Annotated in this window: 52 protein-coding genes (2 of these 52 running past the window's edge); 30 read left to right on the forward strand and 22 right to left on the reverse strand. The window is 73.3% G+C overall.

Annotated features, from left to right (window positions below; genetic code table 11):
• The 9 genes in view from ACPZVR_RS15620 to ACPZVR_RS15660 are tightly spaced (at most 23 nt apart) and all read left to right on the forward strand, a layout consistent with a single transcriptional unit that may run on beyond the window.
• A protein-coding gene (locus ACPZVR_RS15620; RefSeq protein ID WP_436700528.1) for an ABC transporter ATP-binding protein crosses the window boundary here: on the forward strand, window positions 1-149 show its final stretch. The gene continues 544 nt to the left of window position 1, outside the view; 149 of the gene's 693 nt are visible here — the last part of the coding sequence; its start codon lies off the left edge, out of view; its stop codon occupies window positions 147-149.
• A gap of 23 nt (window positions 150-172) precedes the next feature.
• The gene (locus ACPZVR_RS15625) at window positions 173-1,381 is read left to right on the forward strand and encodes an ABC transporter substrate-binding protein (RefSeq protein WP_436700529.1); all 1,209 of its coding nucleotides are present in this window, start codon (window positions 173-175) and stop codon (window positions 1,379-1,381) included.
• Window positions 1,382-1,395: 14 nt separating this feature from the next.
• Window positions 1,396-2,541, forward strand: a complete 1,146-nt coding sequence (locus ACPZVR_RS15630; RefSeq protein ID WP_436700530.1) for an acyl-CoA dehydrogenase family protein — start codon at window positions 1,396-1,398, stop codon at window positions 2,539-2,541.
• Window positions 2,538-3,509, forward strand: a complete 972-nt coding sequence (locus tag ACPZVR_RS15635) for an acyl-CoA dehydrogenase family protein (RefSeq protein WP_436700531.1) — start codon at window positions 2,538-2,540, stop codon at window positions 3,507-3,509. Before ACPZVR_RS15630 ends, ACPZVR_RS15635 begins: the two co-directional genes overlap by 4 nt.
• 20 nt (window positions 3,510-3,529) lie before the next feature.
• Window positions 3,530-4,582 carry an acyl-CoA dehydrogenase family protein gene (locus tag ACPZVR_RS15640; protein WP_436700532.1) on the forward strand — a complete coding sequence of 351 codons (1,053 nt, stop codon included), beginning with the start codon at window positions 3,530-3,532 and terminating at the stop codon, window positions 4,580-4,582.
• Window positions 4,575-5,681, forward strand: a complete 1,107-nt coding sequence (locus ACPZVR_RS15645) for an acyl-CoA dehydrogenase family protein (protein WP_436700533.1) — start codon at window positions 4,575-4,577, stop codon at window positions 5,679-5,681. Before ACPZVR_RS15640 ends, ACPZVR_RS15645 begins: the two co-directional genes overlap by 8 nt.
• 10 nt (window positions 5,682-5,691) lie before the next feature.
• Window positions 5,692-6,525, forward strand: coding sequence for an SDR family NAD(P)-dependent oxidoreductase (locus tag ACPZVR_RS15650; RefSeq protein ID WP_436700534.1), 834 nt, complete (start codon window positions 5,692-5,694; stop codon window positions 6,523-6,525).
• Entirely contained in the window at window positions 6,522-7,505 is a 984-nt protein-coding gene (locus tag ACPZVR_RS15655; RefSeq protein WP_436700535.1) for an NAD(P)H-dependent flavin oxidoreductase, read from the forward strand. The genes ACPZVR_RS15650 and ACPZVR_RS15655 overlap by 4 nt, the downstream gene beginning before the upstream one ends.
• The gene (locus ACPZVR_RS15660) at window positions 7,502-8,203 is read left to right on the forward strand and encodes an enoyl-CoA hydratase/isomerase family protein (protein WP_436700536.1); all 702 of its coding nucleotides are present in this window, start codon (window positions 7,502-7,504) and stop codon (window positions 8,201-8,203) included. Before ACPZVR_RS15655 ends, ACPZVR_RS15660 begins: the two co-directional genes overlap by 4 nt.
• Window positions 8,204-8,260: 57 nt before the next feature.
• On the opposite strand, the gene ACPZVR_RS15665 is transcribed toward ACPZVR_RS15660, so the two are convergent.
• From ACPZVR_RS15665 to ACPZVR_RS15680, 4 genes are all read right to left on the reverse strand, one after another.
• Window positions 8,261-9,910, reverse strand: coding sequence for a M24 family metallopeptidase (locus tag ACPZVR_RS15665; RefSeq protein WP_436700537.1), 1,650 nt, complete (start codon window positions 9,908-9,910; stop codon window positions 8,261-8,263).
• 32 nt (window positions 9,911-9,942) lie between these two features.
• The gene (locus ACPZVR_RS15670; RefSeq protein WP_436700538.1) at window positions 9,943-10,755 is read right to left on the reverse strand and encodes an ABC transporter ATP-binding protein; all 813 of its coding nucleotides are present in this window, start codon (window positions 10,753-10,755) and stop codon (window positions 9,943-9,945) included.
• A gap of 15 nt (window positions 10,756-10,770) precedes the next feature.
• Complete coding sequence (locus ACPZVR_RS15675; RefSeq protein WP_436700539.1) at window positions 10,771-11,823, reverse strand: ABC transporter substrate-binding protein; 1,053 nt, start codon at window positions 11,821-11,823, stop codon at window positions 10,771-10,773.
• Between the two features lie 62 nt (window positions 11,824-11,885).
• The gene (locus ACPZVR_RS15680; protein WP_436700540.1) at window positions 11,886-12,737 is read right to left on the reverse strand and encodes an ABC transporter permease; all 852 of its coding nucleotides are present in this window, start codon (window positions 12,735-12,737) and stop codon (window positions 11,886-11,888) included.
• A 284-nt stretch (window positions 12,738-13,021) separates the two neighbouring features.
• Between ACPZVR_RS15680 and ACPZVR_RS15685 the strand changes: the two genes are divergently transcribed.
• The 5 genes from ACPZVR_RS15685 to ACPZVR_RS15705 all read left to right on the forward strand — a co-directional run bounded on the left by ACPZVR_RS15685 (window position 13,022) and on the right by ACPZVR_RS15705 (window position 17,732).
• Entirely contained in the window at window positions 13,022-13,510 is a 489-nt protein-coding gene (locus tag ACPZVR_RS15685) for a RidA family protein (RefSeq protein ID WP_436700541.1), read from the forward strand.
• Between the two features lie 40 nt (window positions 13,511-13,550).
• Window positions 13,551-14,456 (forward strand): LysR family transcriptional regulator, encoded by a 906-nt coding sequence (locus tag ACPZVR_RS15690; RefSeq protein WP_436700642.1) that lies wholly within the window; start codon window positions 13,551-13,553, stop codon window positions 14,454-14,456.
• 88 nt (window positions 14,457-14,544) lie between these two features.
• Entirely contained in the window at window positions 14,545-15,477 is a 933-nt protein-coding gene (gene kdgD / locus ACPZVR_RS15695) for a 5-dehydro-4-deoxyglucarate dehydratase (RefSeq protein ID WP_436700542.1), read from the forward strand.
• A gap of 3 nt (window positions 15,478-15,480) precedes the next feature.
• Window positions 15,481-16,953 (forward strand): aldehyde dehydrogenase (NADP(+)), encoded by a 1,473-nt coding sequence (locus ACPZVR_RS15700; protein WP_436700543.1) that lies wholly within the window; start codon window positions 15,481-15,483, stop codon window positions 16,951-16,953.
• Between the two features lie 5 nt (window positions 16,954-16,958).
• Window positions 16,959-17,732, forward strand: a complete 774-nt coding sequence (locus tag ACPZVR_RS15705) for a sulfite exporter TauE/SafE family protein (RefSeq protein WP_436700544.1) — start codon at window positions 16,959-16,961, stop codon at window positions 17,730-17,732.
• Window positions 17,733-18,073: 341 nt separating this feature from the next.
• Here ACPZVR_RS15705 and ACPZVR_RS15710 read toward each other — a convergent pair whose 3' ends face one another.
• Window positions 18,074-18,889 carry a carboxymuconolactone decarboxylase family protein gene (locus tag ACPZVR_RS15710; protein WP_436700545.1) on the reverse strand — a complete coding sequence of 272 codons (816 nt, stop codon included), beginning with the start codon at window positions 18,887-18,889 and terminating at the stop codon, window positions 18,074-18,076.
• On the opposite strand from ACPZVR_RS15710, the gene ACPZVR_RS15715 reads away from it, so the two are divergent.
• The gene (locus tag ACPZVR_RS15715) at window positions 18,874-20,238 is read left to right on the forward strand and encodes an alpha/beta fold hydrolase (protein ID WP_436700546.1); all 1,365 of its coding nucleotides are present in this window, start codon (window positions 18,874-18,876) and stop codon (window positions 20,236-20,238) included. The two genes, ACPZVR_RS15710 and ACPZVR_RS15715, sit on opposite strands and share 16 nt — an antisense overlap.
• On the opposite strand, the gene ACPZVR_RS15720 is transcribed toward ACPZVR_RS15715, so the two are convergent.
• The 5 genes from ACPZVR_RS15720 to acs form a co-directional block, all read right to left on the reverse strand.
• On the reverse strand, window positions 20,239-20,895 hold the full coding sequence (locus ACPZVR_RS15720; RefSeq protein WP_436700547.1) for a response regulator: 657 nt from the start codon (window positions 20,893-20,895) through the stop codon (window positions 20,239-20,241).
• Complete coding sequence (locus ACPZVR_RS15725; protein WP_436700548.1) at window positions 20,892-22,022, reverse strand: sensor histidine kinase; 1,131 nt, start codon at window positions 22,020-22,022, stop codon at window positions 20,892-20,894. Before ACPZVR_RS15725 ends, ACPZVR_RS15720 begins: the two co-directional genes overlap by 4 nt.
• Window positions 22,023-22,124: 102 nt before the next feature.
• Window positions 22,125-24,017 carry a hybrid sensor histidine kinase/response regulator gene (locus tag ACPZVR_RS15730; RefSeq protein ID WP_436700549.1) on the reverse strand — a complete coding sequence of 631 codons (1,893 nt, stop codon included), beginning with the start codon at window positions 24,015-24,017 and terminating at the stop codon, window positions 22,125-22,127.
• 164 nt (window positions 24,018-24,181) lie between these two features.
• A complete protein-coding gene (locus ACPZVR_RS15735; RefSeq protein ID WP_436700550.1) occupies window positions 24,182-24,763 on the reverse strand; it encodes an adenylate kinase in 582 nt (193 codons plus the stop codon).
• On the reverse strand, window positions 24,763-26,730 hold the full coding sequence (acs, locus tag ACPZVR_RS15740; RefSeq protein ID WP_436700551.1) for an acetate--CoA ligase: 1,968 nt from the start codon (window positions 26,728-26,730) through the stop codon (window positions 24,763-24,765). Before acs ends, ACPZVR_RS15735 begins: the two co-directional genes overlap by 1 nt.
• Before the next feature lie 110 nt (window positions 26,731-26,840).
• Here acs and ACPZVR_RS15745 point away from each other — a divergent pair, with 110 nt between their 5' ends.
• From ACPZVR_RS15745 to ACPZVR_RS15755, 3 genes are all read left to right on the forward strand, one after another.
• The gene (locus tag ACPZVR_RS15745; RefSeq protein ID WP_436700552.1) at window positions 26,841-27,605 is read left to right on the forward strand and encodes a helix-turn-helix transcriptional regulator; all 765 of its coding nucleotides are present in this window, start codon (window positions 26,841-26,843) and stop codon (window positions 27,603-27,605) included.
• Between the two features lie 161 nt (window positions 27,606-27,766).
• A complete protein-coding gene (locus tag ACPZVR_RS15750; RefSeq protein ID WP_436700553.1) occupies window positions 27,767-28,411 on the forward strand; it encodes a class I SAM-dependent methyltransferase in 645 nt (214 codons plus the stop codon).
• A 62-nt stretch (window positions 28,412-28,473) separates the two neighbouring features.
• Window positions 28,474-30,030: an FAD-dependent oxidoreductase gene (locus tag ACPZVR_RS15755; protein WP_436700554.1), complete on the forward strand. Its 1,557-nt coding sequence runs from the start codon at window positions 28,474-28,476 to the stop codon at window positions 30,028-30,030.
• Window positions 30,031-30,039: 9 nt separating this feature from the next.
• Here the strand turns inward: ACPZVR_RS15755 and ACPZVR_RS15760 are convergent, their stop codons facing one another.
• Complete coding sequence (locus ACPZVR_RS15760) at window positions 30,040-30,594, reverse strand: hemerythrin domain-containing protein (RefSeq protein ID WP_436700555.1); 555 nt, start codon at window positions 30,592-30,594, stop codon at window positions 30,040-30,042.
• Window positions 30,595-30,689: 95 nt separating this feature from the next.
• Between ACPZVR_RS15760 and ACPZVR_RS15765 the strand changes: the two genes are divergently transcribed.
• Window positions 30,690-30,827 carry a hypothetical protein gene (locus ACPZVR_RS15765; protein WP_436700556.1) on the forward strand — a complete coding sequence of 46 codons (138 nt, stop codon included), beginning with the start codon at window positions 30,690-30,692 and terminating at the stop codon, window positions 30,825-30,827.
• A gap of 25 nt (window positions 30,828-30,852) precedes the next feature.
• On the opposite strand, the gene ACPZVR_RS15770 is transcribed toward ACPZVR_RS15765, so the two are convergent.
• On the reverse strand, window positions 30,853-31,161 hold the full coding sequence (locus tag ACPZVR_RS15770) for a GNAT family N-acetyltransferase (protein ID WP_436700557.1): 309 nt from the start codon (window positions 31,159-31,161) through the stop codon (window positions 30,853-30,855).
• 172 nt (window positions 31,162-31,333) lie between these two features.
• Between ACPZVR_RS15770 and ACPZVR_RS15775 the strand changes: the two genes are divergently transcribed.
• Window positions 31,334-32,734, forward strand: a complete 1,401-nt coding sequence (locus tag ACPZVR_RS15775) for a phospholipase D-like domain-containing protein (protein ID WP_436700558.1) — start codon at window positions 31,334-31,336, stop codon at window positions 32,732-32,734.
• Here ACPZVR_RS15775 and ACPZVR_RS15780 read toward each other — a convergent pair.
• Window positions 32,727-34,331 (reverse strand): ABC-F family ATP-binding cassette domain-containing protein, encoded by a 1,605-nt coding sequence (locus ACPZVR_RS15780; protein ID WP_436700559.1) that lies wholly within the window; start codon window positions 34,329-34,331, stop codon window positions 32,727-32,729. The genes ACPZVR_RS15775 and ACPZVR_RS15780 overlap by 8 nt on opposite strands.
• A gap of 279 nt (window positions 34,332-34,610) precedes the next feature.
• Here ACPZVR_RS15780 and ccmA point away from each other — a divergent pair, with 279 nt between their 5' ends.
• From ccmA to ACPZVR_RS15800, 4 genes are all read left to right on the forward strand, one after another.
• Window positions 34,611-35,246 (forward strand): heme ABC exporter ATP-binding protein CcmA, encoded by a 636-nt coding sequence (gene ccmA / locus ACPZVR_RS15785; protein WP_436700560.1) that lies wholly within the window; start codon window positions 34,611-34,613, stop codon window positions 35,244-35,246.
• 7 nt (window positions 35,247-35,253) lie between these two features.
• Window positions 35,254-36,732: a DUF6297 family protein gene (locus ACPZVR_RS15790; RefSeq protein ID WP_436700561.1), complete on the forward strand. Its 1,479-nt coding sequence runs from the start codon at window positions 35,254-35,256 to the stop codon at window positions 36,730-36,732.
• A gap of 84 nt (window positions 36,733-36,816) precedes the next feature.
• The gene (locus ACPZVR_RS15795; RefSeq protein WP_436700562.1) at window positions 36,817-37,584 is read left to right on the forward strand and encodes an SDR family oxidoreductase; all 768 of its coding nucleotides are present in this window, start codon (window positions 36,817-36,819) and stop codon (window positions 37,582-37,584) included.
• A 205-nt stretch (window positions 37,585-37,789) separates the two neighbouring features.
• Complete coding sequence (locus ACPZVR_RS15800) at window positions 37,790-41,401, forward strand: HtaA domain-containing protein (RefSeq protein ID WP_436700563.1); 3,612 nt, start codon at window positions 37,790-37,792, stop codon at window positions 41,399-41,401.
• A gap of 109 nt (window positions 41,402-41,510) precedes the next feature.
• On the opposite strand, the gene typA is transcribed toward ACPZVR_RS15800, so the two are convergent.
• Window positions 41,511-43,415 (reverse strand): translational GTPase TypA, encoded by a 1,905-nt coding sequence (gene typA / locus ACPZVR_RS15805; RefSeq protein ID WP_436700564.1) that lies wholly within the window; start codon window positions 43,413-43,415, stop codon window positions 41,511-41,513.
• Between the two features lie 66 nt (window positions 43,416-43,481).
• Between typA and ACPZVR_RS15810 the strand changes: the two genes are divergently transcribed.
• Window positions 43,482-44,171 carry an aspartate/glutamate racemase family protein gene (locus ACPZVR_RS15810; RefSeq protein WP_436700565.1) on the forward strand — a complete coding sequence of 230 codons (690 nt, stop codon included), beginning with the start codon at window positions 43,482-43,484 and terminating at the stop codon, window positions 44,169-44,171.
• 62 nt (window positions 44,172-44,233) lie between these two features.
• On the opposite strand, the gene ACPZVR_RS15815 is transcribed toward ACPZVR_RS15810, so the two are convergent.
• From ACPZVR_RS15815 to ACPZVR_RS15825, 3 genes are read right to left on the reverse strand one after another with little or no spacing between them, the layout of a single operon-like run.
• A complete protein-coding gene (locus ACPZVR_RS15815; RefSeq protein ID WP_436700566.1) occupies window positions 44,234-44,515 on the reverse strand; it encodes a PqqD family protein in 282 nt (93 codons plus the stop codon).
• On the reverse strand, window positions 44,481-45,404 hold the full coding sequence (locus ACPZVR_RS15820; RefSeq protein WP_436700567.1) for a hypothetical protein: 924 nt from the start codon (window positions 45,402-45,404) through the stop codon (window positions 44,481-44,483). The genes ACPZVR_RS15815 and ACPZVR_RS15820 overlap by 35 nt, the downstream gene beginning before the upstream one ends.
• 28 nt (window positions 45,405-45,432) lie before the next feature.
• Window positions 45,433-45,879, reverse strand: a complete 447-nt coding sequence (locus ACPZVR_RS15825; protein ID WP_436700643.1) for a lasso peptide biosynthesis B2 protein — start codon at window positions 45,877-45,879, stop codon at window positions 45,433-45,435.
• 266 nt (window positions 45,880-46,145) lie between these two features.
• Here ACPZVR_RS15825 and ACPZVR_RS15830 point away from each other — a divergent pair, with 266 nt between their 5' ends.
• Complete coding sequence (locus ACPZVR_RS15830) at window positions 46,146-47,249, forward strand: nucleotidyltransferase family protein (protein ID WP_436700568.1); 1,104 nt, start codon at window positions 46,146-46,148, stop codon at window positions 47,247-47,249.
• A 24-nt stretch (window positions 47,250-47,273) separates the two neighbouring features.
• Here ACPZVR_RS15830 and ACPZVR_RS15835 read toward each other — a convergent pair whose 3' ends face one another.
• Window positions 47,274-48,014: an SDR family NAD(P)-dependent oxidoreductase gene (locus ACPZVR_RS15835; RefSeq protein WP_436700569.1), complete on the reverse strand. Its 741-nt coding sequence runs from the start codon at window positions 48,012-48,014 to the stop codon at window positions 47,274-47,276.
• Between the two features lie 90 nt (window positions 48,015-48,104).
• Here ACPZVR_RS15835 and mshA point away from each other — a divergent pair, with 90 nt between their 5' ends.
• From mshA to ACPZVR_RS15850, 3 genes are read left to right on the forward strand one after another with little or no spacing between them, the layout of a single operon-like run.
• The gene (gene mshA, locus ACPZVR_RS15840) at window positions 48,105-49,382 is read left to right on the forward strand and encodes a D-inositol-3-phosphate glycosyltransferase (protein WP_436700570.1); all 1,278 of its coding nucleotides are present in this window, start codon (window positions 48,105-48,107) and stop codon (window positions 49,380-49,382) included.
• Window positions 49,379-49,909, forward strand: a complete 531-nt coding sequence (locus ACPZVR_RS15845) for a type III secretion system chaperone family protein (protein WP_436700571.1) — start codon at window positions 49,379-49,381, stop codon at window positions 49,907-49,909. Before mshA ends, ACPZVR_RS15845 begins: the two co-directional genes overlap by 4 nt.
• 30 nt (window positions 49,910-49,939) lie before the next feature.
• Entirely contained in the window at window positions 49,940-50,752 is an 813-nt protein-coding gene (locus tag ACPZVR_RS15850) for an isocitrate lyase/PEP mutase family protein (protein ID WP_436700572.1), read from the forward strand.
• Between the two features lie 3 nt (window positions 50,753-50,755).
• On the opposite strand, the gene ACPZVR_RS15855 is transcribed toward ACPZVR_RS15850, so the two are convergent.
• From ACPZVR_RS15855 to ACPZVR_RS15870, 4 genes are all read right to left on the reverse strand, one after another.
• Window positions 50,756-52,078 (reverse strand): proprotein convertase P-domain-containing protein, encoded by a 1,323-nt coding sequence (locus tag ACPZVR_RS15855; protein WP_436700573.1) that lies wholly within the window; start codon window positions 52,076-52,078, stop codon window positions 50,756-50,758.
• Window positions 52,079-52,197: 119 nt separating this feature from the next.
• Window positions 52,198-53,367 (reverse strand): RNA polymerase sigma factor, encoded by a 1,170-nt coding sequence (locus ACPZVR_RS15860; protein ID WP_436700574.1) that lies wholly within the window; start codon window positions 53,365-53,367, stop codon window positions 52,198-52,200.
• The gene (locus tag ACPZVR_RS15865) at window positions 53,364-53,777 is read right to left on the reverse strand and encodes a YciI family protein (protein ID WP_436700575.1); all 414 of its coding nucleotides are present in this window, start codon (window positions 53,775-53,777) and stop codon (window positions 53,364-53,366) included. The genes ACPZVR_RS15860 and ACPZVR_RS15865 overlap by 4 nt, the downstream gene beginning before the upstream one ends.
• 92 nt (window positions 53,778-53,869) lie before the next feature.
• The gene (locus ACPZVR_RS15870; protein ID WP_436700576.1) at window positions 53,870-55,072 is read right to left on the reverse strand and encodes a pyridoxal phosphate-dependent aminotransferase; all 1,203 of its coding nucleotides are present in this window, start codon (window positions 55,070-55,072) and stop codon (window positions 53,870-53,872) included.
• Window positions 55,073-55,288: 216 nt separating this feature from the next.
• Here ACPZVR_RS15870 and ACPZVR_RS15875 point away from each other — a divergent pair, with 216 nt between their 5' ends.
• On the forward strand, window positions 55,289-56,451 hold the 5' portion of the coding sequence (locus ACPZVR_RS15875; protein ID WP_436700577.1) for an ABC transporter substrate-binding protein. Its footprint extends 376 nt past the window's final position; 1,163 of the gene's 1,539 nt are visible here — the first part of the coding sequence; its start codon is at window positions 55,289-55,291; its stop codon lies off the right edge, out of view.

The raw sequence follows: 56,451 nt of genomic DNA on the forward strand, positions 1-56,451 counted from the left end.
TCGCCGTGCTCCTCGTGGAGCAGCGGCTCGAGGTCGCCCAGGGCCTCGACGCCGACGTCGTCGTCCTGCGCCACGGCGTCGCCGAGCACCGCGGCCGCGGCAGCGACGGCGACCTCGCCGACGTCCTCCATCACGCCTACCTGTCGTGACCACCGAGAGAAGGAGAACCACCATGTCCATCCTCACCCGACGCGTCACGGCGCTCGTCGCCGTCGGCGCCCTGACGACGGGCCTCTCCGCGTGCGGCGGCTCCGACTCCGGTGGGTCCGATGCCGACACCGTCACGATCGGCTTCGTCGGGGCGCTCACCGGTCCGCTGGCGGCCAGTGGCAAGAACTCGCTCGCCGGCCTCAAGGCGGGTGCCGAGTACGCCGAGAAGGAGTTCGGCGTCACGGTGGAGATCAAGCAGCGGGACACCAAGGGCGAGCCCACCGCCGCCGTCGCGGCCACCCGTGCGCTCGCCCAGGACGGCGTCACCGCGATGTACTTCACGACCGAGGCCTTCCCGGCCGTCCAGGACGTGCTCAACCAGGTCAAGGTGCCCGGCGACACCGCCGGCGGCATCGGCTCCATCCTCGACGAGGTGGGCGACTCCAAGCGCTACAAGTACGCCTTCAGCACCGGCGCCGGCACGGCCGGGCCGACCTCCATCCGCCCGGTGCTCGAGCAGGCCAAGGCCAACGGAGGCAGGATCGGGATGCTCTCCGTCGGCTCCGCCTACGGCACCGCCCAGGAGGAGCAGACCCTCGAGCTGGCGGGGTCGGACTTCCCGGAGCTCGACATCGTCACCGAGCAGTTCCCGGAGACGGCCACGGACGTCACCGCGCAGCTGAACAAGCTCAAGGACGCGGGCGCCGAGACGGTGATCGTGTGGGGGTACGGCGCTCCGCTGGTCGCCGTCCTCAACGGCTTCGCCAAGACGGGATGGGCTCCGCCGACGATCTCCGCCGGCCTGGCCTCGGGCGAGTCGGGGGCGCGCGACCTCATCCCCGACTCGATGAAGGAGACGCTCGTCGCGGGCCCGCTCGCCGCGGGATTCGTCGCGGATACGGAGGGACAGGAGCCCGAGGGAGCGGCCGCCGCCTTCGAGGAGATCTACATGGCCGAGCAGGAGGGCGAGTTCGACGCCCTCGACACCGTCGGCGCGATCTCGTTCGACTGGGCGGTGATCGTGGCCCAGGCCGTCGACGCCGCCGGCTCGAACGACCCGCAGAAGGTGAAGGACAAGCTCGTCGACGGGACCGAGTTCGAGGGCGCCAACGGCACCTATCGCTTCGGCCCGGACGAGCGGATCGGCATCGGCCTCGACGACCTGTCGATGTTCGTGCCGGCGGTGCCGTGCGACGCGGGGACGTGCCTGGCCGTCCCCGCGAGCCAGTGAGGTCGGACATCCCCGTGGTCGACCTGAACCTCGGTGCGCAGGCGGACGCACTCCGCGTCCGCCTGCGCGCGATGCTCGACGACGAGCTGCCGCCGGACTGGCACACCTCGTTCTCGACCGACGCCGCGGTGCGCGCGGTCGTCGACCGGGTCTGCCGCCGCCTCGGCGAGGAGCGCCTGCTCACCATGAGCTGGCCCCGCGAGTACGGCGGTGCCGACGCGGACGTGTGGCAGCAGACGGTGCTGCGCGAGGAGATGTGGGCACACTTCGAGCCCCGCGGGCCGCAGTACATGGGCCTGAGCTGGGTCGGGCCCACCGTGATGCAGGTGGGCACCGACGAGCAGAGGGCCCGTCACCTGCCGGGGATCGCCGAGGGCCGCACCGTGTGGTGCCAGGGCTTCAGCGAGCCGGGGGCCGGAACGGACCTCACCGCGCTGTCGCTGGCCGCCACGGCCGTCGACGACGGGTGGCGGCTCAACGGCCAGAAGATCTGGACCTCCTACGCCGGCCTCGCGGACTGGTGCTTCCTGGCGGCCAGGACGAGCAGGTCGGACGTGCGGCACGACGGGATCACGATCTTCCTGGTGCCGATGGACAGCCCCGGCATCACGGTGCGTCCGATCGGCTCGATGATGGGCGAGCAGCACCTCAACGAGGTCTTCTTCGACGACGTCCTCGTCGGCGAGGACGCCGTCCTGGGCGCCGTCGGCGGCGGTTGGGACGTCATCAAGATCGTCCTCACCCACGAGCGGATCGGCATCCCCCGCTATGCCCGCGACGACCGGATGCTCGCCGACCTGGCGGGTCATCCCTCCCTCGACGAGCCTCCCGTGGCCGCCGCCTACGCCCGTGGACTCGTGCACACCCGCGTGGCGCGGCTGCTCAACTACCGCGCGGTCGCGCTGCGGGAGGAGTCGCGCCTGACGGATGTCGAGGCGTCGACCGCTCGGCTGGCGACCGTGCTGCTCGACCAGGAGGTCGGGCATCTCGCCCTCGAGATGGTGGGACCGGACGGGCTCGCGCCGAGCGACACCGGATCCCTGGTGGGCCGGGCCGAGGACGTCTTCCGCTACGCCCGCGCCGCCACCATCGCGTCGGGCACCACCGAGGTGCAGCGCATGCTCGTCGCGCGCGCCGTCATCAGGGAGGAGCAGTCATGAGGCTCGAGTGGCCCGAGGCCGCCATCAGCGTGCACGACACCACCGTCCGCGCGCTGCGTGCGGCGGGTGGAGTCGACCTCGCCCGTCGGGCGGAGGACGAGCCCAAACGACGGATCGTCGACGTCGCGCCGCTTCTCGACCGCCTCGGGCTGCGCGAGCTCGACCCGTGGGGTGACGAGGACGAGTCGGCCGCGGCCCTGCTCGCCGTCCGCGCGGCCGGTGCCGTGGTGCTGCCCTGGCCCCTCGCCCACGAGCTGGCGGTGCCGATCGGGGACAGGGGCGACTACGACGGCGTCCACCTGGTGCAGGGGACGGTCGGCCGGCTCGACCACGCCGACGTGCTGGCGAGGAGCATCGCCGTCGACACCGATCGCGCCACGGCCCGGCGGGTGGTGGCCGGCGAGGGCGCGCCGGCACCGCTCGACCCGTTCGGTGTGCCCGTCACCCTCGCGGAGGAGATCGCGGTCGACCGGATCCGCGACGTGGTCGCCATGCGCACGCTGCTCGACGCCGCATGGATCGCCGGTGCCCTGGAGACCGTGGTGGCCCTCGCCGCGCGCCACGCGGGGGAGCGCGAGCAGTTCGGCGTCGCGATCGGCCGGTTCGGCGAGGTCCGCTGGCACCTGTCCGACATGGTCGTCGCCCGCGACGGGCTGGCCGAGCTGGTGCGCTACACCTGGTGGCTGCACCGCGTCGGCCGGGCCCGCGACGCCGACGTCCTCGCGCTGCGCCTGCACGCGATCGAGGCCGCGACCGAGACGCTCGCCCACGGCCACCAGGTACTCGCCGCGACCGGCCTGTGCGACGAGCACGACCTGTCGGTCGTCGACCGGCATCTGCAACCGCTCCTGCGCCGCCCCGGCGGCGTCCACGCGACGGTACGCCGCCTCGCCGACGCGGTCGCCCGCGACGGCTTCTCCGGGATCTTCCCGGTCGAGGCGTGGCGCGGGCGGGAGGGAGACCGGTGACGCAGGTCGATGATGGGAGCATGACGCGCTCCGCACGGGACCTGCGCCGCTGGTCCGCTCTCGCCGGGTCCGAGGAGTCGGACGACCTCGTGCGCTCGGCGCGGGCGCACTTCGCCTCGACGCAGCCCCGCGCGGCGTTCCGCGCCGCGCTCCTCGAACCCGGGCTCGCCTCGGACCACGCCCGCTGGGCCGACGCGGGCTATCTCGACATCGGACTGCCCGAGGGCCACGGCGGCGTGGGCGACCTGGTCGACCTCGCCCGGGTGCTCGACGTCGCGGCCTCCGAGCTGGTCGGCGACGGGCTGCTCGCCACCAGCGCGGCCCGGCAGGTGCAGCTCGAGCTCGGCGCGGTCGCCGCCGGACGTGGCGCGCTCGCCCTGGGAGAGGGCCGCGCGACCGGCGGCCGTCTGGAGAGCGAGCTCCTCGTCGTCGACGGCCGCGACGCCGACCGGATCACCGTCATCGTCCGCGAACGCGACGTCGCGCACGTCGCGCTCGTCGATCCGCGCTCACCCGGCGTCGACCGACGCGCCGTGGCGCGCGACCACGACCCCACCCGCCCCGCGGTGCGCGTCCGCCTCGACCACGTCGAGCCCGTCCGGCTGATCTCCCTGTCCCCCGAGGAGGTGGCCGCGCCGCTGGCCCGCGCGCGGGTGTGCGTCGCGGCCGACCTGGTCGGGACCGCCGCCGCCGGGCTCTCGCTGGCGCTCGACCACGTCGCCACCCGCGAGCAGTTCGATCGTCCCCTGGGCGCGTTCCAGGCGGTCAAGCACCAGCTCGCCGACGCCTATGTCGACGTCGAGACGGCGCGCAGCCTCGTGCTCGGGGCGGCCGTCGAGCACGCGTCGGACGACGGCCACCGCCTCTCCCTGCTGGCACTCGCCGCGGCGGGAGACGCGGCCCGCCGTACCTCCGCGCTGGCTGTCCAGCTGCTCGGCGCGATGGGCGTCACCTTCGAGGCCGACGCGCACCTCGTCCTGCGCCGGGCGCAGCAGACCGTGCTCCTGCTCGAGAGCACCCGGGCCGCGTACGCCGCGGCCGCTCGCCTGACCCGAGGAGCCGATCGTGCCTGACATCGCCGCCGAGTTCACCGCGTTCCTCGACGACGTGCTGCCCGCGGACTACGAAGCGCGCTACGAGGAGTACCGCCACGACAATGCGTTGCGAGCGGCGTACCAGGCGCGCGCCTTCGACGAGGGATGGCTGGTCCCCGACGGAGCCGTCGGCCTGGGCGGCCGTGGCCTCGACGCCACGGACGCCCTCGCCGTCCGGCTGGTCGGCGCCGAACGTCGCGTGCCCCGCCTGGTGAACATCCAGGGGGCGGGCGTCGCCGCGCCCGCACTGGCGCAGTTCGGCACCCCCGAGCAGAAGGAGCTGCTCGCCCCCACCCTGCGCGGTGACCTCCTCTGGGCGCTCGGGATGTCGGAGCCGGGCGCCGGCTCCGACCTCGCCTCGATGCGCACGACCGCGACGCGCGAGGGCGAGGAGTACGTCATCTCCGGTCAGAAGGTCTGGACCACCCAGGCCGATGTCGCCCAGTGGTGCACCCTGTACGCCCGCACCGACCCGGCTGCTCCTCGCCACCGCGGCATCAGCTGCTTCGTGCTGGACCTCTCCCTGCCCGGCATCGAGATCCGGCCCATCCCGACGGCCAGCCCGGCCATCGAGGAGTTCTGCGAGGTCTTCCTCGAGGACGTCCGGGTGCCGGCCTCCGCCGTGCTGGGGGAGGTCGACCAGGGATGGACCGTCGCGAGGGCCAGCCTCGAGCACGAGCGCGACATGATCTGGATCAACACCTGGTTGGAGTCCCTGCGGGCCCTCGACCCGCTCGTCGACGGCTCCGTGAGCGCCGTGGGCGCCGAGGGGACCGACGGCGACCTCGGCCGGCTGCTGGCGCGCACCGAGGCCCTGCGCCTCACCGGCCTGCGCGCGGCGGCCCACCGCTGGCGGGGCGACGACACCGGGCTGGCCACGATCCTCAAGCTGTTCGGATCCGAGACGGTGCGCGCGGCGGCCGATCTCACCCTCGAGGTGGCGGGGCCGCACGCCCTGGACCGCACGCCGATCTTCGACGAGCGGATGGAGGCGCTCGCCGCCACGATCTACGGAGGAACGTCCGAGATCCAGCGCAACATCATCGCCGAGCGCACGCTCGGCCTTCCCCGAGGATGAGGAGGCTGCCATGAGCACCGACCGCGGAGACCTGCCGCTCGAGGGCCGCACGGCGGTCGTCACCGGCGCCGGACGGGGCATCGGCCGCGCCATCGCCGCGGCGATGGCGGCGGCGGGAGCAGAAGTGTGGGCCGTGTCGCGCGGACGCACCGAGCTCGACGCGCTGGTGGAGGAGATCGAGGCGGCGGGCGGCTCCGCACGAGCCGCCGTCCTCGACCTGCGCGACGTCGACGCGGTCGCGGCGTTCGGCGAGCGCGTCCGCGACGACGGAGGCCGCGTCGACGTACTGGTGAACAACGCGGGCATCAACGTCAAGAAGGCGGTCGTACCACTGCCTGCGGACGAGGACGCCGGAGAGGCCGTCGGCCAACCCGGCTCGAGCCCGGCGTCGGTGGCGATGTCCGACGACGAGTGGGACGCGATCCTCGACACCCACGTGCGGGGCTCGCTGGCCCTGATCCGCGCGTTCGCGCCCGGGATGCTGGAGCGGCGGCACGGTCGTCTGATCAACATCGCCTCCAGCAGCGTGGCGCGGTCGGCCAACCTGTGCACGCCGTACCAGGTCGCCAAGGGCGCCCTGGACCAGCTCACCCGGTCGCTGGCCAAGGAGTGGGCGCCGTACGGCGTGACCGTGAACGCGATCGCGCCCGGTCACTTCCGGACGAGCATGACGCAGGCGCTCCACGACAGCGAGGAGGGCCAGGCCTGGCTGCGGGAGAGGATCCCCATGCGCCGCACCGGTGACGAGCGCGAGCTCGGGGCTCTCGCCGTGCACCTGGCCGGCGACCTCGCCTCGTTCATCACCGGACAGACGATCTACGTCGACGGCGGCGAGACGCTGTGACGTCGGCGGACCTCGCGTCCCGTCTGCGCGCGCAGCTCGCGCTGCCGGTGGTGGTCGCGCCGACCTTCCTGTGCAGCGGGCCCGCGCTCGCTCTCGAGGCGCGCTGGGCGGGGGTCATGGGCACGCTGACCCTGAACCACTGCCGCGACCTCGAGGAGCTGGTGGCCCAGCTCGACCAGGTCGACCGCGGTCTGGCCGAGCGGGCCGAGGAGGATCCGGGGCGGGTGGTCGGGCCCTTCGCCGTCAACACCTCGCTCCGGCTCGACTCGCGGGAGCTGGGCGCGCTGGTCGCCGTCTGCGCCGAGCGGGGCGCGTCGGCGCTGATCACGGCCAACGGCAGACCCGACGAGGCCGTCCGGATCGCGCACGACCACGGACTGCCGGTCGTCCACGACGTCACCTCGCTGACGTACGCCGAGAAGGCGGTCGCCGCGGGCGTCGACGGGCTCGTCGCGATCGGTGCGGGTGGCGGTGGGCACTCCGGGACGATCTCGCCGTTGACCTTCGTGCCGATCCTGCGCCGGATGTTCGACGGTCTCATCGTGCTGGCAGGCTCGATCACCACGGGGGCGATGGTGCGCGCGGCGGAGGTGCTCGGGGCCGACCTGGCCTACATGGGGACCCGGTTCATCGCGACCCAGGAGTCGATGGCGCCCTGGGAGTACAAGGAGCTGCTCGTCACCCAGGGGGCCGAGGACGTCGTCTACACCGCGGCGGTCAACGGGATCCCGGCCTCCTGGATGCGGGGTTCGCTCCAGCGGGTCGGCCTGGACCCGGAGACGATGCAGGTCCCCGTCGCGCGCGGCACCGGACACCTCCCGGAGGGCATCCGGCCGTGGCGCGACGTGTGGAGCGCCGGACAGGGGGTGGCGCTGGTCGACGACGTCCCGGCCACCGCCGAGCTGGTGGAGCGCCTGCGGAGGGAGTACGCCGCGGCGTGCGCGATCCCGTCGCTGCCCCGTGCGCGGGGCGCCGCGTGAGTGCGATCCGGGCGTGTGTCGACGACCGCGGTGTCGCCCGGGTCACCCTGGCCCGGCCGGAGAGGCTGAACGCCCTGGACACGAGCGCGTTCGACGACCTCGAGGGAGCCGTCGACCTGGTCCTCGCCACTCCCGGCGCGCGCTGCGTCGTGGTCGCCGGCGAGGGGCGCGCCTTCTGCGCCGGGGCCGACCTGGCGACGGCGACCACGTCGCCGGCCGACGTCGCGGCGCGCAAGTCCTTGGTGCTGCAGCGGCTCGCCGAGCTGCCGGTGCCGGTGGTCGCCCGGGTCCACGGGCACTGCGTCGCGGGCGGTCTGGAGCTGGCCCTGTGCGCCGACCTGATCGTGGCGGCGTCCGACGCGACCTTCCGCGACGCCCACGGGCGGTGGGGCCTGGTGCCGGCCTGGGGCCTGACCCAGCGCCTCCCGCGCCGCGTCGGGCCGGCGCGCGCGAAGCTGATGATGTTCACCGGCCGCCCGGTCAGCGGCGACGAGGCCCTCCGGATCGGCCTCGCGGACGTCGCGGTCCCGCCGGACCAGCTCGACCGAGCGGTCGAGGATCTGGTGGCCGACATCGTGGCGCAGTCCCCCTTCACCTCGACCGAGGTCAAGCGGCTGCTGATCCGTACCGACGGCCTGTCCGTCGCCGACGGCCTGGCCCACGAGCACCGCCGCCACCCGCGGGGAGCGCCGCGGTGACCCGGACCGCCGGCGCCCGGTCGGCCTCCGGCGGCCCGGGCGCCGGGCCCGGCCGGCTCACGACAGGGTGAGGTTGTAGGTCCCCTCCGAGCCGATGAACCAGAGGTCCTCGGTGCCGATGGCGTGCCGCCCGTAACGCCACGGGATCTCCGCCGCGCCGTACGAGCCGACGTGGAGCACGTGGCGGTAGCCCGGACGCAGCTCGTTGGCGAACGACTCCTGCTTCCCCATCAGATGGCCGACGTTCCGCTTGCGGTACTCGGTGTCGAAGTCGACCTCGGGCCCGAGCAGGCCGAGCTCGATCATCCGGGGGCGCACCTCGGCGAGGTGGGCGAGCGTGCGGGCGTGGACGTCCTCACAGACCACGCCGGGCTCCAGCTGGCCGATGATGACGTCGCGAACGGCGGTCGTGAGGATCTCGTAGGCCTCCTTCCCCTCGGGCGTGCGGAGCATCGAGCGCGCCATGTCGGACGTCGCGACCGTGACGCCGTCGATGGTGACCTTGACGCCCGCGTCCAGCTGGACGCAGGTGGTGTCCTCGTCGATGGGGAAGTCGGTCGGCGGGCCGGGGAAGAGCATCCGCTGGGAGGAGTGCAGGTTGGTGAAGTACGGCTCGATCGCGAACGGCACCCGCTGGGTGAGCCGGAACTCGTCGAGAGCGTCGAGGTAGACCGCGTACATCTCGCGCTCGGTGGTGCTCTCACCGGCGTCCAGACGTGCGTGCCCCCATGCCACGGCCGCGTCGATCGCCGTCACGCTGGCGCGGGCGGCGATGATGTGGAAGGCGAGGTCCTCGTGGTCGCGGACGTCGCGCCAGGAGCCGAGGGCGCGGGACGCCGACACCGGTCGCACACCGAGCTCCATCAGGTCGAGGGCGAGTGCGGTCCGCTCCCACTGCTCCTCGAAGCCCACCCGGGATCCGCCGGCGTAGGCGACGATGGCCGCCGCCACGCTGTCGTGGCGGCTGACCGGTGTGCCGTGGACCGAGCGCACGCCCTCCTCCGCGATGACGAGGAGCCGCTCGTCGTCCTGCAGCCACAGTGCCACCACGCCGTCCGCCGCCGGTCGCCCGACGATCTCGGAGTAGTTGGGTGCCGAGGAGATCACGAGCGCCTGGACGTCGAGCTCGCGGGCGACCTCGCGCAGGCCGGAGTACCTCGTGTCCGCGTCGGCGCCGAGGTCCTTCTCGAGACCGGCGAGGTGCGGCAGCTCGTCGATGAGCCGACGCGCCGTCGTCACGCCCTCGCGTCGCCAGGCGCGGAAGCGTTCGAGCACCTGCTCCTGGTCGACCTCGAACACCAGGGCTCGCGGGGAGGGGGCGCGCGGCACCTTGACCTCCACCTCGCCGGCGAGGGCCGAGTAGTGCACGTACGGCGCGCGCTCGTCGAGCTCCACGCCCGCGCCTCCGGCGAGGTCGCGCACCAGCGCCGGGAGCGACGGCGCGGCGGGGAAGTCGGCCACGGGGCGGGGGTCGATGGTCACCCAGGGCTCGTAGAAGCGGAGCTGCTCCGGCGCGACGCCGGCGGAGAGCACGTTCCCCTGCTCCTGCTGGCGGACCAGGAGCGTCTGGCCCCCGTCGCCCTGGTAGATGAGCGGCATGACGAAGCGGTGCGAGTCGAGGCGGATGGCGCTGAACAGCAGGCGGTCCTGGGGCCGGAAGCCGTAGTCACGCTCGATCTGGTCGGCGTCGAAGACGATGCGGGGCATGGGGTCGGTCCTTTCGGGGGTGGGGGCCGTGCTCAGCTGATGGCCGCGGTCACGCCGAGCAGTGCCTCGACCTGGGCGACGTACGAGGCGAACTCGTCGGAGTAGCGGTGCGCCTTGGTGCGGGGCCGTGGCAGCTCCACGCGGATGTCGGCGATGATCCGGCCCGGCCGGTCGCCGAGCACCACGACGCGGTCTCCCAGCCACACGGCCTCCGGGATGCTGTGGGTGACGAACAGGACGCTGCGCCCGGTCTCCTGCCAGATGCGCTGCAACTCGACGTTCATGGAGTCGCGCGTCATCGCGTCGAGGGCACCGAACGGCTCGTCCATCAGCAGGATCTCCGGATGCGAGACGAGCGCGCGGCAGATCGCCACCCGCTGCTGCATGCCGCCGGAGAGCTCGTAGGAGTACTTCTTCGCCTTGTCGCCCAGGCCCACCAGCTCGAGCAGCTCCTGGGCGTGCTTCCTCGCCTCGGGCGTGGCCCGCTTGCGGAACTCCATGGGGAGCATGACGTTGGCCAGGTTGTTGCGCCAGGGGAGCAGGACCGGGCTCTGGAAGACCATCGCGATGTCGTGCAGGGCCTCACGCACGTGGCGGCCCCGGACGAGGACCTCGCCCTCGGTGTTGTCGAGGAGCCCGGAGATGATCTTCAGCAGGGTGGTCTTGCCGCCACCGGACTGCCCGACGATCGAGACGAACTCGCCGGGCGCGACGTCGAAGTCGCATCCCCGCAGCACGGTGTTGGCCACGCCGTCGCGGGATGTGTACGTCATGCCGACGCCTTTGACGCTGATGGCCGCCGCGGAGTCGGTCGTGCCGGTCGGTGCTGTGCTGTCGATGCTCATGTCGGATCCGATCGCTCAGGACTGGGGCGGCGAGGCGATCTCGTCGTCCTCGGTGATCGTGGCGATGAGGTCGTTGCTGTAGACCTCGTCGGGGGTGAGGCCGGCCGGGTCCTCCAGGCCGAGATACGTGCCGGCGACGTCGATGACCTCCTGGACGCCCTCGTCGCTCATGGCGCCGAAGCCGAGGGTCCGGTTCTCGTCGGTCCACGCGAGGCTGCACTGCTCCTCGACGGCGTCGACGACCGTGGCCTCCTCGAACCCGCGGACCTCGTCCATGAAGTGCGCGGCCGCCTCCTCGGGGTGGTCGCAGGACCACAGGAAGCCCTTCTGGAGCGCCTCGTTGAAGCGCGTCGCCAGGTCGGCCCGCTTCTCGATGGTCTCCTCCGAGGCGATGATGCCGTTGCCGTAGTACTGCAGGCCGATGTCGGCCCACTTGAGGACCACCGGGTCCACGCCCTCGGCCTTCAGGACCGGGGCATCGGACACGAACAGGGCCAGGTTGGCGTCCCACTTCTTCGCCAGGAGGCCGGGGATCTTCGACTCGCCGGTGACGTTGACGACCTCCACGTCGTCCTTGGCGAGGCCGGCCGCGTTGAGCGCAGCGGGCAGCATGTAGGTCATCGCGCCGTTGCCCTCGGTGGCGACGGTCTTGCCCTTGAGGTCGTCCCAGGAATCGATCCCGCTGTCGGGCAGCGCGATCGTCGAGTAGGCGCTCGCGCCCTGGACGAGGTTGATCTGCCGGACGTGGACGCCCTTGCCCTGGTTGACGACGGTCACGCCGAAGTCGGCCCAGCCGAAGTCGACCCGGCCGGTGTCCACCGCGCTGACGGTGTTGCCCGACCCGGAGCCGGGCTGGATCTTGAGGTCGATGCCCTCCGCCTCGAAGAAGCCCTCGGCCGCGGCGGCGTAGAAGGGGGCGTGCTTCGGCAGGACGGCCACGTCGAGCATGAGCGAGACCTTGCTGCCGGAGTCGTCGGACCCCGAGCATCCGGTCACGGCCAGGGCCGCGAGCGTGGTGAGGGCGAGGGCCGCGCGGGAGCGGGCCCGCGCGGTGAACGTGGTGGTCATGGTGATCCTCGGGACGGTCGGGCGCCGGGAGGCGCGGCACAGGTGATGGAGGGGAAGGGGACTCACTTGACGCGGTTGCGCCACGGGAGGAGACGCTGGGCGAGCAGGCTGATGACCGAGAAGAGGGCCAGGGAGATGGCCGCCAGCACCATGAAGGCCGCGAACATGGTCGGCAGGTCGACCTGGCTGTTCGCGAGCAGGATGACCTGGCCGAGGCCCTCCGAGCCGGCGATGAACTCGCCGACCACGGCGCCGCCGACCGCCAGGGAGATGGAGATCTTGGCGCCGGTGAAGACCGAGGGAAGCGCATAGATGAACTCGATCTTCGTCATCCGCATCCAGGTGCTGGCCCGGTTGATCCGCGCGAGCTCCTTGAGCTCCTGCGGCACCGAGGCGAGCCCGTCGAAGGTGTTGATCACGAGGGGGAAGAAGGCGATCGCCATCGCGACGAGTGCCTTCGACTCGAACCCGAAGCCGAACCACACGATGAACAGCGGCGCCAGCGCGACCTTGGGGATCGTGTCGAAGGCGATGAGCGAGGGATAGAGGAAGTGGCGCAGGACGGGGACGTAGTAGAGGGCCGCGCCGCACAGGATGCCGAGCAGGGTGCCGAGGGCGAAGCCCGCCAACGCCTCCTGCACCGTGACCCACGCCTGGCCCAGGAAGTAGCCCGGCTCCTCGCCGAGCCGCCGGAAGGCCGCCACGGGACCCACGAGGAGGTACTCGGCGGGACGCGTGATCCGCACCGCCGCCTCCCACAGCCCGAGTACGGCGAGCAGGCCGACGACCGCCTTCACCGGCGCGCGCAGGTCCGGTCGTCGGCGGCGGGTGCGCGCGCCCGGGCTCGGGTCGCCGCCGGCGGCGGTGGGCGTGGTCGACGCCGCGGGGCGCTTGCTGGCGAGTGCCTGGCTCATGACAACTCCGGAGATCCGTGGGACAGGGCGCCGCCGGGTCGAGGTCGCGTGACGGGCGACACACAGGGCGGTCATCGGCCATCAGTATCGGCAGCGCTGGCGATGCTGGTCCAACACCCTTTCGGCATCCAATGTTGCGCTGCGCGCATCAATGCCGACCGGCGTCGACCGGGCCGCTCCCATGCTCGCGCGGGCATCGTGCGACACCCGATCGGACCTGTACGACCGCGTCCGGCACCTCTAGCCTCGCCGTCGCCCACGCAGCCGAACCGTCAGGAGTACCGATGACCCAGCCCCCAGCCACCAGCACCGGGGTCCGAGCCCGCCTCGCCGAGCTGGACCTGGCACTGCCGGCGGCGCACCCGCCCGCCTACAGCTACGACGCGGTCACCGTGTGGGGCGACATCGCCTTCGTCTCCGGCCAGATCCCGCGGCGCGACGGAGAGATCTCGCACCGGGGGGTGCTGGGCGTCTCGCGCCGGCCCGAGGAGGCCTTCGAGGCCGCCCAGGTCTGCGCCCTGAACGCGCTGGCCCAGCTCGACGACGCGGTCGGGCTCGACCGCGTCGCCCGGGTCCTCAAGCTCATGGTGTTCGTGGCGAGCGGCCCGGACGTCGTCGAGCAGCCCTCCGCCGCCGAGGGCGCGTCGCAGGTGCTGCTGACCGCGTTCGGCAGCGCCGGACGGCACGCGAGGACGGCGCTGGGCGTCCCGCGCCTGCCGGCCGACGCCCTCGTCGAGATCGATCTCGTCGTGGGCCTGCACCCGGACGGTTGACCGCTGTTACGGTGACCGCATCATTCACTCACTGGAGCAGATCCGCTCGTTCATCGCTGTCGCCGAGGAGCTTCATTTCGGGCGGGCCGCCGAGCGGCTGAACATGACGCAACCCCCGCTGAGTCGGCAGATCCAGCGACTCGAGGCGAGCATCGGCGTACGCCTCCTGGAGCGCAACAACCGGCGGGTCGAGCTCACGCCGGCGGGTCGTGCCTTCCTGGCCGAGGCGCGTCGGCTCGTGGCGCTCGCGGACGCCGCCCCGCAGGTCGCGCGCACGGTGGCCGCCGGATCCACCGGCGTGCTGCGCCTCGGCGTGACGGCCTCGGGGGCCTACGGGCTGCTGGGCGTCGTGCTGACGCGCCTGGCCGAGAGCCTGCCCGACGTGACCGTGCAGCTGCACGAGATGGTGACCCGCGAGCAGCTTGCGGCGCTGGCGGCGGACGAGATCGACGTGGCGCTGGGGCGCCCGGGTTCCGGGCCGTTCGACTTCGCCTCACGGCTCATCCACCGCGAGGGCCTGGTCGTCGCCCTGCCCGCCGGCCACCGCCTGGCGCGGCTGCGCCGGCCGCTGACCCCGGACGAGCTCGAGGGCGAGTCGCTCATCATGCACTCGCCCACCGACGCGCAGTACTTCTACGACCTGGTGGTCCGCATGCTGCCGATCTCGCGCTGGCACTACTCCCACACGGTCACGCAGGTCATCACGATGGTGAGCCTGGTGGCGTCCGGCCGGGGGATCGCGCTGGTGCCGGAGTCCGCCGTGATGCTCGGCCTGCGCGGCGTCGTGTTCGCGCCGGTGACGACCCCGGACCCCTATCCGGTCCAGATGCACGTCATCTGGCGCACCGACGAGCAGCGTCCCCTCGTGACGCGCTCGCTGGAGGCCCTCGACTTTCGGCTGAGCGGTCAGATCGTCGATGCAGGACGTGCATCCGACGATGCCTGAATGATCTTGGACAGGCATGATTCCGGCTCCCTAGCCTGACGTTGCCCGCGGCCCAGAGACGGCCGCGCATCAACGGAGGCATATCACTGTGACCGCATTGCACCCCGCCGAGCTCGCCCGCCGACTCGGGACCGGACTTCTCACCTTCCCGGTGACCCACTTCGACCACGAGCTCCAGTTCGACGAGCAGCGCTATCGCGAGCACCTGGAGTGGCAGACCGGCTACGACCTGGGCGGCATCTTCGTCGCCGGCGGGACCGGCGAGGGCTTCTCGCTGTCGCGCGAGGAGGTCTCCCGCGTGGTCGCCACGGGCGTGGCCCAGGCGGCGGGTCGGCTGCCCGTCATCGCCCCCGCGACCGGCGCCACGGTGGTCGCCGCCGCCCAGGCGGCCGACGCCGAGGCACAGGGCGCCGACGGAGTGCTGCTCCTGCCGCCGTACCTGACGGAGGGCACGCAGGAGGGCCTGCGCGCCCACGTGTCCGCGGTGCTCGACGCGACGCGGCTCGGCGTGATCGTCTACAACCGCGCCAACGCGATCTACAGCGCCGAGACGATGGAGTACCTCGCCGATCGGCACGCGAACCTCATCGGCTTCAAGGACGGCATCGGCGACGTCGAGGCGATGGCCCGGCTGTACGCCCGGCTCGGCGACCGACTGATCTACGTCGGCGGACTGCCGACGGCCGAGACCTTCGCGCTCCCGCTGCTCCAGCTGGGCTTCACGACGTACTCGTCGGCGATCTGCAACTTCGCGCCCGACTTCGCCCTCGACTTCTACCGGGCGGTGCGGGCGAACGACCGCCCGCGGGTCTACGCCATGCTCAACGGCTTCGTCCTTCCCTATCTCGCGATCCGCGACCGGGCGGCGGGCTACGGCGTGTCGATCATCAAGGCCGGTCTCGACGCGGTCGGTCGCCACGGAGGCCCGGTGCGTCCGCCGCTGCAGGGACTCACCGAGACCGACCGGCACGATCTCGCCCGGCTCCTGCAGGAGTCGGCGGCACTCCCGGCCGGGGTCTGAGCCGTGACCGGACCAGCCACCACGGTGACCACCGTGCCCGACACCGCCCCCGCGGACGTGGACGCGGTCGTCGCGGCCGCGGCGGCAGCCGCCCGGCCCTGGCGGAGCACCGCGTGGGACGACCGCGCCCATGCCCTCGAACGGGTCGCGGACGCGCTCGACGCCCACGCCGACCGCCTCGTCGCCCTCGCCGCCGAGGAGACCCACCTCCTGGAGGGCCGGCTGCGCGGTGAGCTGACGCGAACGACCTTCCAGCTGCGCTTCTTCGCCGGCGTCGTCCGGACCGGCCGGCATGCCGGCGCCGCGGTCGACCACGCGGACGCCGCCTGGCCGATGGGCGTGCCGCGTCCCGACCTCCGGCGCCACGTGCGCGCCCTCGGGCCGGTCGTGGTCTTCGCGGCGAGCAACTTCCCGTTCGCGTTCAGCGTGGCCGGTGGCGACACCGCCAGCGCCCTGGCCGCCGGCTGTCCGGTCGTGGTGAAGGCCCACCCCGGGCACCCGCGGCTCTCCTCGGCCACGGCCGACCTGGTCCACGACGCGTTGAGCGGGGCCGGGGCACCCGAGGGGGTCTTCGCCCTGATCCACGGCACCGACGCGGGCCGACAGGCCCTGCTGCACCCCGCCGTGCGGGCCGCCTCCTTCACCGGTTCGATCGCTGGAGGGCGCGCGCTGTTCGACCTGGCCGCCGCGCGGCCCCAGCCCATCCCGTTCTACGGAGAGCTGGGGAGCACCAACCCGGTCGTGGTGACGCCGGCCGCGGGCGCGGCCCGTCCCGGGGACATCGCCGACGGCTTCGTCGCGGCGGTCACCGGCAGCGCCGGCCAACTGTGCACCAAGCCCGGCCTGCTGTTCGTCCCGGAGCACGCGCCGCTGCTCGACGCCCTGGCCGGTGCCCGGCTCGCGGCGACGCATCCGCTCCTCAACGAGCGGATCGACCGCGGCTTCCGTGACGGGCTCGCGCGACTGCGCCGCGTCGAGGAGGTGGAGGTGCTCAGCGCCGCCGACGACGGCGACGCGGTCCTCCTCGGCGTGGACGCCGCGGTGTTCGCGCGGCAGGTGGACGTCCTGGGCGAGGAGTGCTTCGGCCCGGCGTCCCTGGTCGTCCGCTACCGGGACGAGGCCGAGGTGGTCCGCCTGCTCGCGTCCCTGCCCGGCCAGCTGACGACCTCGGTGTTCGCCGAGGCGGAGGAGGCGTCGACGCCGTACGTGCGGGAGCTGGTCGACGTCGCCGCCGAGCGCGCCGGCCGCGTGCTGTGGAACCAGTGGCCCACGGGGCTCTCCGTGACCTGGGCCCAGCAGCACGGCGGGCCCTACCCGGCCACCACCGATCCGCGCTCGACGTCCGTGGGCGCCTCCGCGATCGACCGGTTCCTGCGGCCGGTCGCGTTCCAGGGCCTGCCGGACGCCCTCCTGCCCGGTGAGCTCCGCGACGAGCCCGTGCCCCCGGCCGCCGCCCGGCTGGTCGACGGCAGCTGAGCCGGGTGCCCTCCGATGCCGTGCTGCTCCTCCTCGCGGGGATCGGGGCCGGGCTCACCGGCTCGATCGCCGGCCTCGCGTCCCTGGTGAGCTATCCGGCCCTGATCGCGACTGGCCTGTCGCCGCTGGCCGCCAACGTCACGAACACGACGTCCATGTTGGCCAATGCCGTCGGCGCCGCCCTCGGCTCGCGCACCGAGCTGGCGGGCCAGTGGCGGCGGCTGCGGGTGCTCATGGGACTGTCCGCGCTCGGAGGACTGGCCGGCGCCGGTCTCCTCCTGGTCAGCGACGAGTCCACCTTCGAGGCGATCGTGCCCTGGCTCGTGGGTCTCGGGGCCGTCCTCCTGCTCGCCCGGAACCCGGTGCGCGCGTGGGCCGAGAGGCGTCGCCTCGCCGCGCTGGCGGCGGATCCGGGCCGGGTCGCCCCCGGCCCGGAGGCGAACCGGCCGCTCGTCGCGGCGGTGGGCGTGTACGGCGGCTACTTCGGCGCCGGCGTCGGCATCATCCTGCTCGCAGTGCTGGCGATGCGCACGGACGAGCCGCTGGCCGTCACCAACGCCATCAAGAACGTCGCCAGCGGAACGGCGAACGTGGTGGCGGCCGTCGCCTACGCGTTCCTCGCGCCCGTCCACTGGCCGTCCGTCCTCGCCCTCGGCGCCGGTGCGCTCGTCGGAAGCCTGATGGGTCCCCGGCTGGTGCGGATGACACCGGAGGCGCCGCTGCGATGGGCGATCGGGCTGTCCGGCCTCGGTCTCGGCGTCTGGCTCGCCGTGACGTGAAGCAGGGGAGGGGCGCGGAGCCGTCGTGGCAGCAGCGTGAGGCTGGAACGCATGGGGTGGGGTATCCGGAAGGACGACGGCTCACGACAACCTACGGAGAGGCGCATGTTCTTCGACAGCAAGCCCTGCCAGGTCTGCGGTGCCGAGGTCGAGCTGCGACCTCGCACACCGGACGGCGCCGGCGACAGCGTGGATCGTGACGCCGACCATGAACCGGACGCAACCGTCGACGTCCGGGTGTGCACCAACCCCTCGTGCCCGAGCCACGATCGGAGCGGACCCACTTCGTAGCCGACGGGTGTTGCGACCTCGCGACGGGATCTGACCCGTGACGTCCGAGGCTAGGGGGTCGGCGCCGGTGGATCGGGCGGCGCGACGCCGAAGACGCGCAGCTGGACCGCGAGCATCGTGTAGTAGCCGATCACCGAGGTGAGCTCGAGGACGAGCGCCTCTCCGCCCCACGCCAGCAGGGCGGCGTACGTCGCGTCGCCCAGGTCGCCGTCGTCGAGGAGCTCGGTCGTCGCCCCGGCGACGAGCGCGTCCTCCGCGTCCAGCACGGAGTGGTCACCGCGACGGAGACCGGCGAGCTGCTCGTCGGTGAGGCCGAGCGCGCGGGCCACGGGCTCGTGGAAGTACCGCTCGACCTCCGCGTCCTCCCGGGCCGCGACGACGAGGATCGCGACCTCGCGCCAGCGATCCGGCATGTCCGTCCGGTAGCGGAGCGCCGCGCCGAGCGCCTGGAGCGCATGGCCGAGACGGGGCTGGAGCAGGAAGGCGTTGAACGGGCCCTCGAGGCAGCCGTCGGCGTCCAGGATGCGCGGGGAGGCACCCTGCGTCGCGCGGGGACCGTGCGCGATCTCGTCGTACAGGGCGACCTGCCCGGCGTCGAGCTCGCCGGGGGACAGCTTGCGGCCTCGTGTGCGGGTGATGGTGGAACCGTCCTTCCCGATCGAGGCGCGCCACGCACCCTCGTGCGACGCCCGGGCGACCCGATCGTACGAGACCGGACGCGGGTGCCGGAGCGCCCGCCGTCCGGCCGAGCCGGAGCACGTCGACGGGACCTCCGTACATCCCGGGATGTACGAGGAACCGACCCGCAGGCCGATGACCCGCGCCGGCCGGCTACCTAGCGTCGACCGACGTGACCCTCTTGCCACCGCCCGACCCGTCCGACCCGTCCGACCCGAACGACCCGAACGAGCCGACCCACCCGACCGACCGGACCGCCGTCCGCCCGCTGCGCCGCATCGGCGCCGTGATCCTCGCCCTGCTCGGCGGGGCCGTCGGCGTGGCCGCCGGCGGCCTGATGATCCTGGTGGCGGCAGCCGTCGCTCCGCAGCCGGTGGTCTTCCTCGGCGCCGGCGCGGTGACGCTGCTGGTGGTGACCGCCGTGGTGGCCCGCGGAGCCCTCGCCGCCGGTCGCGGCCGCCACGGCTGGCGCGCCGCGTGGATCGCCGGTGCGGCCTGGACGGCGCTGGTCGCGGTCGGGTTCGGGCTGCTCTTCCTGCGGCCGTTCCCGGAGATGGGGGAGGGGCCGGTGCCGGCCGACGTCCGGTTCTGGGAGCTGACCGACGGATCCCGGCTGGCCTACCTCGCCAGCCCCGCCACCGCGGCGGACTGGAAGCCGACGCCGGTGGTCTTCCTGCACGGCGGGCCCGGCACCCCCGACGAGGGATTGCCGTACGGAACCGAGGAGCTGAGCGCGGCCGGCTACGACGTCTACAGCTACGACCAGATCGGCGCCGGCCGGTCCACACGGCTGGACGACGTCACCGGCTACACGGTGGCGCGCAACGTCGCCGACCTCGAAGCGGTCCGGGAGCTGGTCGGGGCCGAGCAGATGATCCTGATCGGCCAGTCCTGGGGCGGGTCGCTGGCGGCGCAGTACCTCGCGGCGCATCCGGACCGGGTGGCGAAGGTGGCCTTCACCTCGCCCGGAGAGATCTGGCCGGACGCCCACCCGGATACGGACGTCTCTCCCTGGGGCGAGCTGACCGGCGCGAGCAGGAGGCGGTACGACGAGCTGATGTCCGACCCGCGCTTCCTGCTGCAGGCGGTCCTGCTGGAGAACAGTCCGCAGGCGGCGCACCGCCTGGTCGGCGACGCGGAGTCCGACTCCCGGCTGCACGAGATCGCCGTGGCCGGCCGCGACCTCGGCGGCTGCCCGGGCGGGCCGCCGGGGGAGGGCGAGGTGCACCAGAACCCGCAGGGCTTCTACACCAACCAGCTCACCAACGCCGACTTCGAGCGGATCGACGATCCGCGGCCGGTGCTGCGCACGGTCCGGACGCCCGCCCTGATCCTGCGGGCGGAGTGCGACTACGTCCCGTGGATCGACACCCGCGAGTACCGCGACACGCTGCCCGACGCGACGCTGGTCTACATCCCCGGCGCCGGTCACGGCATCACCGGCGACGCCGGACCGGCGTACCTGCAGGCGATCCTCGGCTTCCTGGCCGGTGAGCCGCTCGACGGCTACACCGGCGCCGACGACCCGGCCCGGTGATCAGCCGGCGCCGACGAGTCCGGACCGGTAGCCGATGATCACCAGCTGGACGCGGTCGCGAGCGCCGAGCTTGGCCAGGATCCGGCTGACGTGGGTCTTCGCGGTGGCCGGGCTGATGTGGAGATCGGCCGCCAGCTCGGCGTTGCTGCGCCCCTCGGCGACCTTGACCAGGATCTCGCGCTCCCGCTCGGTCAGCTCGGCCAGCCCCGGGTGCGGCGTCGCCGGAGGAGCGGGCGGCGTCCAGGTCTCGGCGATCCGGCGGGCGATCACCGGCGCCAGCAGCGCCTCGCCGGCCGCCGCGGTCCGGATGCTCTGCAGGAGCGCCGGAGCTTCGAAGTCCTTGAGGAGATACCCGCTCGCGCCGTACCTCAGCGCGGCCATGACGGAGTTGTCGCTGTCGTAGCTGGTCAGCACGATGATCTTCGTCGCGGCCAGCTCCGGGTCGTCGGCGATGCTCCTGGTCGCCGCCAGGCCGTCGCCGCCCGGCATCTTGAGATCCATCAGGACCACGTCCGGGCGCAGCCGACGGGCCAGCCCGACGGCGCTCGGGCCGTCCCCGGCCTCGCCGGCCACCGTGAGGTCGGGCTCGGGCTCGATCAGCGACCGCAGGCCGGACCTGGCCAGCTGGTGGTCGTCGACGATCAGGACGGAGATCATGCCCGGGCCTCCCGGGGTACGTCGGCGATCAGCTGGAACCCGCCTGCGGGACCCGGGCCCAGGCGCAGCCCGCCGTCGACCAGGGCGAGGCGCTCGCGCATCCCGCGCACGCCGTACCCCTCGACCGGGCCGCCGGGAGGTGGCCCCATGCCGTCGTCGGTGACGCTGAGGGTCAGCCGGTCCGCCTGCCAGTCCAGCTCGACCCGCACCGCGCCGGCGCGGGCGTGCCGGCGGGCGTTGGTCAGTGCCTCCTGGGTCACCCGGTAGAGCGTAAGGCCGGTCAGCGGGTCGCAGCCGCCCGGGGCGCCGCGCACCGCGAACGTGGCCCGCGGGCCGTCGATCCCGCTGGCGTGCACGAGGGCGGGGAGGTCGTCGAGGCTCGGCACCCGGTCGGGCTCGGCGTCCGTGCTGCGCAACAGGCCCAACAGCTCCCGGATCTCCCGCGACGCGCCGATGCTCGTGCTGCGGATCCGCTCCAGCGCCACCCGCGCCTCCGCGGGCCGGCTGTCGAACAGGTGCAGGCCGATGCCGGCCTGCATCGACACCGCCTCGACGGACTGGGCGATCACGTCGTGCAGGTCTCGCGCGATCGCCGCCCGCTCGTCGGCGATCCGTCGCTCGATCGCCTGCCGCTGCTCGGCCCGCTCGGCAGCGGCCCGCGCCAGGAGCAGTGACCGGCGGAAGCCGACCGCGCGGCCGACGGCGAACGCCAGCGCCAGCCAGGCGACGGTGGCGATCACGTCGCCCGGCTCGTGAGCCAGCCACCAGGCCGCCGCGAACGCGGGGGCCCCCGCGACCACGACCCAGGCGGCGGCTCGCCACGGTCGTTCCCGCGCCGCGACCGTGCCGACGGCCACCGCGAACGCCAGCAGGAACGGACCGTCCAGCAGGGCGGCGTCCGGCGTCGACTGGCCCGCGCAGCCCAGCAGCCCGATCAGCAGCAGGCCCGGCACCGGAAGGCGGCGCCGCCACGCCAGCGGGAGACTGCAGGCCAGTCCGAATCCGGCCACGAGGAGTCGGTCGGACGCGGTCGTGGCGTGGCCCAGGAGCGTGGCCACGCCCAGCAGCCAGACCACGGACGCCACCAGCGGATCGGCCCGGCGGCGGAGGCTCGGCCAGAGGGACATGGTGTGCCGAGTGTAGAGCTCGTGACCGCCTGCTCGGACCGCCTCATCGCTGTCTCGGGGTCGTGCGGGCCGCACGCGCCCGGTGGGCACGAGGGCCCGCCCTCACACCTCCGTGCGGGGGACCTGGGGCCGGGCCGGCAGGTCGAGCACGAAGGCGGGGCGGCCGGGGCCCTCGGTGGTGTAGCGCGCCTCGCCCCCGTGGAGCCGGGCGATCTCGCGCACGATGTAGAGGCCCAGGCCGCTGCCGGCGGCCGGGCCGGCGTGCACGAATCGCTCGAAGACGCGCTCGCCCAGACGCTGCAGGACACCCGGCCCGGCGTCGCTGACGACCATGCGCACACCGTCGGCGGTGCGCTCGCCGGAGACGACGACCGGGGGACGGCCGTGGCGCACGGCGTTCTCGAGGAGGTTGTCCAGCGCCTGGCCGAGCCGTGCGGGATCGGCGACCAGGTCGACGTCCTGGTCGACGTGCACCTGCACCCGGGCGTCGGCGTGCGCGGCGTGGAGCCGGTCGGTCGCCGACAGCAGGACGCCGCGAAGTGACACGGTCTCCAGCTCCAGCGCGAGGGCGTCGGCCTGGACGTCGGACGCGGTACCGAGATCGGTGAGGAGCCGCTGGAGGCGCTGGGCGCTCGACGCCATGGCGTCGAGGATCTGCTGGCGCTCGTCGGTCTCGAGGTCCGAGCCCTCACGCAGCAGGTCGACCGCCCCCTCGATCACCGCGGCCGGCGTCCGCAGCTCGTGCGCGGTGACGGCCAGCAGGTGGGCCTGCTGCTCGAGGGCGCGCCGGCGCTCCTCCTCATGCGCTCGCTGCTCCGTCTGGTCGCGGGTCACCTTGGCGAAGCCGACGTGCCGGCCCTCGTCGTCGTACACGGCGGTGATGACGACGCGCGCCCAGAAGGTGCTGCCGTCGCGGCGCACCCGCCAGCCCTCCTCCGCGTGGACGCCGTCGCGCAGCGCCATCGCGAGGTTGCGCTCCGGATGGCCGGACTCCTGCTCGTCCGCGGGGTAGAACACGCGGAAGTGCTGCCCGATGATCTCCTCGGCGCGGTAGCCCTTGATGTGCGCCGCGCCGGCGTTCCAGCTCGCGACCCTGCCCCGGACGTCGAGCATGAAGATGGCGTAGTCCTTGACCGCCGTCACCAGCAGCCGGAAGATCTCCGCGCTGCGGCGCAGCTCCAGCTCCGTGGTGACGTCCTGGACCTGGGCGAAGACGTAGAGCGGATCGCCCCGCGAGTCGCGGACGGGCGTGAGGGTGACCCGCACCGTGCGCCCCGGTGGGTCGCTCTCGAGTGGGTGCTCGAACGCCACGAGCTCCTCGCCGCGCTCGGTGATCCGCGCCAGCGCGTCGTCGAGCTGGTCGCCGTGCTGCCGGGTGAGGACGCCGTAGTCGAGGCCGATGAGGTCGCCCGCCGGGCGCCCGACCATCTGCACGAGCGCCCGGTTGGCCCGGACGATGCTGCCGTTGAGCGTCATCGTCGCCATCCCGATGGTGGCCTGGTCGAACACCTCGCGATAGCGCTCGAGGTGCTCGTCGAGCACGCGCTGGTCCCGGGCCGCCGGGTCGTCGCCCGAGGCCAGCCGGAGCGGGCGGCCGGGCGGACGGATGGCCCGCGGAGCCGGGACGGAGACGTGCTGCCACAGGCGCTCCACCAGGGTGTCGAGCGGCATCGACTTCTCGACGAAGTCCACCGCTCCCAGCTCGCGGGCGCGGTCGGCGAGCCCCGCGGCCTGGAAGCCGGTGTACATCACCACCTTGCTCTCCGGCGAGACGGCCAGGACGAGGGGCAGGCACTCGAGGCCGTCGAGGACGGGCATCGAGGTGTCGAGCAGCACCAGGGTCGGCTGGTGCTCGTGGGCGAGCATCAGCGCCTCGCCGCCGTCGCCCCCCTCGGCCACGACCTCGAACAGTCCCGACTGCCGCAGCCGAGCGCCGACGAGCGTCCGCAGCTCCGGTGAGTCGTCCACGATCAACACCGTCGGCTGCTCCGCCACGCCACCACCCTCACGTCCCACGATCCCCACGACCGCCGTTCAGTGCCCGCAACGACTGCTCGCATACTCCCCGATCTTCAGGGGCGGTGACTCTATCGCCAGCCGGCCGCGCGCCGCGCCGCCGGCGCGCGGATCACGGGGCGCGGGTGACGCCGGGTCGCCCCTCAGGCGGTGGCGCCGGCGATGGCGGCGACCGCGCCCTCGACCCGGCGTCGTACGTCGTCCATCGTGCCCGTGCCGTCGACGCGGAGGAGGAGGCCGCGCTCGCCGTAGGCCCGCACGAGGGGAGCGGTCTGGTCGGCGTAGACGGCCAGCCGGTGCCGGACGACGTCCTCGGTGTCGTCGCTGCGACCGCTGACAGCCGAGCGGCGCAGGATCCGGGCGACGAGCTCGTCGTCGGGGACGGTCAGCTCGACGACGGCGTCGACGGCGGCGCCGCGGGCGTCGAGCAGCGCGTCGAGCGTGGCGACCTGGGTGCCGGTGCGCGGGTAGCCGTCGAGAACGAAGGCCCGGGCGGCGTCCGGCCGACCGAGGCGGTCGCGCACCATGTCGTCGGTGACGGCGTCGGGGACGTACTCGCCCGCGGAGATGTACTTCTCCGCCAGGCGGCCGAGCTCGGTACGTCGTCCGACGTGATCCCGGAAGAGGTCGCCGGTCGAGATGTGCGGGCCGTCGACGAGTGCCGCGAGCGCTCCGGCGTGCGTGCCCTTGCCGGCGCCGGGCGGGCCCATGATCAGCAGGCGCATCAGTCGTCCTCCCCCTGCGCGGGCGCGGACATGCCGGCGGCGATCAGGTCCATGACCGAGCTGTCCGCGAGGGTGGTCGCGTCGCCCACCGTGCGGTGCTCGGCGACGTCGCGGAGCAGCCGCCGCATGATCTTGCCGGAGCGGGTCTTGGGCAGCTCGGGGACGACGACGACCTGCTTCGGCTTCGCGATGGGGCCGATCTCGCGGGCGACGTGGTGGCGCAGGGCGGCCACCAGCTCCTCCTCCGGGGTGTCCGCCGACTCGCGGAGGATGACGAAGGCGACGACCGCCTGGCCCGTCGTGTCGTCGGCGGCGCCGACCACGGCGGCCTCGGCGACGGTGGGGTGGGAGACGAGGGCCGACTCGATCTCCGTGGTCGACAGCCGGTGGCCGGAGACGTTCATGACGTCGTCGACGCGGCCGAGCAGCCAGATGGCGCCGTCCTCGTCGCGCCGCGCGCCGTCGCCGGCGAAGTACATCCCCTCCCAGCGGGACCAGTAGGTGTCGCGGTAGCGCTCGTCGTCGCCCCAGATCGTCCGCAGCATCGAGGGCCAGGGGTCGCGGACGACCAGGTAGCCGCTCTCGCCGTTGGCGACCGAGCGGCCCGCGTCGTCGACGACGTCGGCGGTGATGCCGGGGACCGGGGCCATCGCCGAGCCCGGCTTGGCCGCCGTGACTCCCGGCAGCGGGCTGATCATGTGGCCGCCGGTCTCTGTCTGCCACCAGGTGTCGACGATCGGCGCCGTACCGCCCCCGATCTGCTCGTGGTACCACCGGTGCGCCTCGGGGTTGATCGACTCGCCGACCGAGCCCAGGATCCGCAGGCTGGAGAGGTCGTACTTCGCGGGAATCTCCTCGCCCCACTTCATGAACGTCCGGATCGCCGTGGGGGCGGTGTAGAAGAGCGTCACGCCCTTGTCCTGGATGATCTCCCACCACCGACCGCGGTGCGGCGTGTCCGGGGTGCCCTCGTAGAGCACCTGGGTCACGCCGTTGGCGAGCGGTCCGTAGACGAGGTACGAGTGGCCGGTGACCCAGCCGATGTCGGCCGTGCACCAGTAGACGTCACCGGGCTTGTGGTCGAAGACGCCCCAGAACGTGTAGGCGGTCTGGACGAGGTAGCCGCCGGTGGTGTGCAGGATGCCCTTGGGGGATCCGGTCGTGCCGGAGGTGTACATGACGTAGAGGGGGTGCTCGGCGTCGAAGGCCTCGGGGACGTGCCGGTCCGACGCCGCGGCCACCGTGTCGTGCCACCACAGGTCGGTCGCGTCGTCGAAGGGCACCTCCTGGCCGGTGCGGCGTACGACGAGCACGTGGTCGACCGGGTTGGCGCCGGCGAGCTTGGCCAGGGCGTCGTCGACGGCCGGCTTCAGGGGGGACGCCGTGCCGCGGCGGTAGCCGCCGTCGGCGGTGATGACGATCTTGGCCGCGCAGTCCGCGATCCGGCTCGCGAGCGCGTCGGAGCTGAAGCCGCCGAAGACGACCGTGTGCGGAGCGCCGATGCGGGCGCAGGCCAGCATCGCGACGACCGCCTCGGGGATCATCGGGAGATAGAGCGCGACCCGGTCCCCGGCCTCGACGCCGAGCTCGGTGAGGAGGTTGGCGGCGCGGCACACCTCGGCCTGCAGCTCGGCGTACGTGATGTCGCGGCTGTCGCCGGGCTCGCCGACGAAGTGCAGCGCGACCCGGTCGCCCGCGCCGGCCTCGACGTGGCGGTCGACGCAGTTGTAGGCCGCGTTGAGCCGCCCGCCCACGAACCACTTCGCGAAGGGCGGGTTCGACCAGTCCAGCACCTCGGTGAACGGCTCGGCCCAGTCCAGCCGGGCCGCCTGCTCGGCCCAGAACCCCAGCCGGTCCGTGGCGGCACGCTCGTACGCGTCGGCTCGCAGGTTCGCCTCCCGGGCGAGCTCGGCGGGCGGCTCCAGCACGGTCGGGTGGTGCGCGATGGTGTCGGTGTCGTGGGACATCTGATCTTGCCTCCGTGGGGTGCGCCCGCGAGAATCACGGGAGCGTCGTGGTCTGCGCCACATGCTGAGGTGCCCGAGCGTCCGGCCGGCACGTCCGAAGGTAGGTAGTGGTGTCCGTGGATCTCATGCGCCCGAGCGACATGGCGCTGATCAAGCAGGCCAGCCGCGAGGTCCGCCGCACGATCAGCGGTGCCGTCTCCTTCGCCGGACTCTGCGACCAGGGCCAGGTGCGCGTCACCGCGGTGGCCGGGGCGGCCACCCGCAAGCTGAGCTCGATCGTGCTCGCGCCCTCGCGCGGTCTCGGCGGCCGCAGCTGGGACGTCCGACGCCCCCTGGTCGTGGACGACTACGCCTCCGCCGACGAGATCACCCACGACTTCGACGACCAGATCCTCAGCGAGGGCATCGTCACCCTCGCGGTCGCGCCCATCATCGTGCGGCGGCGGATGCGTGGCCTGCTGTACGCCGGCACCCGCTCGCCCGCCCAGGGGCGCGAGCTGGTCCGCTGCCTCGAGCGCCAGGCCGGCCAGGTCGCCCATGAGCTCGACGTCCGCGACCAGGTGGACCTGCGCCTTCGCATGCTGCTCGCCGCCGACGCGATCCGCACGGTTCCGTCGCGCTTCGGCCCCGCCGACCAGGGCTCCGACGACGGCGCACCGCCCCCGGGCGAGCCGGCGCCCGAGCTGACACCGCGCCAGGTGGAGGTGCTCGCCCTCGTGGAGCTGGGCCTGCGCAACGCCGAGATCGCCGAGCACCTCGGGCTCTCGCTCCCGACGGTCAAGAGCTACCTCCGTGCGGCGATGGCCCGGCTGCATGCGGGCACCCGGCAGGCGGCCGTGGTCGAGGCGCGCCGACTCGGCCTGATCCCCTCGTAGCCGAGGCCCCGTGGAGGAGGGCGGCGCCGAGGTCGCGGGTGCTCGCCACTCGTGGCGGGTGCGGATCGCGGGCGCGGGTATCTCCTCGTCATGACCAGCAAGCAGTCGCCACATCCGCGGCCACGCAGGGAGCCCGCTCCGGAGCACGCGGAGGCCTCGTCGTGACGACGGCACGGGAGGCGCCGACGCCCGCGCAGACGCTGACCTTCGGGTCGCTGTCGATCACCTTCGACCAGCGTGTGCTCACTCCCCGCACCTGGACCGTCGCCCAGTCGCGATGGGCCCGTGAGCTGCTGGACACCGTGCCGCCGGGACCGGTGCTGGAGCTGTGCAGCGGGGTGGCGCACATCGGGCTGCTCGCGGTGGACGGCACCGACCGGAGGCTGGTGTGCGTCGACGTGGACCCGGTCGCGTGCGCCTTCGCGGAGGCCAATGCCGGCGCCGCCGGCCGCTCCGGCCTCGTCGAGGTGCGGCGGGCGTCGCTGGACACGTTCGCGGCGGACGACCCGTTCCCCCTGATCATCGCCGACCCTCCGTGGGTGCGCTCCGAGCTCGTCGGCTGCTTCCCGGCCGACCCGGTGCTCGCGATCGACGGGGGCACCGACGGACTGGACCTCGCGCGCCAGTGCGTCGACGTGATCGACCGATGCCTGCACGCCCAGGGGGCCGCGCTGCTCCAGCTCGGCTCCTACGAGCAGGCCCGGGTCCTGGACGGCGAGCTGCCCGACTCGCTCGTCCTCTCCGAGACCCGCGGCGAGCCCGGTCGCGGCCTCGTCGTGCTGCTGGCCCGGCCCGAGCCGGCCTGAGCGGTTCGGTCGCGACCGGGCGGGTACCTCGGGGCAGACCTGCCGACGACCCAGGGGGAGCCATGTCCGCGCCACCGCCCGTTCCGGCCGACGTCCGCACCGCGCAGCATCGCGCCGTGTGGTGGGACGGGGTCGAGCGCCCCGAGAGACCGTCCCTGCACGGTGACCTGTCGTGCGACGTGGCGGTGGTCGGCGGCGGCATCACCGGCCTGACCACCGCCCTGCAGCTCGCTCGGGAGGGCCTGGCGGTCACGCTGCTGGAGCAGGACCGGGTCGTCGCCGGCACCAGCGGCCGGACGACGGCCAAGGTGACGTCCCAGCACCACCTGACCTACGCCCGGCTCCTGGTGACGCGTGGGCCGGGCGGCGCGGCGACGTACGGCGCGGCGATGGAGGCGAGCAAGGAGAAGGTCGTCGAGCTGGCCGACGGGATCGCCTGCGACCTCCGCCGGCGCCCCGCCTATCTCTATGCGACGGGGAAGGCGGAGCGCGCGCTGCTGGAGGCGGAGGGGCGGGCCGCCCGACGGGCGGGTCTACCGGCGCACCTGGTCGACGAGGCGCCCGTGCCGTTCGCGACGACGGGCGGCCTGCGGTTCGACGACCAGGTCGAGCTCCACCCGGTCCGCTACCTGCTCGGGCTCGCCGACCGGCTCGAGCAGGCCGGGGGGACGATCCTCGAACGGACGCGCGCGACCGACGTCGAGGAGGAGAGCTCCCACTGCGTCGTGCGCACCGAGCACGGGTCGCTGCGCGCCCGCCACGTCGTGGTCGCGACGCTGCTCCCGTTCCTCGACCGCGGCGTCCACTTCGCCCGCGCCTATCCGAGCACCTCGTACGTCGTGACGGCCCGCGTGCGCGGTGGCCTGCCGGACGCGATGCTCCACGGCGCCGCCGCGTCCTCGCACTCGATCCGCTCGGTCCCCGTCGGCGACTCCGAGCTGCTGATGGTGCTGGGCGAGAGCCACCACACCGGATCGGGGAAGGCGACCCCCGCGCGATACGAGAGGCTCGCGGAGTTCGCCGCCGATCACTGGGACGTCGTGTCGTTCGAGCATCGGTGGTCCGCGCAGGACTACGCCTCCGACGACGGCGTCCCCTACATCGGCGCGGTGAACTGGCGGTCCCGACGGGTGTTCGTCGCCACCGGGTACCGGAAGTGGGGCATGTCGGGCGGCACCCTCGCGGCGACCCTGATCACCGACGCGATCGTCGGGCGCGCCAACCCCTGGGCGCGGTTCTTCGCCGCCGACCGGGTCCGCCCGCTCGCGGAGGGCTTCCGCTTCGCGACGGAGAACGGCCGGGTCGGGCTCCGGTTCGCCACCGGTCGGCTGAGCCCGGCGCGAGGCGAGCTCGCGGACCTGCGGCCGGGCGAGGGTGCCGTGCTGTCCGGCCACGGCGGGAAGGTCGCGGCCTACCGCGATCCGGCGGGCAGGGCGCATGTCGTGTCGGCGACCTGCACCCACCTCGGTTGCCAGGTCGTGTGGAACGCGGCCGAGACGACGTGGGACTGCCCGTGCCACGGCTCCAGGTTCAGTGTCGACGGCGACGTCCTCGAGGGCCCGGCGACCACGCCCCTCGCGTCACGACCCGCCCCGCCGGACCCGCCACGTCCCTCCTGAGGCCCGCGCTCAGCTCTCGGCCTGCTCCTCGAGGGTGTCGGAGAGCTCGTCCTTGCTCATCGACGAGGCGCCGCCGACGCCGGCGTTGGCCGCCTGCTGCTCCAGCTCGGCCTTCGTGATGTCGGCGGGCTGCTCGCCGAGGTGCTGCTCGCGGGCGGCGAGGAACGCCTCGCCGAGCTCCGCGCGGCGCGCCTCGTCGATGCGCTCGCGGATGCCGGGCAGCACGGTCGTCTCCTCCTCCTCGACGTGATGCTTGACCGCGTCCACCAGCTCGCGCAGGGCGTCGGCGAAGGCCGGGTCGTCGGGATCGGTCGCGGCCACCCGCCGGGCGAGCTGGTCGGCCTCGAGATGCTCCTTCTGGCTGTGCTCGACGTCGTCCTGGGCGCCGGCCTCCCGGGCGGCGGGGTAGACCTCCGCCTCCTCGGCCCGGCTGTGGGCGGTGAGCAGCGTGGTCATCACGGGCGTCAGGGTGGCGCGCCGCTCCGGGTTGGTGAGCAACTCGTCGAAGAGCCGCTCGAGCTCGCGGTGGTCGTGGAGGATCAGGTCGACGACGTCTTCGCTCATGATCGGTACCTCGGTCTCGGGATCGTGGAAGCGGGCGCGCCGCGGTGGCTGCGCCCCGGGCCGGCCTCGTCACCACACGAGGCGCCGACTGTCCGTTGAACTACCCGACCGCGGCCCCGGCAGACGGGCGCGCCGCGATCGAGGACGTGCAGGCCGGCGGGCGGTCGGTGGACGAGGCCGGGGAGCTCCTCGGCGAGGTGCTCGTCCGGGCCTTCTGCGTGGACGGCTCCTGAACGACGCGGACGGCCCGCGACGGGGTCAGTCCGACACGCTGCTGGGGCGCGCCCCGTAGAGCAGGTCGGCGTACTCCCGGTGCCGTCCGATCCACCCGGTGATGAACGGGCAGACCACGAGCGCCTTCAGGCCGCGGGCGCGCACCTCGTCGAGGGCCGTCCGGGCGAGGGCGCCGCCGACGCCCCGACCCTCGTACGCCGGGTCGACCTCGGTGTGGGTGAAGACCATCAGCTCGTCGGTGAGCTGGTAGTCGGCCCAGCCCGCCAGCTCGCCGCCGACCAGTGCCTCGAAGCGCTTCCGGTCGGGTCGGTCCGCGATCTGCACGTCGGTCATGGGGCGAGACTCCTCGAGGGTGGGGCCGGGTCGCCGCCCAGCCTTTCCGGGGAGGCGCCCGCGGTCAAGGACCCGAGCGGTCGGGACAGGTTCCTCCGCCCCGGGTTCGCGGACGGGGTCGGTTGGGTAGGGTCCGTGCGTCAGCTCGGCCGAGGTAGGGGGATGCGGGATCGTGGCGACTGCGTGGGGGATCGCGTCGATGGAGGAGCGGGGCCGCAGGCCGGTCGCAACCGTGCTGGCGCTGGTCGTCGCGGCGACCGTGCTGCTCGCCGGGCACGGCACCCTCGTGCCGGCCGCGGGCGCCCCCGCGGCGCCGGCTCCGGTGACGGCGCCGCGGACCGTGCCGGCGGAGAAGCCGAACCCGAGCTACGTCGTGAAGCCGGGCATCACGTTCAACCACCCGTTCCGTGACGGCAAGCGCGGCAAGATCCACCACCGGATCGTCAAGGCGCTCAAGAACGCCCCCGCGGGCGCCACGGTGCGGGTGATCACCTGGAACTTCGACTCGCCGTACCTCGCCCGGAAGTTCATCGCCGCCCACAACCGCGGCGTGTCGGTGCAGATCATCATGTCCCGCGGTCTCGCCCGGTCGCAGAGGGGCAACCCGTCGCGGTCGTACCCGATGATGCTCCGTGCCTTCGCCCAGGGCGACAAGCGCCGCCCCGACGGACTGAAGAGCTGGATCCGCACCTGCAAGCAGACCTGCCGCGGCAAGCGCGGCTCGATGCACTCGAAGCTGATGCTGGTCAGTCGCTCCGGAGCCACCAACTGGATCGTGATGCAGGGCTCCGGCAACTTCACCGGCGCCGCGGCCGTGCAGCAGTTCAACGACTGGACGACCGTCACGGAGAACAAGGCGCTCTACGACGGCTGGATGCAGATGTGGGACCAGGCCACCCAGGACCGCAACTTCCCGCCGATGCGCTTCACCGTCGGCAACATCACCACGATGTTCGCGCCTCACAAGGGGAATGTCGACCCGGCCCTGTCGGTGCTCAACAAGGTGCAGTGCACCGGTGCCGCCAACACGGCAGACGGGCGCACCAAGGTCCGGGTCGCCAATGCGGTGTGGGGCGAGGAGCGTGGGGCCCGGATCGCCCGCAAGTTGCGCCAGCTCGACCGCGCCGGCTGCGACGTCGAGATCGTCTTCATGATGATGCAGCGCCGGATCCGCGGCATCCTGCGCGGGATGCGGGCCAAGCAGATGGTCTACATCTACGGCGAGGAGGCCGACAAGTTCAAGGACCGCTACGTCCACATGAAGGGCCTCGCCGTCCAGGGCCACGTCGACGGCCGCAACGACGGCAACGTGGTCCTGTCCAGCAGCGAGAACTGGACCCGGCTGGGCTGGCACTCCGACGAGGAGAACATCATCATCCGCGGCGACGCCGCCATGACGGCGAAGTACGTCAGGCAGGTCGACATGATCTACCGCCAGGCGCCGCGCACGCTCAGCAACTACGTCAACTCGGCCGACCCCGACCCGACGCCGCGGCGCGACGGCTACCGGGACGAGGGCTACCTCGGTCCGAAGGACTACCCGTTCCACGAGCTGGAGGCCGAGCTCAGCTGAGCCCGGCCGCGCGGGACAGCCGGCCGGCGTCGTCGATCGCCAGCACCGTGTCCGGCCCGAGGCTCTCCAGGAAGGCCTGGTCGTGGCTCACGACGAGGAGCGCCCCGCGGTAGCCCGAGAGTGCCTCGGTCAGCTGTCGGACGCTGGCGATGTCGAGGTTGTTCGTCGGCTCGTCGAGGATCAGCAGCTCGGCCGGCGGCGTGGCGAGCAGCAGCGTCGCCAGGGAGACCCGGAAGCGCTCGCCCCCCGACAGTGAGCCGACGGGACGATCGACGCTCGCTCCGCGCAGGAGCATCCGGGCGAGCTGGTTGCGGATCGTGCCGTCGGGTACGCCGGGTGCGACGCGCCGCACGTTCGTCATCGCGTCCGCGTCCTCCTCGAGTCCGTCCAGGCGCTGGGGGAGGAACCCGACCCGATCGGTCAGCAGACGGCCGGCCGGCGCACCCGGGAGGGCCGGCAGGTCGCGCACCAGCTGGTGGAGCAGCGTCGACTTCCCGGCGCCGTTGGGGCCGACGAGCGCGACCCGCTCCGGGCCCTGCACGACGAAGGTCCGATCCGCCTGGGTGATCTCGAGCAGCCGCCGGCCGCGGGGCACCGCGGGGTCGGGCAGCTCCAGGCTGATGCGCTCCTCGCGCCGGACCCGGGCGTCCGCGGAGTCGACGGCCGCCTGGGCGGCGACCACCTTCTCGTCCAGGGTGCTGCGCAGCGCGCCGGCCGCGTTCTGCGCCTTGCTGGCCCGGTTGCCCGCGAGGATCCGGGGGATGCCGCCGTCCTTCTGGGTCCGGCGGGCGGTGCGCTCGCGGCGGGCGAGCTTCGTCTCGGCCTCGGCGCGCTGGCGTCGTTCGACCTTCAGCGCCTGCTGCGCCGAGCGCGCCGCCTGCTGCGCGGCCGCCTGCTCCTGCTCCAGGTGCGCCTGCCACGCGCGGTATGTGCCGCCGAAGGTGGTCAGGGCGCCGTCGTACAGCTCCGCGGTCTGGTCGACGTGCTCGAGCAGCTCGAGGTCGTGGCTCACGATCACGAGGGTGCCCGGCCACTGGTCGACGAACGCGGCGAGCCGTCGCCGCGTCGGCCGGTCGAGGTTGTTGGTCGGCTCGTCCAGCAGCGTGATCGGCGTACGCCGCAGCCGCAGGCCGGTCACCGCGATGAGCATCGCCTCGCCACCGGACAGCTCCGCGACCCGGCGGCCCAGGTCGCGGGCGCCGAAGCCGATCTGGTCCAGGAGCTCGTCGGCACGCGCCTCGATGTCCCAGTCGTCGCCGATCGTGTCGAAGTGGCGTGGGTCCGCGTCGCCACGCTCGATGGCATCGATGGCGTCGACGATCTCCCGGATGCCGAGCAGATCCGCGATCGTGGTGTCGGACTGGAGGGTGAGCGTCTGGGGCAGGTAGCCGACCTCGCCCGCGACGTCGATGTGTCCCGAGGTGGGCCGGAGCAGGCCGGCGACGAGGCGCAGCAGGGTCGACTTGCCGGCGCCGTTGCGGCCGACGAGCCCGGTGCGCCCGGCGTTGATCGACCCGGTGAGACGGGTCAGGGCGGGCGTGCCGTCGGGCCACTCGAAGGTGAGCTCGCGCAGGGTGATGACAGCGTTGGTGGACATGACGGAGATCCGTTCGTGGTGGGCCGGGCGCGGCTCGCCGATGCGGGGAGCGGGCGCCGGGGGCCCGGGTGAGAGGTGGACGTCGGGTCCGGCCGGTGGCACGTGCGGTCCGCGGACGCGCCTCGCGGGCGTCCGTCGATGCGGAGCAGGCCGCCCGGTCGGGCGGCTAGCCTCTGTCGACCTCGATCACGCGGCCAGCCTATGCCCCGCGGCGGCGCCGTCCCGCATCGGCGTCGTCCCGCATCGGCGGGATGAGGGGCGGTCTGGGAGTGTGGCCCCGTGACGGAAGCTGTCCTCTCGGTGCGCGGGCTGACCCGCTCGTTCGGTGAGCACCGCGTGCTCGCGGACCTCGATCTCGACGTCGCGGCGGGGAGCGCAGCCGTCCTGGTGGGGCCCAACGGGGCGGGCAAGTCCACGGCGCTGCGCTGCATCACCGGTGCCGACCAGCCCGACGCCGGCACGGTCGAGGTGCTGGGCGAGGCCCTCGACGAGCGCTCGGCGACGATCCGCGCCGCGCTGGCGGTGGTGATGGACGACCTCGACTTCTTCCCCGACCTCACCGTCGTCGAGCACCTCGACCTGTTCGCTCGCGCCCACCGCACCGAGGACGCCGATGCCGTCGTGGACGACGTGCTGGAGGAGGTCGGGCTCACCGCCCAGTCCGGCCAGCTCCCGACGTCCCTGTCCTCCGGTCAGCGTCGCCGGCTCGCGCTGGCGAGCGCCTTCGTCCGGCCCCGGCGGCTGCTCGTGCTCGACGAGCCCGAGCAGCGCCTGGACCAGGAGGGGCTCGACTGGCTCGTGACCCGGCTGCGGGCGGAGAAGGAGGCGGGCCTGGCGATCCTGCTCGCGAGCCACTCGCCGCGGCTCGTCGACGCCGTCGCCGACGACGTGGTCCACCTGGCGTCGCCGGCGTGAGGCGCCGATGACCACCGAGTCGCGCGAGCTGTGGGCCGACATCCGGCACTGGCGCCGCAGCCGGCGCACGCTCTCCGTCGGCGAGGCGCTGCAGGACCTCTACATCGGCGTGTTCGCGGTGCTGATGCTGGGCTCGATGCTGATCAGCGTTCTGGTCAACCTGTCCGACGTCGGTGACCGGGCCTGCGTCGCGGCCGACTGCGCGGCCGCGCGCTCGCTGCTGCCCTGGCTCGTCGTCGGCACGGTGCTCGCGGTGCTGTGGTCACTCGCGCGGATGGTCGGACCGGTCGCGGTCAGCCCGGGCGTCGCCGGCTGGCTGCTGCCCACGCCCGTCGACCGCGGCGAGCTGCTGCGCGGCAGGGCACGGGGGACCGTGCTGCTCGCCGCCGCGCTCGTCGCCCCGGTGGCCGCGGGCACAGCCACCCTGGCCGGCTTCGACGTGGCCGTGCTGGTGCTGTTCACGACGGGCGCGGCCGGCCTCGCGTCGTACGGCGTCGGTGCGCTGGTGCACGCCCAGGCGGTCGGCCACCGGTGGCACCCCGCGCTGCTCCTCGGTCCCGTCAGCCTGGTCGTGGTCGCCGCCGGCTTGGGCGCGATCGCCCTCTCGGCGGAGCTGACCTTCTCCGCCGACTCCGGCGTGCGGGTGCCGGCGCTCGCCGCGGTGCTGCTCGCCTGGTCCGGCGTGGTGGCGGCCCTCCTGCGGGCCCGGGCGCTGACCGCGCGCCTGCGCCGGCGCGACGTGGCCCCCGGCGGCGTGCTGGTGCCCGGCCTGGGCGGCGCTCTGGCGACGCTGGACCTCGCCTTGATGTTCGACGTGCTCGTCGCCCACGCGACCGGCCGCCGCGGTGTGGTCCGGCCGCGGCGCGGTGGCCCGCAGGGGCTCGCCGCCCTGGCCTGGCGCGACGTCATCCGGCTGCGCCGGCACCCCGGCCGGCTGGTGCTTCTGGCCGGCTCGCTGCTGGTCCCGTACGCCGTCGCGGCCGTCGGCGGGCGGGTGGTGGTCGTGCTCGTCGAGGTGCTGGTCTGCTTCGTCCTGGTCGTGCCGTTCCTGATCGCCCTGCGGGTGCTGGCCCGGTCGTCGGGGATGGTGCGGATGTTCCCGTCCGCGCTCGGCCCGACCCGGGCCGCCGCCGTGGCGGTCCCCGGCGTCCTGCTGCTGGCGCACGGTCTGCTCAGCGCGCCGGCCCTGGCCCGGACCCTCGACGCGACGGCGGGGGACCTCGCGCTGCTGGGGGCGGCGTCGGGTCTCGGCGGCCTGGCGGCGGGCGTGCGGTGGGTGACCGGTCGGCCGCCGGACTACGGGCGCCCGCTGGTCTCCACGCCCGCGGGCGGCGTGCCGACGAACCTCTACGGCAGTGCGCTGCGCGGGTTCGACATCGCGGTGCTGACCGCGCTGCCGATGCTGCTGGCCCCCACCGGCGGCGGCGCCATGGTGAGCGCGCTCGTGTCGCTCGGCGTCATCGGCTACCTGTGCGGGAGGAGATGAGCCGCACCCGCGCCGCGGACAAACCTAGCACTTGCTTGGTTTCGGGCCTATGATCGTCCCGCAGTGACGACGAAAGGGTGCGGCGTGGCGTACAGCATCGACATGACCGGTCAGGTGGTGCTCGTGACCGGCGGCGGTCGGGGCGTGGGCGACGGCATCGTGCAGGCCTATCTCGAGGCGGGCGCGGAGGTCGAGATCTGCGGTCGCAGCACCCCGGAGGCGCTGCGGGAGGTCGACGGTCGGGTGCCCCACTTCTCGACCGTCGACGTGCGCGAGGCCGACCAGGTGGCCGCCTGGGTCGAGGACGTCGTGGGCCGGCGGGGGCGGATCGACGTCGCCGTCAACAACGCCGGCGGGGCGCCGTACGCCGACTTCGGGGCCGCGTCCCCGCGCTTCCACGCGAAGATCAACGACCTCAACTTCATGTCCGCGGTCTTCGTCGCCCTCGCGGCCCATCCCCATCTGCGGGCGGCGGGCGGCTCGATGGTCAACATCACCTCGATCTCCGCGCGCCGTCCCAGTCCCGGCACGGCCGTGTACGGCGCCGCGAAGGCCGCCCTGGAGAGCCTCACGACGAGCCTCGGGGTCGAGTGGGCGCCCGATGTGCGGGTCAACGCGGTGAGCTGCGGCCTGGTCGAGACGCCCGGGTCCGCGGACCACTACGGCGACGCCGAGCAGTTCGCGCGCGTCGCCGCCACCATCCCGCGGGGCGTCTTCGCCCGCCCGCTCGAGGTGGGGCAGGCGTGCGTCCTCCTGTCCTCGCCGCTGGCGACCCATGTCACCGGCGCCGTCCTCAACGTCGACGGCGGCGGTGAGTGGCCCGCCTTCCTCCAGCACACGCCCCACGCCTGACGCCCCATCCGCCCGGCCGCCGCGCCGGCACCACCCGCACGGCCCGACCGGCCGCGAGGACGATCCTCGCGGCCGGTCTCGTTTTTCGGACGTCTTGTCAGAAAGATCTGGAGTGTGGGAATTTAGGTATGGCAAACCTAACCTGCGGCGCTCGGGCGGCCGCGCCGGGCCCCCGGGCCCGCATCGATCCAGGAGAGCACCACCGATGACAGCGACGAGGCGCACCCCCGGGGCGCCACCCGAGCCCGCCCACCCCGTCCCCCGCCGTACCCCGCGTCTCGGTCGTCGACGGGCTCGCCGCCGCGGTCGGCTGACGGCCGCGGCCACCGTGACGGGGGTCGTGCTCGGCCTGCTCGTGGGCGGCACGCAGCCGCCCGCACAGGCCGCCGAGAGCCCGATCGCCGGGGCCACCTTGGACTGGGGCATCAAGACGTCCTTCCGCACCTACATCGAGGGCTCGATCGCGCACGGCTCGATCGCGACGGCCGACGGCGTGACCCGCAACGCCGACGGCACCTTCCGGTTCGCCGACGGCGCCGGGGCCTTCGACGACGCGGGCAACCTCACCCGGATCAGCTTCCCCGGGGTGGTCAGCTTCGACGGCCACGACGGCCAGCTCGACCTCGACATCAGCGACGTCCGGATCGACCTGAACGGCGACCAGAGCGTCGTGCGGGCCGACATGACGAGCAAGGACATGACGACCGGCGAGGTCGTGGACTACCCGGACGTCGTGGTCGCGACCCTCGATCCCGAGGCGGGCAGCTACGCCGGCGCGGGCGGGACCTCGACCTGGTCGGCGATCCCCGCCCGGCTGACGGCCGTGGGCGCTCCCGCCTTCGGCGGCTTCTACGCCGGCGGGACCGAGCTGGACCCGGTCGCCCTCAGCTACGCCGGGCCGGGCGGCCGGCCGGTCGTGACCACCGAGACCTGGGACCCGCAGGGCCAGCCCGCCTACGCCAACACCAGCGTCCTGCACGAGGACTTCCAGGGCACCGGCCTGACCTACGACACCGACCACGACTGGCTCTGGACGCGCAACTACAACACCGGCCAGGTCGTCGCCCTCGACGCGACCACGCTGGAGAAGCGGGTCACCGTCACGGTCCCCGGCCAGAACCCGCGCAACGTCGTCTACTCGCCGCAGTACGACCGCGCGTACGTCATCGACACCGTGGTGACCGTCATCGGCCAGGACGACGCGGGCACCTGGACGGTCCTGGAGACCCTGCCGGTGCCGGGGACCGGCGCGAGCAACGACATCGCGGTGAACCCCGCGACCGGGGAGGTCTGGGCCTCGTGGCAGCAGGGGAGCGCCGCACTGCGGGTCTTCACCCTGCGACCCGACGGCACGCACGCCCACCGCGACCTCGCCTACCCCGAGGGATCGACCCCCGGCACCGTGCTCTTCTCCCGGGACGGCCACGGCATCGCCATCGGCGCCATCTACCAGGGTCAGGCGGTCGGCGCCTTCCGGATCGTCGGCGCCCCCGGCGAGGAGACGATCGAGCCGGCCGACGGCGTACCCGTCGGCTCCGGCTACGGCATCCTCGACGACGGCACCCTGGTGCAGGCCGCGACGGACTACACCGACTACCCGGTCGTCCGGTCGGGCGTGCTGCGCTGGGAGCTGACCGACGCCGGGTACGTCGCGGCCGACCCGATCATCCCCTTCGCGACGAGCCCCGACGTGGGCGGTCCGCAGTCCAGCATCCGTGGGAGCGGCGACCTGCTCGCCCTGGCGAGCTCCAACTCGCGCGAGCTGCGCATGTACCTCGACGGCAGGCTGAGCAAGGTCCGCGGCTTCGGTACGACGATCGCCGGCACCGTGGTCCACGGCGACGTGGTCTACGTGCTCTCGGCGAACAGGTACGTCCACCGGCTCGAGCTCGCCGGCGCGACGCCGGTGTTCGGCACCGAGCCCGCCGACACCACCGCGACCCTCGACGGCGGCCAGGCCACGCGCCCGGTGACCTTCCGCGCGGCGCTCGCCGACGGCGCGACCGGCGACCTGCGGTGGCAGGTCAAGGCTCCCGGCGCACGGCGCTTCGCCGACGTGGACGGTGCGACCGGACCGACGCTGGAGCTCGCTGCCGGGACGGCCGACGACGGCACCCAGGTGCGGGTCGTGGCGACGAACGCGATCGGCACCGTCGTCTCGGCGGTCGCGACGCTCACCGTGCGGTCCGCGCCCGCGATCGTGGCCGCGCCCCGGTCCGTCTCGGTCAGCGCCGGGACGCCCGCCGTCTTCACCACGACCTTCACCGGCCTGCCCGCGCCGGAGCTGGTCTGGGAGCGGCAGGTGAACGGGTTCTGGCAGCCCATCGCCGCGGACGACGAGAACGTCGTGCTCGCGGAGGGCTCGCTGATGGTCCCCGACACCGACGTCGCGCAGAGCGGCACCCGGTTCCGGGCGCGCGTCCGCAACGCCGTCGGCACGATCCGCTCCGCCGCCGCCACGCTGACGGTCACCCCGGCCGTCACCATCCCGGAGGACGGGCTGGAGCTGGACGGGGTGAGCCTGGAGTGGTCGGGCAACAAGGAGGTGCAGTCCGCGCCGCCGTTCGGTGGCTCGAACTACCTGTCCGCGGGGGTCTCCGACGGTGACGAGGCGACCTATCGCGCGGTGGCCGGTGAGGTCGCGGTCGTGCACCGCGACGCCGCGGGCACCGAGTCCCCGGCGACGTACGCGACGCGCGGGGCGGCGGCCGCCGGCTCGGTGACCCAGCTGGTCCGCCTCTCCGGCGGACAGGCCCGGATCGAGGCCGACGGGTCGGCGTCGGTGGCGTGGGAGGGCTCGTTCAGCGTCAACTTCTACGGCGGCCTGGTGCCGTTCACGCTCACCGACCCGCGTCTGTCCGTGGCGGCCGACGGCACGGGCACGCTGCGGGCGGACCTCGCGGGCTACGCGGCGACCATGGAGAACCCCCAGGACCGGCAGCCTCTCGACCCCGTCGAGGACGTGACGATCGGGACCTACCAGGACATCGAGCTGGATCCCGCGGGGTCGGTCACGATCACGCCCGACTACGCCGGCGTCGAGCTGGACGTCCCGAGCGGCCAGACCCCGCAGGAGCGGAGCGCGGCCGGCTGGGGCTCGTGGCCGCAGGCGTTCGTGGACTTCCACTTCGCCACCGGGCTCTCGTCGTACTGGTACTCCTCGGGAGGGGCGGCCGACGCCAAGAAGGCACCCCGGCCCTCGGTCGTCGACTTCACCGGCGCCGAGCAGGTCGCGGGAGCGACCGTCCCGGTGATCACGCACCAGCCCGCGTCAGTGTCGGCACGCCTCGGTGAGCCGGCGGCCCTGCGCGTCACGGCGTCCGGGTCCGGCCTGGCGTACCAGTGGCAGCGCCGGATCGGCTCGTCCTGGATCTCGGTCGAGGGCGAGACGACCGACCGTCTCGTCATCGCGGCGGTCGAGGCCGCCGACTCCGGCGCCCGGTTCCGGGTGCGGGTGTCGAACGCGAAGGGCGCGGTGCTCTCCGCGCCGGCGACCCTCTCGGTGGTCGCGGACGCCGACCGGCCGACCCTCGGCTTCACGAAGGTGAGGGTCGCGAAGGCGCCGACGCGCAGTCGGCCGGGCCGGCTCCGCGTGCTGGTGGCCGCCTCCGACGGCGCTCCGGTCGCGGGGACGGTCCGGGTGGTGCTCCGCAAGGGCGGCGTGACGCGGAAGGCCAGGGCCGAGGTCGTCGACGGCCGCGCCGTCGTGACCCTGCCCCGGCTGCCGAAGGGGAGGTGGAAGGTGGCGGTGACGGCGAAGGCCTCGGCCGCCTACCCGGCCGCCACCACGACGACCAAGGTCACGGTGAGCCGCTAGCCCACGGCCGCGCACCTACCGGATTCGCCCTGTCGCGTCCTGCGCAGCGAGTTCGGTAGGTGCGTGCACCTGCGGACCGGCTGAGCCGCGACCCGTCCTCAGTGGCGGGTCACTTGTTCGCCTTGCGCGCTCGGCTCGCGATCTTCGCCCGCTCGTTCTGGTCGAGGATGACCTTGCGGATCCGGACCGTCTCGGGCGTGATCTCCACGCACTCGTCCTCGCGGCAGAACTCCAGGCACTGCTCCAGCGACAGCTTCTTCGGCGGGATGAGCTTCTCGAAGTTGTCGGAGGTCGCGGAGCGGATGTTGGTCTGCTGCTTCTCCTTGGTGATGTTGACGTCCATGTCGTCGGCGCGGGAGTTCTCGCCGACGATCATGCCCTCGTAGACCTCGGTGGTCGGCTCGACGAAGAGCACGCCGCGCTCCTGCAGCGACGTCATGGCGTACGCCGTGGCGGCGCCCGACCGGTCCGCGACCAGCGAGCCGGAGTTGCGGGAGCGGATCTCGCCGGCCCAGGGGAAGTAGCCCTCGGAGATGTGGTGGGCGATGCCCGTGCCGCGGGTCTCGGTGAGGAAGTCCGTGCGGAAGCCGATCAGGCCGCGGGCGGGGACGACGAACTCCATGCGCACCCAGCCGGTGCCGTGGTTGGTCATGCCCTCCATCCGGCCCTTGCGGTTGGCGAGCAGCTCGGTGATCGTGCCGAGGAACTCCTCGGGTGCGTCGATCGTGAGCCGCTCGAAGGGCTCGTGCACCTTGCCGTCGACCTCGCGGGTCACGACCTGCGGCTTGCCGACGGTGAGCTCGTAGCCCTCGCGCCGCATCTGCTCCACGAGGATGGCCAGCGCCAGCTCGCCGCGGCCCTGGACCTCCCAGGCGTCGGGGCGCTCGGTGGGCAGGACGCGGAGCGAGACGTTGCCGATCAGCTCGGCGTCCAGGCGGTCCTTGACCAGGCGCGCGGTGACCTTGTGGCCCTTGCCGCCCTTGCCGACGAGCGGCGAGGTGTTGGTGCCGATGGTCATCGAGATGGCCGGCTCGTCGACATGGATGAGCGGCAGGGCGACCGGGTTCTCCGGGTCGGCGAGGGTCTCGCCGATGGTGATGTCGGGGATGCCGGCGACGGCGACGATGTCACCGGGGCCCGCGGACTCGCCGGGCTTGCGCTCGAGGCCCTCGGTGACGAGGAGCTCGGTGATCTTGACGTTCTTGACGCCGCCGTCGCGCTGCATCCACGCGACCTGCTGGCCCTTCTTCAGCGTGCCCTGCTTGATGCGCAGCAGCGCGAGCCGTCCGAGGAAGGGGGAGGCGTCGAGGTTGGTGACGTGGGCCTGCAGCGGCGCGCCCTCGTCGTACTCCGGCGCGGGGATGGTCTCCAGGATGGTCCGGAACAGCGGCTCGAGGCCGTCGCCGTCGGGGAGCGTGCCGTTCTCCGGCTTCTCCAGCGACGCGATGCCGGCCTTGCCGGAGGCGTAGACCACCGGGAAGTCGAGCGCGTCCTGCGAGTGCGACTCGTCGAGCAGGTCCATGAACAGCTCGTAGGTCTCGTCGACGACCTCGTCGATCCGGGCGTCGCCGCGGTCGGTCTTGTTGACCACGAGGATCACCGGCATGTCGGCGTTGAGCGCCTTGCGCAGCACGAACCGGGTCTGGGGGAGCGGGCCCTCGGACGCGTCGACGAGCAGCACGATGCCGTCGACCATCGACAGGCCGCGCTCGACCTCGCCGCCGAAGTCGGCGTGCCCGGGGGTGTCGATGATGTTGATGGTCATCTCGCCGCCGGCGAGCTCCTGCGCGGCCGGGCCCTTGTAGTGGACCGCGGTGTTCTTCGCGAGGATCGTGATGCCCTTCTCGCGTTCGAGATCGCCCGAGTCCATCACGCGCTCGGCGACGCCCTCGGCCTGGTGCGCGCTGAAGGCGCCCGCCTGGTGCAGCATCGCGTCGACGAGGGTCGTCTTGCCGTGGTCGACGTGGGCGACGATGGCGACGTTGCGGAGATCGGTGCGACGAGTCTGGGACACGAACGACCAGCCTACTGGCGCGGGACCTCCCGGCTCGCATCGTCGCGTTCGTCCTACACTCGCCCCATGCAGACCATCGGCCTCGTCGGCGGAATGTCCTGGGAGAGCAGCGCGGCGTACTACGAAGCGCTGAACCGCGGCGTCGAGGAGCGGCTCGGCGGCCTCCACTCGGCGGCGACGGTGATGGCGTCGGTCGACTTCGCCACGGTCACCGAGCTCCAGGAGGCCGAGGACTGGGACGGTGTCGCGGGCATCCTGCGCTCCGCCGCGGAGTCGGTCGAGCGGGCCGGCGCCGACTTCCTCATGCTGTGCACCACCACCTTCCACCGGGTGGCCGAGCAGGTCCAGGACGCGATCTCGATCCCGCTGCTGCACCTCGGCGACGTCGTCGCGGAGGCGTGCAAGGCCGAGGGCGTCGAGAGCGTCGCCCTCCTCGGCACGAAGTTCGCGATGTCGCGGACCTTCTTCACCGACCGGATCGCGAGCCACGGCCTCGGCGTCCTGGTCCCCGACGCCGCCCATCACGACGAGCTCAACCGGATCATCTACGACGAGCTCGTGCACGGGAAGGTCGTCGACGACTCCCGCCGCGCCGTGGTCGGCATGATCAGCGAGCTGTGGGACGCCGGCGCCGGCGGGGTCATCCTGGGCTGCTCCGAGCTCGAGCTGCTCATCCGGCAGGCCGACTCCGAGATCCCGGTCTTCCCCTGCACCACGCTGCACGTGACCGCGGCCCTGGACCGGGCGCTGGGCTGAGGTCGGCGGCCCGCAGGAGCCGCCCGCCCAGCGTGACCAGCGTGACCCTGAGTGGCGCGCCGCTAGGACGCGGCGTGCACCATCCGCCGGCCGCGCAGCTCGTCGAGGAAGGCCACGATGTCGTCGCGGCACGCCTCCGCGGTGATGTCGTACTCCGCGGCGACCAGTGCGCACAGCTCGCCGAGATCGCGGGGCTGCGCGAGATGGCGCCACAGGGACGCGGCGACGCCCTTGACGGCGTAGTACTCGCCCTGGGCGAGCCCCATCATCACGAACTCCTCGCCCATCTCCACGGCCTGCAGGGCGGGATCACGCACCCACCGTTCGGGCTCCGTCGCTCGCATGCTGCTCCTCTCGTTCGATGTCGGCCAGGATCGCGTCGGCGGAGGCGACGACCGAGTCGACCCCGCGCGGGCGGTCGACCCGCGCCAGGCGGGCCGCCCGGGCCAGGTCGGCGCTGCGCGCCAGATGGGTACGCCGGAGGTCGCCGACGAGGATCTCCTGGCGATAGCTGTGCTCGTGCAGACTCGTGAAGACGGCCGCGCCGGCGACGGGTACGACGCGCAGCGGGCCGTCGTGCCGGTCGAGGACGTAGATCCAGCGGACCGGCACCGGCCCGGGCCCGAGCGCCGGGCGCTCCAGCGGCACGTGGAACTTGTCGAAGCCCGGCCCGACCCGGTCGAGACCGGAGGTGGGCAGGCCGATCCGGTCGAGGGCGTCGCGCCAGAGCTTGATCCGCGGCCAGCCGGGCAGCGCCCGTCCGGCGGTGTCGATCGGCACGACGTCGTCGCTGAGCACGACGTGGCCCCGGCGGTGCATCTCGGCGGCGAGGGTCGACTTGCCGGCACCCGAACGGCCGAGGACGACCGCGCAGGCGCCGTCGACGATAAAGGCGTTGCCGTGCAGGACCAGCAGGCCGCGCTGGGCCAGCAGGACGCCGAGCGCGGAGCCGAGCAGGAAGAGCCGTAGCGCGTCGGGGGAGGCGCCCGGCACCGGCTCCACGGTGATCCGGGTGCCCCGCTCGCAGGCGTAGCGGCCGACGTCGGGGACGTCGACCCCGATCCGCTCGCCGTCGACCCAGAACCCCCGTGGCAGCGCGCATCCAGCCGACGACGACGGCGGCACGACACCCAGCCGGACCACGACGTCGGGCCCGGCCGCACGGTCGGGTGCGGGGGCCAGATCGGGCAGCGGGAGCTCGCTGTCGATGCGGAGTCCGAAGCCGGCGTACATGGTCGCGGGGGAGGGGAGGTGAGGAGCCTCAGGGCTGCCAGCTGAAGGTGCCGACGGGGGTCCAGGAGCGGGTCGAGCCACCGGTCACGGTCACCGACGCGCCGGGGGCGGAGCCGACGGTGACCCACGCATGGGCCCGCAGCTCACCCGCGTCGCGACGCAGCCCGAAGACGACGGCATGCGGCACCCGGGCGCCGCGCAGCAGGATGCGCGCGGTCAGGGCCTGCGGATAGCAGTCGGACGTCCAGGGAGTCCGTCCGGCGGCGTGGCCGATGGCCCGTCCGACCGCCCGGGCGCGCGCGACCTGGCGGTCGCTCGCGTCCGGAGGCGCCAGGGGCCCCGCTCCGCCCGGCGCGGCGGGCTCGCCGAGGAGGCGGCGTACCGCGCCGAACGGCAGGACCACCGTCAACAGCCGGGTGGCGCCGAGCAGGCACCACGCGGCCGCGACGGCGAGCCGGAACCGGGCTGGGCTCAGCTGCCGAGCCCGAGGGTGATGTCGATCTCGATGTCGATGTCCTGGGTCGCCGTGAGGCTCAGGGTCTCCAGGGTGGGGGGAACGTAGGTCAGCTTCATCGCCAGCTCCATTGGGTGCAGGACGGAGGGAGGGAGTGGCTCCGTCGACGGTGCAACGCCGCGACCCGCCTCCAGGACACGGCCCCGGGCCTGGTTCACCCGATTTTTAACCTTCCCGGCCCTCCGGTTCCCCCGCGGCCGCCCTGGCGCGCGTGCCACGCTCGCGCGGTGACCGCGGACCCGCTCGACCTGCTGTGCCGGCTGGTGCGGACCTCCCTCGCCGCCGAGGAGGGGCACGCGGTCGCGCCCGTCGACGTCGGTGCGGTGTCGGTCCGCGACCTCCTGGACGGGGTACGGCGCCACCGGGTGCCCGAGCTGCTCCACGCCCACGCGCAGCGGCTGGGTCTGCCCGCGGAGGTCGACCGGGTCCTGGCCGCGATGGTCGACGGAGCACGGCAGCGCCGGCTGGTGCACGCCCTCGAGACGGTGCGCGCCTGGCAGCTCCTCGACGCGGGCGGCCTCGACGCGCTGGTCGTCAAGGGCATCCCGCTGGCCGTGCTGACGACGGGAGACGCGGGAGCCCGCGGCGCCGGCGACGTCGACCTGCTGGTCCGTCCCGAGGACGTCGCGGCGGCGCACCGGCTGCTGAGAGGGGCCGGCTGGGGGCTGCACGAGGAGTGCCGGATCGAGCCGGGCATGTGGGCCTGGCGCCACGTCCTGCGCTGGGGCCACACGCTGACCTACCTGGGCCCGGGCGCCGACGTCGACCTGCACTGGCGCCTGGACCCGATGCCGGGCGCCCAGCCGCACCCGGCAGCGCTGTGGGAGCGGCGGACGAGGGTCGAGGTCGGTGGGGTCGCCGTACCGACCCTGGCACGGGCCGACGCCTTCCGGCACCTGGCGGGGCACCGCGAGGGATGGACCTGGCTGCGCACCCTGGCCGACCTGCGCCGGCTCGCCCGCGATCCGGAGGTCTTCGCCCAGGAGCTTCCGGCGCCCGCGCTCGCCTCGCTGGCCGCGGCCCGCGCGACCGTCGGGCTGCCGGACACGGTGCCCGGGCGGGTGCAGGCCGCCCTCGACCGGGTGCCGGACGCCGTGCTGGCCCGCGCCCGGGCGCGGCACCGGCTGCCGGTGCCGCCCTGGGGCGGCGCGAGCACCGCGCGCGACTTCCGTGACGGCCTGGCCTCCACCCGGGGCCCGCGCGACCTCCAGCAGCTCGCGGTCGGGCTCGTGCTGCCTGCCCACGCCGCCCTGCCCGTCCGCTCCGCGACCGCCTGGGGCGGCGTGCCCCGCGCCTTCGCGCTCCGGGCCCAGCGCCTCGTGCGGCGCTGACCGGTCCGGGAGCGGGGGTGCGGGTCAGACCCGGTGCACCTTGTGGGTCGCGGCCTGGGCCCGGGGCTTGATGACCAGCTCGTCGATGTTGACGTGCGGCGGGCGGGTGGCGACCCAGGTGATCGCGTCGGCCACGTCGTCGGCCACCAGCGGGTCGGGGACCCCGGCGTAGACCGCGTCGGCGCGGGCCTGGTCGCCCCCGAAGCGGGTGAGGGAGAACTCCTCGGTGTGCACCAGCCCGGGCGCCACCTCGCAGACCCGCACCGGCTGGTCGAAGAGCTCCAGGCGCAGTGTCTCGGTGACGACCTTCGTGCCGTGCTTGGCGGCGGTGTAGCCGGCCCCGCCCTCGTAGGCGCCGCGCCCGGCGATCGACCCGACGTTGACGATCACGCCCGCGCCGCTGGCGACGAGGGCGGGCAGCAGCGCCTGGGTCACCTGCATCAGCCCGAGCACGTTGACGTCGTACATCCGGCGCCACTCGTCGGCGTCCGCCTCGGCGACCGGGGCGAGGCCGTAGGCGCCGCCCGCGTTGTTGACGAGGACGTCGAGCCGCGCGCCGACGGCGCTCGCGAGGTCGGCCACCGACGCCGCGGAGGTGACGTCGCACACGACGGCCCGGCCGCCGATCTCGGCGGCGAGCGCCTCGATCCGGTCGGCGCGGCGGGCCGCGCAGACGACCTCGAATCCCTCTCGGGCCAGGTGCCGTGCGGTGGCGGCGCCGATGCCGCTGGAGGCCCCGGTGACGACGGCGGTGCGGGTGCTCATGGACCCCATCTTCGTGGATCGGGAATGCCGGGCACACTGGCAGGGTTGACCGATCGACCGGCAATGGGTGGATCAGCAGCAGGAGGTGCGATGGGGGAGACGATCGGTCGGGTCGCCATGGTCAGCCTGCACACGTCCCCGCTCGACCAGCCCGGGACCGGCGACGCGGGCGGCATGAACGTCTACGTGATCGAGCTCGCCCGGCGCCTCGCCGACTGCGGCATCGAGGTCGACATCTTCACCCGGGCGACGAGCTCGCGGCTGGACCCCGTCGTTCCCGTCCGGGACGGGGTGACGGTGCACAACGTGCATGCCGGTCCCTTCGAGGGCCTGACCAAGGACCAGCTGCCCGGCCAGCTCTGCGTCTTCGCCCGCGAGGTGCTGCGCGCCGAGGCCGCGCATCCGGCGGGCCACTTCGACGTCGTCCACTCCCACTACTGGCTCTCCGGCCAGGTCGGCGCGCTCGCCCGTGACCGCTGGGGCGTCCCCCTCGTCCACTCCATGCACACCATGGCGAAGGTCAAGAACGAGGCGCTCGCCGACGGCGATGCGCCCGAGCCGCAGGCCCGGGTCATCGGCGAGGAGCAGGTGGTCGAGGCCGCCGACGTGCTCATCGCCAACACCGACCTCGAGGCCAAGCAGCTGATCAACCTCTACGACGCCGACCCCGGGCGGGTCGAGGTGGTCCACCCCGGCGTCGACACGCACGTCTTCCGGCCCCTCGCCCCGGCCGACCGGTCCCGCGCCCGGCGCGAGCGCGACCTCGCCGACGACGCGCTGGTCCTGCTCTTCGCCGGCCGCATCCAGCCGCTCAAGGCGCCCGACGTGCTGCTGCGCGCGGTGGCCGAGCTGGTGGCCCGCCGTCCCGACCTGCGTCGGCGACTCGTGGTCCCGATCGTCGGCGGTCCGTCGGGCAGCGGGCTGGAGCGGCCCACGGCGCTCGCCAACCTGGCCGCCGAGCTGCGCATCGACGACGTGGTCCGCTTCGTGCCGCCGGTGCCGCAGCCCGAGCTCGCGGACTGGTACGCCGCCGCGACGCTCGTGGCGGTGCCGTCCTACAACGAGTCCTTCGGCCTGGTCGCCGCGGAGGCCCAGGCGTCCGGTGCCCCGGTCGTGGCGGCCGCGGTCGGTGGCCTGACCACCGTCGTCCGCGACGGCCACAGCGGTCTGCTCGTCGACACCCACGAGCCGCACGACTGGGCGGTCGCGCTCGAGCGGGTCGTCGCGGACCCCGGCTACCGCGACCGGCTCGCCGCCGGCGCGCTCGCGCAGGCGCGGCAGTTCTCGTGGGAGGCCACGGCCGCCCATACGGTGGAGGTCTACGAGCGCGCCCATGCGCTCCTGCGGCAGGAGGCCCGCGTCGGATGACGTCCCCGACCGACCCGACCCCCGAGACCGATCGGTCCGCTCCGGCGGAGGTCGTCCGCACCTGGCTGGCGGACAACGAGCTCGCCTTCGAGGAGACCGAGGAGGGCACCTTCAGCTTCTCGCTCCCCGGCGAGCGCAAGCTGCAGACGCCGGTGCGCCTCGACCTCGGCCCGCACGCGCTCGGTGTGCACGCGTTCGTGTGCCGGCGGCCCGACGAGGAGTTCGAGCGAGTCTATCGCTGGCTGCTCGAGCGCAACATGCGGATGTACGCCGTCGCGTTCGGCATCGACCACCACGGCGACATCTACCTCGACGCGCGGCTGCCCCTGTCGTCGGTGACGCCCGAGGACCTCGACCGGCTGCTCGGCTCGGTGCTGGAGTACGCCGACTCCGCCTTCAACACCATCCTCGAGCTCGGGTTCGCGTCGTCCATCCGCAAGGAGTGGGCGTGGCGGATCGAGCGCGGCGAGTCGACCGCCAACCTCGAGGCGTTCCGCGGCTGGCTCGAGGCCGACGCGCCGGACTGATGAGTTGGCGCCGCGTCCTACGGTCGGGGCATGACGAGCATCGCCGAGCGCCGCGCCGCGTTCCGGGCACTCCACGAGCGCGGCTGCTTCCTGCTGCCCAACCCCTGGGACCGCGGGTCCGCCCGCTATCTCGAGCATCTCGGCTTCGCCGCGGTGGCGACCACCAGCTCCGGGGCGGCCTGGAGCCGCGGCCGCGCCGACGGCACCGCCACCCGCGACGAGGCGCTCGACCACCTGGCCGACATCGTCGCCGCCACGGGGCTCCCCGTGAACGCCGACTTCGAGAACGGCTACGGCCTGACGGCCGACGAGGTCGCCGCCAACGTGGCGCTCGCCGTCGAGACCGGGGTGGCGGGCCTGTCGATCGAGGACGCGGTCGGCGGCGAGCCGTACGACGTCGAGGTGGCCGCCGAGCGCATCGCCGCTGCGCGCGAGGCGATCGGGGCCAGCGGCCACGACGTCGTCCTGGTCGGCCGGGCGGAGGGGTTCATCATCGGTCGCCCCGACCTGGCCGAGGTCGTCGAGCGGCTGCGGGCCTACGCCGCGGCCGGCGCCGACTGCCTCTACGCCCCCGGCATCGGCGATCCCGAGGACGTCGCGGCGGTCGTCGCGGCCGTCGCACCGAAGCCGGTCAACCTGCTGATCGGCGGTCCGAGTCCGCTCACGCTCGCGCAGGTCGCCGACCTCGGCGTGCGCCGGGTCAGCGTCGGCGGCGCGCTGGCCCGCGCCGCGTGGGGCGGGCTCGAGCGGGCCGCCGAAGCCCTCGTCGACGGACGGTTCGACGGCTTCGGCGGCGCCGCTCGGGGAGTCGACCTCAACGCCCTGTTCGGCGCCGGCCGGTAGCGATCAGCGGCGGACCCGCCACTTCACCACGGCAGGCGTGGCCTCGACGTTGCCGGTGGCGTCGCTCGCCCGGACCCGCACCTTGTGCTTGCCCACCGTCAGCTTCTTGACCTTCAGCGGCGAGGAGCAGGGCTTCCAGGCCTTCTTGTCCACCTTGCACTGGAAGGTAGCCCCCGCCTCGTTGGCCGTGAAGGCGATGGTGGCCTTGCGCTTGGTCGTCGACTTCTTCGGCCGCTTGACGATCGTCGTCTCCGGCGCACCGTCGAGGCTCACGACCAGGGCGGGCGGATCGATGACGAACCCGGAGTCCCCGACGACGTCGTCGCGGACGTAGAGGCGCCACGTGCCGTTGGCGGGCTCGCCGTCGAACGCGCTGAGCGCGGTGTTGTACGGTCCACCCGGCGCGGGCGCCGGGAAGGCGCCGTCGGCGTTGTCGAAGTTCGTCGGCCGGTACTTCCCGGATGCGCAGCTGGTGGCGTCGTTCAGTCCCGCCGCCGCCTCGTCGTCGAAGGTGTACGACGCGTCCACGACGTCGCCGGAGCCGCACGCGTCCGACATCACGATGACGGCCTTCCCCGACGGGCTCACCAGCAGCACGTCCAGGTCGTCGGGGTGGGTGTGGAAGAGGCGGCCGAGCCGCAGGTCGACGTCGCCCACCTTGCCGGGCGTGGGCACCACCATCTCGAACGGGTACGGCGCCGCGGGGCCGATGCTGCTCGCCCCGCCGGCGATGACCACCGCGGCCGGGCCGGTCGTGATCGTGATCTCGAAGCCGCCGGCGATGACGCCGTCGTCGCCGCCCGAGTCGTCGTAGGCGTAGAGCGTCCAGCCGCCGTTGGGGTTCTCGCCGTCGAGGGCGCCGAGGGTGCTGGCGACCACGGTGGTCGGGTTCGACAGCGGTCCGTCGGGGGCGGGGTCGGGCGCGTCGAAGCTCGTCGGCCGCACGTTGACCGGATTGCAGCCGGCCAGGGTCGCGTCGGTCATCGGCGCCGGAGCCTCGTCGTCGAAGTTCCAGGTGTAGCCGCCGACGTCGTCGCTGCCGCAGGCGTCCGACATCAGCATCACGAAGGTGCCGGCGGGGGAGCGGAGCAGCAGGTCGAGGTCGTCGGGGAAGGTGTGGGTGACCGACCGGACCCGGACGTTCACGTCGGTGATGACGCCGCCGAGCCCGGCGACATTGAGGGAGGAGAACGCGAGGCCGGAGTTGGGCGGGTCGATCGCGGCGGGATTGTCGACGATCCGCTCTGCGGCCGGTGCGGCCGCGGGGAGGAGGGTGACCAGACCGGCAGCGAGGGCGCCGGCCGCGAGGAGTGGGAAACGACGCATGGCTGCTCCTGAGGGAGAGTGCGGTTCGGCAGCCGAGACCTGCACGTGACGCCTGCCGAGGGAGTCATCTCTCGGTATAGACCTCGGTCGCGGGGCAGCGTCGTCGAATTCCTACATTTTTACCTTGTTTCCGGCGTGTCGACTTGCCAAGCCCTGTATAGAAGCGCGGCCTTCCGGGTGAGGTGATCGCGCTCCGCGACGTTGGTCGCCCGCTCGGCGGCCCGTCGATACAGCCGGATCGCCTCCTCGTGATCGCCCGCCCGCTCGTGCAGCCACGCCGCGACCGCGTCGCGCCGGGGCAGGTCCTCGGGCAGCCCCTCGACCTGGCGCAGGGCCACCAGTGGGCCGTCGACCTCGCCGACCGCGACCGCCCGGTTGAGCGCGACCACCGGGCCGGGGACGAGGCGGAGCAGTTCGTCGTACCACTCCAGGATCTGCGGCCAGTCGGTCTCCTCCGCGCTCGCGGCGTCGTCGTGCAGGGCGGCGATCGCGGCCTGCGCCTGGTACTCGCCGAGGGCGTCGCGCGCCAGCGCCGCCTGCAGGACGCGGACGCCCTCGGCGATCATGGCGGTGTCCCACCGGGAGCGGTCCTGCTCGGCGAGGGGGACCAGCGTCCCGGCGGAGGTACGCCGAGCGCGGCGGCGCGCGTGGTGCAGCAGCATCAGCGCGAGCAGGCCGTCGACCTCGGGATCGTCGGTCGCGGCGGCCAACTGGCGGGTGAGCCGGATCGCCTCCTCCGCCAGGTCGACGGTGCCGGTGAAGCCCTCGTTGAACACCAGGTAGAGCACCCGCAGCACGGCGCCGACCTCGCCCGGCCGGTCGAAGCGCTCGCCGCTGACCGTCCGCTTGGCGCGCGTGATCCGCTGCGCCATGGTGGCCTCGGGAACGAGGAAGGCCTCCGCGATCTGGGCGGTCGTGAGGCCGCCGACGGCCCGCAGGGTGAGCGCGATCGCCGAGGCGGGCGTGAGGGCCGGATGGCAGCAGCGGCTCAGCAGGAGCAAGGTGTCGTCGGCCTGCTCGGTCGGACCCGGCTCGGGCTCCTGGTGCACCCGCAGCTCGCGGCGCTCCCGGGCGCGGGCCGAGCGCTGGGCGTCGACGAGCTTGCGTCCGGCGACCTTGATCAGCCAGGCCCGCGGGTTGTCCGGCGGTCGCTCGGGCCAGTGTCGCAGCGCCTCGATCAACGCCTCCTGGACGGCGTCCTCGGCCGCCGCGAAGTCGGCTCCGCGGCGGACGAGGACGCCGAGGACCTGCGGGCTCAGCTCGCGCAGGTCCACGCCCAGGTCGGTCATTCCGTGACGACCGGCGGCTCGCCGTAGAACGGGCGCACCTCGATCCACTCGTGGATCGGCCTGCCGCCGGGACCCGGTGCCGAGGACAGCCGGGCCGCGGCCTCGTAGGCCCGCTCCTGGCTGTCGACGTCGATGACCATCCACCCGGCGATCAGATCCTTGGTCTCCGCGAACGGTCCGTCGGTGACCGGCGGACGGCCCTCGCCGTCGTACCGGACGAAGGTGCCCTCGGGCGAGAGGGCCTGCTCGTCGACGAACTCGCCGCGCTCGCGCAGCTCCTGCGAGACCTGCCGCATGAAGTCGATGTGCGCGGTGACCTCCTCCGGCGTCCACTGGTCCATCGGCGCGAGGTCGTCCTTGGCGATCGCGTGGTCGCCGCGGTAGTGCTTGAGCAAGAGGTACTTCGCCATGATCGATCTCCTCAGGTTCCGAGACGGCCATCTTGCCGCCTTCACCTGAGGGACGGAGCCGCCGACGTCTTCTCGACATCGGCAGCTGACGATTATCCGAAGAGCTTCTGGATCCGGGTGATCCCCTCGTGGAGCGCGTCGTCGCCGAGGGCGTAGGAGAACCGGAGGTAGCCGGGCGCGCCGAAGGCCTCGCCGGGGACGGCGGCGACGTCGGCGTGGTCGAGGATGTAGGAGGCGAGCTCGGAGGAGGTCGTGACCTCGACGCCGCCGTGGGTCCGGCCCAGCAGCCCCTTGACCGACGGGAAGGCGTAGAACGCGCCCTGCGGCTCGGGGCACACGATGCCGGGGACGTCGTTGAGCAGGTCGACGATGGCCCGGCGCCGACGCGCGAAGGCGATCTTCATCTCCTCGACGGCCTCCAGGCCGCCGTCGAGCGCCGCCGCGGCGGCGACCTGGCTGACATTGCCGACGTTGGAGGTCGCGTGGGACTGCAGGTTGGACGCCGCGGCCACCACGTCGCGCGGACCGATGATCCAGCCGACCCGCCAGCCGGTCATCGCGTAGGTCTTCGCGACGCCGTTGACGACGACGCAGCGCTCGCGCAGCTCGGGGCAGACGGTGGGCAGGGACGCCGTGGCGACGCCGTCGTAGACGAGGTGCTCGTATATCTCGTCGGTCACCACCCACAGGCCGTGCTCCGCGGCCCAGGCGCCGATCGCGGTGATCTCCTCGACCGTGAAGACCGCGCCGGTCGGGTTCGACGGGGAGGTGAGCAGCAGCGCCTTGGTGCGCTCGGTGCGGGCGCCCTCGAGCTGCTCGACGGTGACCTTGAAGTCCTGGGTCTCGTCGGCGAAGACCTCGACCGGCACGCCGCCCGCGAGCCGGATCGCCTCGGGGTAGGTCGTCCAGTAGGGCGTGGGCAGCAGCACCTCGTCGCCCGGGTCGAGCAGGGTGGCGAAGGCGCCGTACACCGCGTGCTTGCCGCCGTTGGTGACCAGGACCTGGCTCGCGTCGATCGCGTACGCCGAGTCGCGCAGCGTCTTGCGCACGATGGCGTCCTTGAGCTCGGGGAGCCCGCTCGCCGGCGTGTAGCGGTGGAACCGGGGGTCCCGGCAGGCGGCGACGGCGGCCTCGACGATGGGCGCCGGGGTGGGGAAGTCGGGCTCGCCGGCGCCGAAGCCGATGACCGGCCGTCCCTCGGCGCGCAGGGCCTTCGCCCGGGCGTCGACCTTGAGGGTGGCGGACTCGGCGATGGCGCGGACGCGGGCGGAGATCCGGGGGCGCTCCAGGCTCATGGAGGTCACCCTAGGGCTTGTCCTCGCAAAACTGAACCAGCGGTTCATTTTGGTGAGGCACCACGCCGTCCGCCGGTCCGGGCACCGGCCGGGCAATCCGCCCGCACCTATTGACACGGGCGGTGGGCAAGATCACTATTTCGGATCAACGGTTTATCTAATGAACCAGCGACCGCAATCGGGCGTGGTTGCCTGGTCGAGTTGAAAGGTGAGGCGATGGCGCGATTTTCGCACGCACTCCGGCGCAGCACGGTGCTCGTCGGTCTGTGCGTCGGCGCACTGGTGATCAGTGCCTGTGGCGGGCTCTCCGGCAGCAGTGACTCGGACGGCAGCGAGACCCAGGTCCTCCGGATCGGCATGGCCTCTGACGCACAGAGCCTCGATCCGCCGAACTTCGTCCTCGCGGGCGACTTCACCCGGGACAACCTGGTCTACGAGACCCTGGTGCGGCTGACCAACAACGGCGGCTTCGAGCCCGGCCTGGCGACGGCGTGGGAGCAGGCGTCCCCGACGGAGTGGGACTTCACCCTGCGCGAGGGCGTGAAGTTCCACGACGGCACCGACTTCGACAGCGCGGCGGTGAAGCAGAGTCTGGAGCGGGCCGCGACCCAGTCGCAGGGCAAGGGCTTCCTCGGCGTCATCAAGGAGGTGCAGACCCCCGACCCGATGACGGCGCGGATCGTGCTCACCAAGCCGTTCTCGAGCATCCTCAACAACCTGACGGTCCTCGTAGCGGCGATCATCAGCCCCAAGGCCCTGGCGGAGAAGGACGACAAGCAGCTGGCCAAGGAGCCCGTCGGCACGGGTCCGTTCACCTTCGTCGAGTGGGTGCCCGACACCACGATGTCCTTCGCGGCCAACCCCGACTACTGGGGCGACAAGCCGAAGCTGGACAAGGTCGAGTTCGTGCCGATCCCCGAGGCCAGCACGCGGTTCAGCGCGCTGCAGGCCGGTGACATCGACGTCATCGAGAACCCGCCGCCGGACCAGCTCAAGGACCTCGGCGGCGACTTCTACGCGATCACCGAGCCGAAGGCGCGCCCGATCTTCCTGGGCTTCAACCTGCAGACCGTCCCCGACCCCCTGGTCCGCAAGGCGGTCGCCCACGCGATCGACCGCGGCGCCATCGTCGACGACGTGCTCGAGGGGGTCGGCAACGCCGCCGACGAGGGCCTGGTCTCACCGGAGTTCCTGGAGAACGACCCGCCCATCAAGATCGACTACGACCCGGAGGAGGCCAAGCGCCTGCTCGCGGAGGCCGGTGAGCCGAACCCGCAGCTCACGCTCACCCTGCCCTCGGCGCGCTACCTGAAGGACAAGGAGATCGGCGAGGTCGTGCAGCAGCAGCTCGCCGAGGTCGGCATCGACCTCAAGCTCGA

Source organism: Nocardioides segetis (genome assembly GCF_051390595.1).
Lineage (GTDB): Bacteria > Actinomycetota > Actinomycetes > Propionibacteriales > Nocardioidaceae > Nocardioides.

Coding starts and splice junctions, on each gene's coding strand:
- ACPZVR_RS15625 (WP_436700529.1), top strand. CDS start 173: ATGTCCATCCTCACCCGACGCGTCACGGCGCTCGTCGCCGTCGGCGCC.
- ACPZVR_RS15635 (WP_436700531.1), top strand. CDS start 2,538: ATGAGGCTCGAGTGGCCCGAGGCCGCCATCAGCGTGCACGACACCACC.
- ACPZVR_RS15640 (WP_436700532.1), top strand. CDS start 3,530: ATGACGCGCTCCGCACGGGACCTGCGCCGCTGGTCCGCTCTCGCCGGG.
- ACPZVR_RS15650 (WP_436700534.1), top strand. CDS start 5,692: ATGAGCACCGACCGCGGAGACCTGCCGCTCGAGGGCCGCACGGCGGTC.
- ACPZVR_RS15665 (WP_436700537.1), bottom strand. CDS start 9,910: ATGCCCCGCATCGTCTTCGACGCCGACCAGATCGAGCGTGACTACGGC.
- ACPZVR_RS15670 (WP_436700538.1), bottom strand. CDS start 10,755: ATGAGCATCGACAGCACAGCACCGACCGGCACGACCGACTCCGCGGCG.
- ACPZVR_RS15675 (WP_436700539.1), bottom strand. CDS start 11,823: ATGACCACCACGTTCACCGCGCGGGCCCGCTCCCGCGCGGCCCTCGCC.
- ACPZVR_RS15680 (WP_436700540.1), bottom strand. CDS start 12,737: ATGAGCCAGGCACTCGCCAGCAAGCGCCCCGCGGCGTCGACCACGCCC.
- ACPZVR_RS15685 (WP_436700541.1), top strand. CDS start 13,022: ATGACCCAGCCCCCAGCCACCAGCACCGGGGTCCGAGCCCGCCTCGCC.
- ACPZVR_RS15720 (WP_436700547.1), bottom strand. CDS start 20,895: ATGATCTCCGTCCTGATCGTCGACGACCACCAGCTGGCCAGGTCCGGC.
- ACPZVR_RS15725 (WP_436700548.1), bottom strand. CDS start 22,022: ATGTCCCTCTGGCCGAGCCTCCGCCGCCGGGCCGATCCGCTGGTGGCG.
- ACPZVR_RS15735 (WP_436700550.1), bottom strand. CDS start 24,763: ATGCGCCTGCTGATCATGGGCCCGCCCGGCGCCGGCAAGGGCACGCAC.
- acs (WP_436700551.1), bottom strand. CDS start 26,730: ATGTCCCACGACACCGACACCATCGCGCACCACCCGACCGTGCTGGAG.
- ACPZVR_RS15755 (WP_436700554.1), top strand. CDS start 28,474: ATGTCCGCGCCACCGCCCGTTCCGGCCGACGTCCGCACCGCGCAGCAT.
- ACPZVR_RS15760 (WP_436700555.1), bottom strand. CDS start 30,594: ATGAGCGAAGACGTCGTCGACCTGATCCTCCACGACCACCGCGAGCTC.
- ACPZVR_RS15770 (WP_436700557.1), bottom strand. CDS start 31,161: ATGACCGACGTGCAGATCGCGGACCGACCCGACCGGAAGCGCTTCGAG.
- ACPZVR_RS15780 (WP_436700559.1), bottom strand. CDS start 34,331: ATGTCCACCAACGCTGTCATCACCCTGCGCGAGCTCACCTTCGAGTGG.
- ACPZVR_RS15790 (WP_436700561.1), top strand. CDS start 35,254: ATGACCACCGAGTCGCGCGAGCTGTGGGCCGACATCCGGCACTGGCGC.
- ACPZVR_RS15800 (WP_436700563.1), top strand. CDS start 37,790: ATGACAGCGACGAGGCGCACCCCCGGGGCGCCACCCGAGCCCGCCCAC.
- ACPZVR_RS15810 (WP_436700565.1), top strand. CDS start 43,482: ATGCAGACCATCGGCCTCGTCGGCGGAATGTCCTGGGAGAGCAGCGCG.
- ACPZVR_RS15815 (WP_436700566.1), bottom strand. CDS start 44,515: ATGCGAGCGACGGAGCCCGAACGGTGGGTGCGTGATCCCGCCCTGCAG.
- ACPZVR_RS15820 (WP_436700567.1), bottom strand. CDS start 45,404: ATGTACGCCGGCTTCGGACTCCGCATCGACAGCGAGCTCCCGCTGCCC.
- ACPZVR_RS15835 (WP_436700569.1), bottom strand. CDS start 48,014: ATGAGCACCCGCACCGCCGTCGTCACCGGGGCCTCCAGCGGCATCGGC.
- mshA (WP_436700570.1), top strand. CDS start 48,105: ATGGGGGAGACGATCGGTCGGGTCGCCATGGTCAGCCTGCACACGTCC.
- ACPZVR_RS15845 (WP_436700571.1), top strand. CDS start 49,379: ATGACGTCCCCGACCGACCCGACCCCCGAGACCGATCGGTCCGCTCCG.
- ACPZVR_RS15850 (WP_436700572.1), top strand. CDS start 49,940: ATGACGAGCATCGCCGAGCGCCGCGCCGCGTTCCGGGCACTCCACGAG.
- ACPZVR_RS15855 (WP_436700573.1), bottom strand. CDS start 52,078: ATGCGTCGTTTCCCACTCCTCGCGGCCGGCGCCCTCGCTGCCGGTCTG.
- ACPZVR_RS15860 (WP_436700574.1), bottom strand. CDS start 53,367: ATGACCGACCTGGGCGTGGACCTGCGCGAGCTGAGCCCGCAGGTCCTC.
- ACPZVR_RS15865 (WP_436700575.1), bottom strand. CDS start 53,777: ATGGCGAAGTACCTCTTGCTCAAGCACTACCGCGGCGACCACGCGATC.
- ACPZVR_RS15870 (WP_436700576.1), bottom strand. CDS start 55,072: ATGAGCCTGGAGCGCCCCCGGATCTCCGCCCGCGTCCGCGCCATCGCC.